Raw genomic sequence first — 45713 nt, forward strand, 5'->3', positions numbered from 1 at the left:
CGCCGAGCTCATGCCGTAGACACGCGAGGTGTTCTGCAGATGGTGCGTCAGAGGGCCGTGCTCGACGGCCACGCCCTTCGGCAAGCCCGTCGATCCTGACGTGTACATGACATAGGCGAGCTGATCCTTGTGCGTGGGAATATCAAGCGGCGTATCCGGCTCGGCGTCGAGGTCGATCTTGTCGAGTTCGAGGATAATGGTGTCGAGCTCTTCCGGCAGCCGATGGCGAAGCCAGCTATGGGTCAGGACGATTTTGACGCCGCCGTCGCGCAGAATGTGATGGTTGCGGACTGGCGGATGGTCGGGCTCGACCGGGATATAGGCGCCGCCCGCCTTCAGCGTCGCGAGGATCCCGACGATGGCCTCCGGCGATCGCTTGATGAAGATGGCGACCGTCACCTCGGCACGAACGCCCAGTTGCCGCAACCGATGTGCGAGACGGTTGGTGCTGGCCTCCAGCCAGCCATGGCTCCATTCCTCGTCACCGTAGACAATCGCCGTCTTCTCCGGCGTCTGGCGCGAATGGGCCGATATCAGCTCGTGGACCGGTCTGTCGTCGTTGACGACCTCGTCTTCGTAGGGCGCCGACAACTGGTCGAGCTCGTCGCACCCCACGAGTTCGATGTCCTTGATCCGCACCTTCGGCCGCGCGACGATCTGCTCGAGCACAAGGGTGAAATGCCCGGAGACACGGGTAACCAGCGCGCTGTCATAGAGATCCTGTGCATAATCGATCAGCCCGGATGCGGTCCCATCCAGACGTGCCTCGATCACCAGGGAAAGCTCGCTGTCGGCGCGCGCACCCGGCGGCTCCAGATTTGTTGCGTGCCTGGAGACCGGATACGGCTCTCGGAATTCGAACAGGGCCTTGACCACGGCTTCCTGGGCAGCCGCTTCGTCGACGACCAGTTCCTGCGTGATGCGCTCCAGCGGAACGAGCCGGGCAAGCCCCTCCTCCGTTGCCGATGAGCTCGCTGCGATGACATCGTCGAGAGAATTTCTGGATGTCAGCGACAGGATGACGGGAAGGACCTGTTCGGCACGGCCGCGGTTCGCAAGGTGCTCCTTTTGGGGCCGCGCGACCAGCAGCCCGGTCAGCAAAGCGTAATTGCCGCTGTAGCGTGCCAGCAGCGCGCAAAAGGCGGCGTGAAGCACGCGCTCGACCTGATATCCCTTATGCTGCGCATGTCGACCGAGCTTTTCCCAGAGATCGGGCTCGATCGAAAATCGATGCTGCGCGCGCGCGACACCAGCCAGCCCGCCGCTGTTGAAGCGGGTAGGAAAGGTCGAGGCGGCGTAGTCGAGACCGATCGTGTTTCGCCAATAGGAGAGGGATTCCTGCGCCTGCTCGGTCTGCAGCCATTCAGCCTCCCGCGTTCCGGCCAAGATTTCGGCCGGCTGTGTGTCGCCGGCGGGTGCGCCGTCGAGAATTCGCGTCAGGGAGCCGGCAAGAATAGACTTCTCGCGATCGTCCGAGATCACAGGATGAAGCACGATCGTCAGAAGCGACTGCCCGTCGACAAGCAAGACAATCTGAACACGCGCCGGCGGACCAGCAAGGAGATCGAAGCGCCCCTCGCGGAAGGCTTTCTGTGCGGCCAACGCATCCGGCTCCGCAAGAGCAGCACCTTCGCCGACAATCTCGATCGGTACTGCGTTCAATGCGCCGCAGTATTGCTCGACGCGGCCGCCTGCCAGCCGGCGGAACCGGGTGGCAAGGGAGGGATGTTGCGCCACAAGCGTCCGGCAGGCGCCGGCAATGGTCTTGACGTCGACCGCCGGGCTCAATCGCAGCGAAATGACCTGGTCGGGAAATACCGTGCCGTTGCCGATCTGCTCCAGCGACCAGATACGCTTCTGCGCGATCGTCAGCGGGAAGCTCTCGAAGACCGCGTCCGTTGCGACATCGGTCGGGTAGGCATCTGCGAAGTTTGTGATCTGTTTGTTCATCCGTGCCATCCAGCCGTTTTCAGAGACGCGCATCGCCGGCGATTGCCGAGCGCAAAGAGAGGGGGCGCGGATCCGCCCAGACGTCAGCGATATGCGCCAGGCATTGCTGGCGCGAACCGGCAAAGCCCGCCGGCTCCCAGCCCAGGGGAATCCGCTTGTCCTGCGGCCAGACCGAGTAGCGACGCTCGGTGTCGATGACGGCGATCCAGAGATCGTCGTGAGGTTCCAGATTATCCATTCGCAGCTCCTGCGGTGATGATGGTCATGCGCAAGTGACGGATCCGGCAGGCTGCAGTTTAGAAAATTTATGAGAATTTTTTTCTTCGCTTACCCCTAAACCCAGCGGGAGATGGATCGTCATTCTACTAAATCGGCGCAAGAGCACGCTTCATGCTCGTAGCGCCAAAAGCGCGACCGGCCCCCGACCGGCCAAGGAGAACATCATGGATTTCGACGCCGTCAAACAGAGGCGCGCTCTGCAGTCGCGCAGCTACGTCAGCCTCGCCCCCAATCTCATCCACCTCAAGACCGCTTACGGCCACCACGAAGCCGCATTCGAGGTCGAGGCCGGCATCGCGTCGGTGACCTTCTACCATGGCGATCCGGTGCAATCGGCAGAGCTTCTCATGGCGGCTGCCGAAGCCGTGACGGCAGAAGATCGCTCGATCACCTCAGTCGTCTTCGACGGGCATCAGACAAGCCTCCCGCCGCACATTGCAGATGCAGGCGGAAGGCTCGATTCGGCGATCCTGTGGCAATGGCCATCGCTCTGGCTGCCGCAGCTGTCCTATCCGCTGCCGCCCGTGCAGGAGATGACCTCGGGCCGGTATCATCCGCGCCGGCCGGCAATGCCGAAGGGCACGATCTACAGACGTTTCATCCCCTGGCTGGAGCGGGAAATCACCTTCACGGTGGCCGATCCGGAGACCGATCTTGCAGCATTTCATCGCTGGATGAACGACGAACAGGTCAACACGATCTGGGAGGATGCGGGTTCGATCGACAAGCACCGGAAGATCCTGGAAGAAAGGGTCGCAGATCCGCATGTCCTGCCGCTGATCGGCAGTTTCGCGGACATTCCCTTCGGCTATTTTGAAGTCTATTGGGCGAAAGAGAACCGGCTCGGCCCCTTTTACGACGCCGATGACTATGATCGTGGATGGCACGTGGCGATCGGCGAGCCCGGCTATCGCGGCAAGAAATGGATCAGCGCATGGCTTCCCTCGCTGATGCATTTCATCTTCCTCGACGATCCTCGCACGAAACGCATCGTCGGCGAGCCGCGCGCCAGTCACGAGCAGCAGATCCGCAACCTCGACCGTTCGGGTTTTGCCAAGGTCAAGCATTTCGATTTTCCGCATAAGCGGGCGCTCCTGGTGATGCTCGGCCGCGAGCGTTTCTTCGGCGATCGTCTCTGGGTGCCGGCATCATGAACGACATGAGCGACGTCAGCGGCAGCTTCCGGAGACGGCAGCGCCTTGCACCGGAAGACCTTGCCAGTCCTGAGCTTTTCAGGCTGCTTCTTCGGCTTGGACTGCCGGCCATGTTCGGCCTGTCGATCAATGCCGCCCATCATACGATCAACATGATCTTCGTCGGGATGATCGGTGAAGACCAGATCGCGGCGATCATGATCGTCCTGCCGATCCTGATGCTCGTCGCCGCCTTCGGCGAGGGGATCGGCGTCGGTGTCGCAACCGAGGTCGGACGCACGCTCGGCGCCGGCAACCGATCCCGGGCCGGCGCCATTGCCTCGATCAGCCTTGCAGCCGGTGTCGTCTTCGGCGCGGCCAACGCTGTCGCAATCGTCGCATTTCCAGATCTATTGCTGTTCGGCGCCACGCCTGCCCTCCAGCCGCTCGCGCAACATTATCTGATGATCATTGCGATCTCGGTGCCGTTGACGATGGCGCAGATCATTCTCGATTTCCTGGCGATCGCAGAGGGCAATGCCCGCTTCAGCATGTGGACGCTGGTCGCCTGCTTTGCGCTGAACATGATCCTCGATCCGATCATGATCTTCGGCTTCGGCCTCGGCCTGCAGGGCGTTGCAATCGCAACCATCCTGTCGCAGCTCGTCGCGCTTTGCATCTACGGCGCCTACCACGCCAGGCGACTGGGGACGGTCCGGCTGACGTTTGGCTGGCGGTGGGGAGATATCGGCTATCTCAGGCCTGTCCTTGCCGTGGGGGCCCCGACGACGCTGACCAGTCTCGCAACCGCGGGCGCGATTGCGGCCGTGGTATCGCTTGCCGGCACCTATCATGGAGAAGCCGGCATCGCCGGCGTCGGCATTGCCTTGCGGCTGCTCGCGGTCGGAACCCTCCCCGTCATCGGCATTTCACTCGGGGCCCAGTCGATCCTGAGCTTTGCCTGGGGCCGAGGTGATATGGCTCGGGTATTGTCGGCAGCCCGCATCCTGACAGTGGTCACCAGTGCGGTGAGCGGCGCCTATGGATTGGCGGCGCTCGCCTTCTCCGAAGAACTTGCCTCGTTCTTCACCGACGATGCGGTGGTGATCGCGATCGCCGGGCAAGCGATCATTGCAACCCATCTTCCCCTTCTGCTGTTCGGCCTGCGGCAAACGGTGCTGATCCTCTTCCAGGCTCAAGGCAGACCGAAAGCGGCGGTTGCCATCGGTCTGGCGCAGAATGGCTATCTTCTCTTTCCGCTGCTTGCTCTTCTGCCGCCGTTCTTCGGCTTTTCAGGCTTGCTGGCAGCCATGTTCCTGGCCTCTGCCTTGACCGGCCTGCTGTCGGCCGTCTGCCTGGCGAGGACGCTCAGCGCGCTCCAGCAGCGCTCTGCCGACCATCTGACCTCCATCCGTCCATATCCCAGCTTTTGTCCATGAGAGGATGACCATGAACCAGTCGATCAATCCGCACGACCTTGGCGCCCATGCGGTCGCTGACGATCTCTTTACGCCTGTCGATCCGGCGGCATTCAACGCCGTGTCTCCACCGATCTTCCAAACGTCGCTCTTCACTTACGACAGTTACGAGGCGATGGAGGATGTCTTTGCCGGACGCACGCGCAACTACATCTATTCGCGCGGCGACAATCCGACGGTTCGCGAATTCGAACTGCTGGTCGCCCGCCTCGAGGGCGCAGAGGACGGACGCGCTTTCTCGAGCGGAACCGCTGCCATTACATCGACAATTCTCAGCCTTGTTGAGGCGGGAGACCGGGTCGTTGCGGTCCGCCATCTCTACAACGATGTCTACCGCCTTCTGGTGAAGCTGCTTGCCAGGCTCGGCGTCGCGGTGGATTTCGTCGATCCCGCCGACCACGACGAGGTCCGCAAGGCGCTATCGGGTGCCAAGCTGCTCTACCTTGAAAACCCCACATCCTTCGTCTTCGAGCTGCAGGACATTGCGGCGCTGTCGGCCATGGCAAAGGAGGCCGGCGTCACCACCATCATCGACAATTCCTGGGCAACGCCGCTCTTTCAGAAACCGATCCAGCATGGCGTCGATATCGTCATTCACGCCGCCTCGAAATATCTCGGCGGTCACAGCGATACGGTCGCCGGCGTCGTCGTCGGCTCGAAAGAGGCCATCGCCAGGATCAATGCAACATCCTACCCCTATGTCGGCGCCAAACTGTCACCGTTCGAGGCCTGGCTGCTGCTGCGCGGCATGCGCACGCTGCGTGTCCGTCTCAAGGAGCATGAGCGCAGCGGGCTTTTGCTGGCCGGGCGGCTGAAGGAGCATTCTGCGATCGGACGCGTTCGTCACCCAGCGTTTCAGGAGCACCCCGGGCGGGCAACGCTGACGGGTTATGCCGGGCTGTTTGCCTTCGACCTCAATCCCGATATCGATGTCGCACGCTTTGTGAATAGCCTTCGCGACATCCGCCTCGGTGTCAGCTGGGGGGGACCAGAAACGCTGGTGGTCCCCGCCAAGGTGGCGCTGCAGATCCCCGACCGGATGACCTCCTTCATCCGGTTCGGCGTGAGCGAGCAGACGGTTCGTTTCGCTGTTGGCCTGGAAGAGCCGGAACTGCTGTGGAGCGATTTGCAGCAGGCGTTGCACGCGGCGAAACGCTAGGCTGCTGCCGGTGTGCATGATCGGGGCGGAAGGCAGGTTCGGCGATCGCCAGATGGCAATGTTCCTCTGCCGCCTTGATCATGAAGTTGACGAGGGTCCTTGAGACGCCGAGTTCGGCTGCAATATCCTTCTGCGGCACGCCGTTGAGGCGATGGCGAATGAAGGCATCGTTGGTTCGCTTCGGCAGCGCCTCGAGCGAGGCAAGCACATTGCGCAGGGTCTCGGCAGCGACGAGCTGGTCGAGCACGGTGGGGATGGGAGCCGTGATCTCCTGAATCTGGTAGATCGACCTATGGTTGTTCATCTTCTGGCGTCGCCGGCGGCTCTCATCGAGTGCGAGATTGTAGACCATTCGGAAGGCGTAGCCGATCGGGCAACGAATGTCGTCGGTCTTGACCCCATAGGCTTTAATGACTCCATCTTGAAAGATATCCTCGGAATATGACTTTGATTTGACAACGCTTTCAATCGTTTTAAGGAGCTTGTCCTTGTTTTCGATCATGGCATTGACCACGGCATTTCCGTTCGCATCACGATGCAATGTGTGCATTGTCCTGTACCCTTTTTACAAATGGAAAATCAGGCTCTGTCGTTGCTGGCTAGTTCGGTCTTAGCCTTCCTTTTTCGAGGAAAGTACACGATTTGATTGCAGTGTCTATTTTAAGGTGATAACATGAGTCAAGTTTAAATCGACCGATCGGAGGCGAGAAAAAATGGGAAAAACAATTGAGATCCTGACCGGCAAGGCAGAGCTCTGCCGATCGATCATGGGGGCTTTGCCGGACTGGTTTTCAGAACCTGCGGTTATCGAGGCGAGCGCCCGGGCGATCGAAGACCTGCCGGTGTTCGGCTATGTCGAAGCGGATGTCGTGACCGCGTTGATGGCCTTGAAGCCGCACCCGCCCGGCGCCGTCGAGATCGCGCTGATCGCGACACGACCGGGACATCACGGTCGCGGCGCCGGACGCCATCTCATCGATGCGGCCGAACGTTTCGGCCATGAATCGGGTGCGCGGCTGCTGACGGTCAAGACGCTCGCCCCGCGCGGCATCGACGAACCGCAGTTCGAGGCGACGCGGCGCTTCTATGACCGGAACGGCTTTGTGCGGGCGGAGGTCTTTACAAAGCTCTGGCACGAGGACCATCCATGCCTGTTCATGGTCAAGCCACTCGCCGGCGTCCAGGCAGGTGAGGCTACGCTTTGAGACGAGGGAACTTTCTGTTTGGCGCGCATTGGCAATAACTGGTGCGCAGGGCGCCCGTCTCTGCGCGCGGCGGACGATAGGAGCTAGAGCCTTTCCGGGTTAGATTGAAGCATTCTGTTGGCTGAAACGGAGTCGGATGGTCGACCGGCCGGCGCGCGTCGTAGCCCGGCTCTACGGCCAAGCCGGCCGGTCGATCAGCCGGCCCGTTTCAGCCAACCCGAAGGGCCGGGCATCTTTCCGCCAGGACAAAGGCGATCGGCTCGCACATACCTTGGGGTATGCCCTTCGCCAATCGCCTTTGCCCTGACGAAAACCTGCTCCGGCAGAATGCTTCAATCTAACCCGGAAAGGCTCTAGTGGCGCCCCTCCGGCAGCGGGCAGGCTTCGCCGCAGCCGCCGACGCCCGGCAGGTTATAGCGCAGGCAGCAGACCTTCCGGCGCACGAATTCGAGCCCGCATTGCTGGCGCGCAATGCGGATCATGCCGAACATCGGGTTGCGCCCGCCGCCCGGCCATTGAGCTTCTTCCAGCAGCGCCAGGCCGCCTTCGACTAGGACGGGCTCATGGCGATGAGCGATCTCTTTCAGAATCCAGGAGAGATAGGCCGCGACATTGTTCCAGAGAAGCTTCGGCGCAACGCCGGCGTTGGCGGCAATCGCCGCGACCAGAGGCTCGGCGTGGCCGTGCATCAGCCGGTGAAGCTCGCCGGCCGGATCACTCGTCACCTCGGGCCTGCCGGACATCACGAATGCTTCCGGTTCGCCTGTCTGCTCGTTGCAGACGAGCGAAAGCCGATCGACCTCCATCGGCAGCGCGATGCGGTGCACGAACATGTGGACGCTCGGGGCGATGGTCAGCATGCTGAAATAGTAGAGCGTCCACATGGAGACGATCGCACGACGGTCGCTGCCCGGAAATTTTTGCGCATATCGGCCAATGATCTCGTCGAAGATCGCTCGGTCGCAAAGATCCCTGCAGGAAACGACGATGCCCGTCTGCGGGAGAGCGCTGAGCAACTTGCCGCGGCAATAGGAGAACGGGCCGTCGCCCACCAGTCCGTCGAGGTCGACGGCCTGGTGGGCGACAGGATGGTCAGCTATCAAGGTCGGGCGCTGAAACGCTCCGGTTGTCTCCATTGCCGTGCCTTACCACCGGTATTTCAGGGTGCCGGTCATGTTGCGGCCCTGGCCGAGATAGCAGAAGCCTTCGTTGCAGACGGTGTCGCGTTCGTCGGCAATGTTGCGGATATTGAACGCTGCCGTCAGGCCCTCATATTTCTTGTCCACCGCGCCGAAATCATAAGCGGCGGATGCATCGATGTAGAAGCTCGACGGATTCTTCGACGTATTGGCTGTATCTGTCCAATTCTCGCTGACATAACGGACACCCGCGCCGACCGAGAGGCCATGGAAGGGGTTGGTTTCTTGGAACGTGTAGTTGGCCCAGAGGCTTGCGACATGCGAGGGTGTCAAGGCTGGCGTATTGCCCTCGTTTACACCACCTCCCGTCACTTCAGAATGGTTGTAGGTATAGGCCGCGATAAGATCCCAGCCATCGGCGACTGCCGCGCGGGCTTCAAGTTCGATGCCCTTCCCAGTCACTTCACCGATCGATCCATAGGCAAACCGGAGCGGATCGACCAGCACCGGCTTGTTCTTTTCGACGATGTGATACGCGACGGCCGACAGGAGGATGTCGGAGCCCGGCGGCTGGTATTTCACACCGACCTCGTACTGTTCACCCTCTGTCGGCGCCAGGATCTTGCCGGATTGCGACCGATTGTTCACTGGATCGAAAGAGGTGGCATAGGAGACGAAGGGAGCAATACCGTTATCGAAGAGGTAGAGCGCACCGGCTTGCCAGGAGAAAGCATTCTTGTCGACCTCCTCAGAGCTGACCGTGGGCAAAGTCGCATCTCGCGTCTGGTTCACCCAGGTCTGCCGGCCGCCTAGGTTGAAACGCCAGTTTCCGATCTCCATCTGGTCCATGGCGTAGATGCCGACCTGCCGCATATCGGCCTCTGAAGCCAAGATATTATAGTCCGGCGTAACGCCCGAGACGCCATAGGTCGGATTGGCGATATCGAAGTCGAACGCCGGATCGGCGGCTCCGGCGCCATAGCCAAAGCTCGACTGGAGATTGGTGTAGTCGAGCCCGAACAACATCGTATGGGCAAGCGGGCCTGTATCGAATTTCGCCTCGAGCTGATTGTCGACCTGGAAAAGGTTCATTTCGTCCCGGATCGCATTCGTGCCGCGATGCGCGACGGTCCCGCTCCAGCCGGTAACACCGAGATAGCGAGCCTCCAGATCGAGATGCGAGTAACGCAGGTTCTGCCGGAAGGTCAGGCCGTTGTCGAATTCGTGCTCGAACTGATAGCCGATCTGCTGTTGCTTTACCTTCTGGTAGTCGTAGTCGGGATCGCTCGCCCTGAGTTCGTGGATCCTGCCGTCCAAGGAGATCGCGCTGACGTTGGAGTCGGTTTCGTCCGATTGCGCCAGACCGTACACTGTGAAGGTCGTGCCTTCGTCAGGCCTCCAGGTAAAGGACGGCGCCAGGAAATAGCGGTCGTCGGCAATATCGAAATTGGTGTCGCCACGGCGGGCAAGGCCGACGATACGATAGAGAAAATCGTCGTTGCCCTCACTGATCGGCCCGCCGAAGTCGAACATCCCCTGCAGCCGATCTTCAGTGCCGTAGGAAATGCCGACCTCGCGGATCGGCTCCTCGGTCGGAAGCTTCGATATCTTGTTGACGAGGCCGCCCGGCGATCCCGCACCGTAGAGAACGGAAACCGGCCCCTTGATCACCTCGACGCGCTGCAGTTGATATGGATCGGTGCGGAACATCCCGTAATTGATATAGGGTTGGCGCAGGCTGTCACGAAAGTCTCCGACCGTGGTGACGTTGAAGCCGCGGATGTAAATCTGGTCGAAACGCGGATCGAAGCCGTTCGGGCCCGTCGTCACGCCGGCCGAGTAGCGCACGGCCTCGATGATGCTCTGGGCGCCACGCTGCTCGATTTCCTTCTCGGTTGTGACCGAGATCGAACGCGGCGTCTCGACGAGCGGCGTGCTGATCTTGGTCGCGGCAGAACTGTTCTTGGCGGCAACGGACGTCCGGTCCGTCTTGCTATCAGAGGATGCACCTTGAATGACGATCGGCTCCAGTGCCGTCGCGCCGGCATCTGCGGACGCGCTCTGGGCTGAAGCCGGCGATGCCGCCATGCCGATCAGGACGATCGCTGTCGTGACAAATAGGCTATCTCTATAAATTCGCGATACATTATTAGAAACATTCAAAAAAACACGCGCCATTGCTTGGTCCCTACGTCACGGATGCGGGCGGAACCTATGGAGCGAAATTGGCTCTGTCAACATAAGATGATTGTTTTAGTCACCTTTTAATCGATAAAATTGCTGCGTTCGACGCTCCCGAACAGGTTGCACTCAGCATCGAGCCCGTAACGTTCTGTTCGGGTAAATTGCCAACGGAGGCGGTTCTATCGTGCGAGGGTTCAAGTGCGGACCGAGACGACTGTCAATCTGCCGGTCTCGATGGGGGCGAACCGTAAATTCGGCCTGGCGCAGGTGAGACTTTGAACCGATGTGACACACCTTAACAACATACTGTCGTGAAGTGGTCCAAAATCATTAGGGCAAGCATATCGTCTTTTGGGGCGGAATTCGCGGCTCGTCTTGCCGCCGGTCGTCTGCTCCCTAGATCCGACACATGGATACCGAGCGAACCACAGCTCCTATCAAACCGGTAAGGGCGTCTTCGCGGAAACCTCTCCAGAGGTTGAGCCCGGCCATTGTAGAGCAGGTCGAGCGCCTGCTCGGTGGACGCACGCGTGATATCCGCCTCAATGGGGAACTAGCCCAACTTTTTGGCGAACGGTCCTGGCCGCGGACTGCCAAGATCATCCGCGCTTGGGTGGTTTGGGTTATCGTGCTCGACGTCCTGACGTTGGGCCTCAACGCGATCTTGCTTCCGACCGAAACCGTCATGTCGATGCTCTGGCCAGCGTCCATCCTTCCCCCCGCGGCTCTTGTCGCCGCGATAGCCTTCCTGCGGCCGCATGCTTTGTGGGTGCAGGGAGTTTTCCTCCTCTCGGCTGTTTTTCTCATCCTCCTGTCGGTCGCCTTGGTAGGCGTTAACACCGGTGGCGAGTTTTATGAGCGGCATTTGACCATCATGCTTTTTGTGGCCGTCACTGCCATTATCATATTTCCCGTTCCACTCGGTTGGGCGATGGCGATCGGTGCTGCTGCCCTCGGTATCTACCTTGTGTTTCAGCTGCGCAATCCGGGCATCGAAGTGGGAAGTGCTCTGGCCGGGACGCTGTTTTTCGCAAGCGGTGTGGCTGCAACCGTCGTTGCCCGACGCACCGCAACCATCTTCGCTCAGAAGACTTTCTTGCTCGAGTTACGAGATCGAAGTCGCCTCGCGGAGCTTACCGACGCCAATTCCCAGCTGGAATTGCTGGCACGGACCGATCCGCTGACGGGTGTCGCCAACCGACGCTCGATGATGGAAACGCTCCATTATTTCTGGAGCGAGGATCTTAAACGAACGAGCGGTGCGGCGATGCTGATGTGCGATATCGACGACTTCAAGCATCTCAACGATAATCTCGGACATGCCGAAGGCGACCGTTGCCTGGTGAAAGTTGCCGGCATCATTCAGAGCAGCATGAGAGACGAGCGGGACCAGGTCGCCCGGTACGGAGGCGAAGAATTTCTCGTCTTTCTCCCTGGCTCCGATCAACAAGAGGCCGGGGTGATCGCTGAGAGAATTCGCAGCCGAGTGGAAGCTGCGTCTCTTCCAAACCCCACCTCCCGTGTCGTTCCTTATGTCACTGTCAGCATTGGAGTGGCCACGATGATACAAGACAGCGAGCTTGTGTCAGCAGAGCACATGCAACGCCAAGCGGATGCGGCGCTCTACCTTGCTAAAAAGACCGGCCGCAACCGTGTGGTGATCCATGCCCCAAAAGTCGACCAAGCCTCGGACTAAAGCCCTTTAGCTATCCAAGAACGACTGCCTTAAACAGCCGCAAGCTGGGTCTTGTCTCAGCTCTCCCAGCTTGACCATTTGACAGATATCCTACAAGTCGATATGCAACATCGAACTTATCGGCGATGCGGGAAAGTGACCGGGGCATGACATTGAAATCGATGAAGCCGCTGACGCGCGCGCCTCTGTTGCATGTCTCCGTGCAGGAAAGTCTTCGCGCCTATATCGACGACAATGGCCTGGCGCCCGGAACCCTGCTTCCGGCTGAGGGAGAGCTCGCCACCCAGCTCGGCGTCAGCCGCAATTCGCTGAGGGAAGGCATCAAGGCGCTGGAATCGCTCGGCGTCTTGGAGACGCGGCGCGGTGTCGGCATTTTCGTGAAGGCCTTTTCCTTCGAGCCGCTTCTCGACAACCTCGCTTACGGCCTCGGCGGCGCCCTGCGGCAGATCGAGGAGGTCCTCGAAATCCGGCGTACGCTGGAAGTGGGATTGATCGGCAAAACGATCGACGTGATCGGCGAGGAGGACATCGCCGAGCTGCGCGCCACCGTCAATCGGATGCGCGCCCATGCCGAGCGGGGCGAAACCTTTGCGGAAGACGACCAGCTGTTCCATCGGCTGCTGTTTCGCTGCCAGGACAATGAAACGCTGGTGCGGCTGATCGATGTCTTCTGGCTCGCCTTCTACAAGGCGTCGGATTTCGTCAATCTTGAAAATGCCGATCCGATGGCGACGTGGCGCGACCATGCCGCGATCGTCGATGCGATCGAGGCAAAAGATCTGGAGGAGGCGCGCAGACGCCTGGATCGTCACTACGAGGGCATTGCCCGGGTGATTGCCAACAACAAGACAAGTTCAAACGTGGGAGGAACACATGAAAAGACTGTCTAGACTATCCGTTATTGCGCTTGGCGCCCTGCTGTCGACGGCTGCCGTTCCGGCTCTTGTCGTTTCGGGCGTTACAGCTGAGGCTCAGGCAGCCACGCTGTCGGGCGGCTTCGATGTCGGCCCCGGAGGCTTCCAGGGCAACTTCAATCCGCTCGCCGCGACCGCCGGCTTCACCTGGCTCAGCGTCTACTACGAACCGCTGATCACCTATGACGAGAAGCTGCAGAAGGTCGTCGGCGCGCTGGCAAGCTCCTACGAGGTCAGCTCCGACCAGATGACCTACACGTTCAAGCTGACGGACGCCAAATGGCATGACGGCAAGCCGTTCACCGCCAAGGACGCGAAGTTCACCATGGGCCTTGCGATGGATGCGAAAACCGGCTCGGTGCTCGCTGCCCGGCTGAAGGGCATATCGTCCGTCGAGACGCCGGACGATCGCACTGTTATCATCAAGCTTAGCGCGCCGAGCAGCAGTTTTCCCGACACGATGACCAAGGTGATGATGCTGCCCGAGCATGCGCTCTCCTCTATCCCGGCCGACCAGCTGGCGAAGAACACCTGGTGGTCCACAGCTCCGATCGGCACCGGTCCGTTCAAATTCACCAAATACGTCTCGGATCAATATGTCGAACTTGCCGCAAACACCGATTATCGCGGTGGCAAACCCGCACTCGAACGCGTCATCAATCGCTATTTCGCCAACCCGGCCGCAGCGATCGCGGCGCTGAGATCCGCCGAAATCCAGTTCACCTATGTCGATTCCAACGACGTGCCGACCTTCAAGGACAACAAGGACTTCCAGGTCATCGAAGGCAACTCTTTCGTCGTCAACTATCTCGGCTTCAACCACGATTCCCCGCTCTGGAAGGATGTGCGCATCCGCCAGGCGGTGATGTACGCGATCAATCGCGATGCCATCATCCAGAGCCTCTATGGCGGCGCGGCCAAGCCTGCCAATTGCGCCTATGTCGCCGAACAGCTGATACCTGAGGGCATCGACAACTATGCCTATGATCCCGAGAAGGCCAAGCAGTTGCTGACGGAAGCCGGCTGGGACCAGATCAATGGCGGCAAGCCGATCACGCTTCTGACCTATTACACCACGCCGCTGGCGACCAACGTGCTTGCAGCAGTCCAGGCGATGCTGGCCCAGGTCGGCATCAACGTCGTCCCGCGCGCCGTCGATGCGCCGACCTATAACAGCATCGTGCTCAATGCGACGCCGGATATTGCCCAGTTCCAGTTGGTCTATGCCGGGCTGCAGAACGGGCCGGATGGCGGAAGCATCAATGTCGGCCTCAACGAGAAGCAGATCCCTCCGGCCGGACCGAATGTCGCCAGGGTTCGCATGCCTGACCTCACCAAGGCGCTTGATAGTGCCTTGGCCGAGCCCGACAGCACCAAGCGGGATGCCGCCTACCAGGACGTCTGCAAGGTGATGAACACGAACCTGCCCTGGGCGACGCTCTGGGTGGCAAACCGCTACGGCATCGTTTCGACCAAGGTGAAGGATTTCGTCTGGACACCGGCGCCGGGCGGCGGCCCCTACCAGGCCAACCCGCAGAAATGGTCGATCGCCGAATAGGCGGTTTCCGGGAAAGCCTTGAGGGTGGCTTCGGCCACCCTGACAAGACGGATGAACCATGCTCCAATACAGTCTCAGACGCCTGGTCATAGGAATAGGCATGCTCGTCGCCCTGAGCATGCTGATCTTCCTGCTGCTGCGCCTGACACCCGGCGACCCGATCGATGCCTATATCGATCCGAACCTGCCGATGTCGCCGTCAGACCTTGCCGATCTGCGCAGAAACCTCGGGCTCGATCAGCCCTTGCCGGCGCAGTATCTGGGCTGGTTGCAGCAGGCGCTGACCGGCAATCTCGGCTATTCGATCAAGCGTCTCGATCAGCCGGTTCTGGGCCTAGTGCTGTCACGGATCGGCCCGACAGTGCTCTTGATGGGCACCGCACTTGCCTTTGCCATCGTCGCAGGCATCACCTGCGGGGTGATCGGCGCCGTCCGCCGTAATTCGCTTGCCGATCTCTCCTTGTCGGTGGTTGCGCTTGCCGGCATTTCGAGCCCGGCCTTCCTCAGCGCGCTGATCGGCCTTTATATTTTCTCCGTCCGCCTGCACTGGATGCCATCAGGCGGCATGCTGACGCCGGGCGAGGAATTCTCGCTCGGCGACCTCCTCCATCATCTGATCCTGCCAGCGGCACTTCTGTCTGTCGCGCAAGCCGCATTGATCATGCGTTACATGCGCGCTTCGCTGCTCGAAGTCCTGAACCAGGATTACGTGCGCACGGCCCGCGCCAAGGGCGTTCGCGAGTTCTGGGTCATCACCAAGCATGCCTTGCGCAATGCGCTTCTTCCGATCGTCACGCTGATCGGCTCCACCATCGGGCTTGCAATCGGCGGCGCCATCTTCATCGAGAGCGTCTTCAACTGGCCGGGCATGGGTCTCTTGCTCGTCGATGCCGTGCAGACCCGCGACTACCCCGTCATCATGGGGGCGACGCTCGTCATCGGCACCTGCGTTATCGTCGTCAATCTTCTGACCGATATCACCTATGCGGTCGTCGACCCGCGCATCAAGGTGAGCTGATCATGCTGGCACGCTTTTCCGAACGCCGCAGCCCCGGTCCACTTGCCCGCGCCTTCAGTCGGTTTCTGCTCAACCGCGCAGCCGTTGCCGGCGTCTGCATTGCCACGCCAATGCTGCTGCTGATCCTCTCCTATCCGCTGTGGTGGGCTTTCCGGGCGAACGACATCGATCTTCTGGCCATGAATAGCGGCCCGACGGCAACGCACTGGTTCGGAGCCGACGGTGTCGGCCGCGACGTCTTCGCACGCGTGCTCGAGGGCGGCCGGATTTCGCTGCTGGTCGCCGTCGCATCGACCGCGCTTTCGGCGGTCATCGGTTTTCTCTTCGGGGCAATCTCGGCGCTGGCGGGACGCTGGACGGACGCCGTCTCGATGCGCTTCGTCGATCTGGTGATGACCCTGCCGCCCGTCATCTTCCTGCTTGTGCTCGCCTCTATCGCCGGCACAGGCATCTGGCCGACGGTGCTCGTCATCTCGCTGCTTTCCTGGCCGCTGCTTGCGCGCATGATCCGCTCGCGGCTTCTGGAATTGCGCGAACGCGACTTCGTCATGGCCGCCCGCGGCATGGGCGCCGGCATCGGACATCTGCTCTTTCGCCACGGCCTGCCGAACTCGATCGATATCCTCGTGGTCTATGCAACGCTGCAGATCGCCAATGCCATCCTGCTCGAGGCGGGGCTGTCCTTTCTCGGTCTCGGCATCGCCCCACCGGCAGCAAGCTGGGGCAACATGCTGAACGCGGCCCGCTCGACAGCCGTGCTCGAACAATATCCGTGGCAATGGCTCTTTCCCGGCGCCGCGCTGATCCTTGCCGTCCTGGCAATCAACTTCATTGGCGATGGCCTCAGAGATGCCTTCGACCCGCGTGCCGAACTGAATTGACAATCGAAAGAAGCGAAAATGACCAAATTCAAGGGTGTCGTCCCCCCCGTCGTAACACCGCTCAATCCGGATCTCACCATCGACTACCCATCCTATACACGCGTGCTCGAGCATCTGATCGATGCCGGCTGCCATGGTGTATTCGTGCTCGGTTCGACGAGCGAGGTGATCTTCCATGATGAAAAGACCCGGCGGGACATCATCGAACATTCGGCCAGGGTGGTGAATGGCCGGGTGCCGCTGATCGTCGGCGTCATCGATCCGACCACGGATCGCGTCATCGCCCATGCGAAGATCGCAAAGGCCGCCGGCGCCGATGCGGTCGTGGTGACGGCGCCATTCTATACGGTCACCAGCCAGTCCGAGATCCTCGACCACTTCCGTTATATCCGTGACGCGGTCGACATTCCGCTGGTCGCCTACGACATTCCGGTCTGCGTTCACGTCAAGCTGCAGCGCCAGACCGTGGTCACGCTCGCCAGGGAAGGCGCCATTATCGGCCTCAAGGATTCCAGCGGCGACGATGGCAACTTCCGCTATGCGCTCCTCGACCTTGCCGAACAAAAAGACGTCTTCCTGATGACCGGCTCCGAGATCGTCGTCGACACCGCCCTGCTGATGGGCGCCCATGGCGTCGTTCCCGGTATCGCCAATGTCGATCCGCACGGCTATGTCCGCCTTTGGGATGCTGCCCAGCGCGGCGACTGGGTCGCCGCGAAGAAGGAACAAGAGCGCCTCTGCCGCCTGTTCGAAATCGTCTGGGTCGCGCAGGGCCGTGTCAGCGGCGGCGCAGCCGGCATCGGCGCCTTCAAGACCGCCATGCGCAGCCTCGGCATCATCGATTCCGCCGTCATGCCGCGGCCGCGTGCCTCCCTCAACGATGCCGAAACGGCGCGGATCAACGAGATCCTGCGTGCAACCGGCCTGCTGAACTGAGCCGACTGATGGAACAGACCGCCGAACCCGTACTCGACATCAAGGGATTGCGAACGATCTTCCGCATCCGCGGCGGCGAGATCACGGCGGTCAACAATATCGACCTGACCGTTGCCGCCGGCGAGACGCTTGCGCTCGTCGGCGAATCCGGCTCCGGCAAGTCGGTCACCAGCCTGTCGGTCATGCGGCTGCTGACCCGCAACATCGGCGTGATCGCCGCAGGCAGCATCCGCCTTGCGACGAGCGACGGCGTGGTCCGCGATCTCGTCTCGCTCGATGAAGAGAGCATGCGCAGGATCAGGGGCGACGACATCGGCATGGTGTTCCAGGAGCCGATGTCGAGCCTCAATCCCGTCTTCACCATCGGCGACCAAATCGCCGAGCCGATCCGCATCCATCGCGGTGCCGACCGCAAGGCGGCGATGAACGCGGCCGTCGCGTTGCTTGAAAGCGTCGGCATACCGGACGCCCGACGCTGTGCCGGCCAATATCCGCACGAACTCTCGGGCGGCATGCGTCAGCGCGCCACGATCGCCATGGCGCTCGCCTGCGATCCGGCCCTGCTGATCGCCGACGAGCCGACCACGGCGCTCGACGTGACGATCCAGGCGCAGATTCTCGACCTGCTCCTCAAGCTGCAGCGCGAACGCGGCATGGCCATGCTCTTCGTCACCCACAATCTCGGCGTCGTCGCCGAAATCGCCCATCGCGTTGCGGTGATGTATGCCGGCCGGATCGTCGAAGAAGGGCCGGTCGGCGAGGTTTTCCGCAATCCGAAGCATCCCTACACGATGGGCCTTCTCGCCTCGATGCCGCGCCTTGGCGATGCGGCACGGATGAAACAGGCCGGCGAAAAGCTCGCCGCCATTCCCGGCATGGTCCCGAGCCTGATGAACATGCCGAGCGGCTGCGCCTTTTCCCCGCGCTGCAAGTTCGCGATCGATGCCTGTCGCGCTGCCGTTCCCGCGCTCGAACAGGTCAATCCGCAGCATCGCAGCCGCTGCATCAGATGGCAGGAGATCTAGATGAACGCACCGCTGCTCTCCGTGCGCGACCTTTCGAAACATTACACCTCCCGTGGCACGCGGCTGAACATTCTTGAGGGCATCTCCTTCGATATCGGCAAGGGTGAAGTCGTCGGGCTTGTCGGCGAATCCGGCAGCGGAAAGACCACGATCGGGCGTTCCGTCCTTCGCCTCGTCGAACCGTCGTCCGGCAGCGTCCGTTTCGACGGGACGGAACTCACAGCGCTTTCCGCCTCCGCGCTCAGACGGCAACGGCCGCGCATGCAGTATATTTTCCAGGACCCCTTCGCCAGCCTGTCGCCGCGCATGACGATCGGCGAGATCCTGACGGAAGGCCTGAAGATCCAGGGAATCGGCACCACCCGCGACAGGCTCGAGCGGGCGCGGTCGGCCTTGGCCGAGGTCGACCTGCCCGCCGACGCAATCAATCGATACGCGCATGAATTTTCCGGTGGCCAGCGCCAACGCATCGGGATTGCCCGGGCGTTGACCTTGTCGCCCGAATTCATTGTCGCCGACGAGCCGGTCTCGGCGCTCGACGTGTCGATCCAGGCGCAGGTGATCAACCTGCTGCGCGACCTGCAGCAGCGGCTTGGCCTGACCATGCTGTTCATCTCGCATGACCTCGCCGTCGTCGAATATATCTGCGACCGGGTGATCGTGCTCTATCTCGGCCGCATTATGGAAATCGCGCCAAGTGCCGAGCTCTATGCAAGACCGCAGCATCCCTATACCCGCGCGCTTCTATCGGCGATTCCCTCGCCCGATCCGGATGCCCCCCGTAACAGGCAGATCCTGAAGGGCGATATTCCAAGTCCGGCCAATCCGCCGAGCGGATGTGTTTTTCGCACGCGCTGTCCGAGCGCGCTCGATGCCTGCGCCGGCGCCGTTCCGCAATTGCGGGAAATCGCGCCCGGCCAGTTCAAGGCCTGCATCCGCGACGACCTCAACTGATCCGTCATCCATCGGGGAAAAACAGATGAATGCGAAGACGCGCCGTCCCGCCATCGGCGGAAATTGGGCGAGCCTGCTTCTGCCGATCGCAGCCGATGACAGCATCGAATTCGACAAGCTCGGCGAAGAGATCGACATCCTCATCGATGCCGGCGTCGACGGTATCTATTCGAACGGCACTGCTGGCGAATTCCACAATCAGACGGAGGCGGAGTTCGACAGGATCCAGGCAATGCTGGCCGAACGCTGCAAGGCATCTTCAACGCCATTCGTCATCGGCGCCTGCCAGCCCGACCCGCTGATCATGCTCAATCGCGTCCGCCGCGCCGCCGTGCTCGACCCCCGCGCCATTCAGGTCATATTGCCGGACTGGTGGCCGCTTACCGATGCCGAAGCGATCGACTTCCTGACACGAACGGCCGAGGCTGCCGACGGCATTCCGCTCATCCTCTACAACCCGCCGCATGCAAAACGGGTGCTGGCGCCAAAGGAGCTCGGCATGGTCTGCGCAGCCGTGCCTGAGGTGATCGGCATCAAGCTCGCCGATGGCGACGGCTCCTGGTATGCCGAGTCGCGTCTGTATCTGTCCGGGCTTTCGCTCTTCGTCCCCGGCCACCATCTCGCAACCGGCACCAAGGAAGGTGTGGCAGCAGGCTCTTTTTCCAACGTGGCCTGCCTTAGTCCCCGCGGTGCTCAGACTTGGACGGTCTCGATGCGAAACGATATCGACGCCGCACTCGATCTGGAGCGACGCATCTGCACGTTTATGGACGCGCATATCGTCCCGTTTCGCCAGGAATTTGGCTATTCGAATGCCGCTCTCGACAAGCTTTTGAGTGCGATCGGCAATTGGGGACCCGTGGGCACCCGTTTGCGCTTTCCCTATCGCTCGATAGACATGGCAGAAGCGGTCAGGTTGGGACACATCGCACGCTCCAAACTCCCCGATCTTTTCCCCTAGCTCAAAGAGCGGGCTTGGCACGAAGCAAGCTGCGTTGGCTCGCCTTGATGGGCGTCGAACCGAAGAGACAAGGTCCGATATGGCGCAGAACGAAAAGCTCTACCATCCCAGCCGGGCCGATATCTTGCTGGAGGCCTCCTTCAGCAGAACGATGAAGCGGTCGACATCGCTTTTTTGCGTGCGGAAGGCCGGGGCGCCGACATTCACCGCGGCGATCACGGATCCGTCGAATGCCAGAACCGGCACTGAGACGGAGACGAGTTGCTCGCTGACTTCACCATAACTCACACAAAATCCCTGGCGGCGGATCTTATCCAATTCAGCAACCAGCTTGCCACGATCCGTGATCGTGCGCTTGGTCAGCCGCGGCAAAGTCTCGGGGATCATTTGCAACTGCACCTGGGGCTGAAGATAGGCGAGAAGCACCTTGTACGAGCCGGCCGTGAGCGGCCGTCTTCGACCGATCATCGCCTGCACCCGCAAGTCGCGCATCGGTTCGAACTTTGCAATGCACAGGGATTCGCCATTGTCGATGATCCTGAGCTGGGTCGTTTCGTTCGCCTTCTGGCCGACTTCTTCAAGAATAGGATTGGCTATTCGCACCAGATCAACCTGTGTCGAGGCAGCAGTCCCGAGAATGATCGCAGTCGTCCCCAGCCGATAAGTGCCCGTATCGCTCTTCCGCACCAGGCCGCGCCGTTCCAGTGTGCGTAACATGCGCAAAATTCTCGGCTTGGTTTCCCCAAGGTTCTGCGCCACCTCAGTCAGCCTGATATCCGGGTTTTTGGCGACATTCAGCAATACGTCGATGCAGACATCAACAGATTGCACAATATCGCCTTTTGATGGTTGTCTTTTGTCCATGGGACCAGAATTTTCTCCGCGACCAAGGCTGAAGGATTGGCATAGTTTTAAGTTACGCCTATCGTAACGCGCTTGTTTTCCGTTTGACAGCCCCCTTGAGGCCCCCTTACCAATTTGTGTCAAGAGTGGACGGGAACCCGCTCGTACCGACCAAGCAAGGTCGGCCCAAAAACGCTAAACCGGGATGGAAGAAATGGCCGCAAAAATATTGATGCGGGCAGCGATCGGGCTGCTCGGAACGATCGCTATTCCTGCAATGGTCGCCGCACAGGAAACCCCGCTGACGATCGGGATGTCGACGACGCCGACGACGCTGGATCCCCATGAAGACAGTTCGGCGCCAAACAATGCGACCTCGCGCCACATCTGGGACAGCCTCATAAACCTCACGGGAACGTCGGCAAATGCGCCGGAACTCGCCACCGAATGGAAGGTCGTCGACCCGACCCACTGGGAATTCAAGCTGCGGAAGGGGGTGAAATTCCATGACGGCAGCGAGTTCAACGCCGATGACGTCATCGCTTCGCTTCTGCGTGCCCGCGACAAGCCCAGCCAGAGCTTTGCTTCCTACACCCGCAATATTGTCAATGTCACCGCCACGGATCCCTATACCATCGTCGTCGAGACAAAGGTTCCGGATCCGATCCTGCTGAATTCCGTCAGCCGAATTCGCATTATCAGCGCCGATTGCAAGGAGGCGCCGGTCCAGGATTTCGACAACGGCAAGTGTGCAATCGGAACCGGGGCCCATTCCTTCGTCTCCTATTCGCCAGGCAGCAACCTGACCTTGAAGCGCAATGACGGCTATTTCGCTAGCCCCTCGCACTGGTCGAACGTTACGCTCCGCTTCCTGCCCGATGACGGTGCCCGTCTGGCATCGCTTCTTTCCAACGAGATCGACATTGTCGAAACCCTTCCTGCCGATGGAATGGCACGCGTGGAAGCGAGCGATAATCTGCAAGTCATCAACGGCCTGTCTTCCCGCTTCGTCTATCTTGGCCTCGATGTCAGCCGCGATGTTTCGCCTTTCGTGAAGGCTGCGGATGGCTCCGATCTCGACAAGAACCCGCTCAAGGATGAACGGGTGCGTCGCGCAATGTTGATGTCGATCAACCGGCCGGCAATCGTCGACCGCGTCATGCAGAAGAACGGCACGGTGGCCGACCAATTCGTCACCCAAGGCTATGCGGGCTATTCCGAAAAAGTCGAGAAGGTGGGCTATGATCCCGCCGCCGCCAAGGCGCTTCTGGCCGAGGCCGGTTATCCGGATGGCTTCAGCCTGACCCTGCATGGCCCCTCTGGCCGTTACGTCAAGGACGCCGAAGTTCTGCAGGCGGTCGGACAGATGTTCACGCGCATCGGGATCAAATCGAAAGTCGAGGTCCTGCCCTGGTCGATGTATTCGGAAGCCTATTCAAAAGGCACCTACAGCACCTATTTCGGCTCCTGGGGTGTGAACACCGGCGAAACCACCAATCCGACTGTTGCGCTGGTCGCCACGCGCGACGAGAAAAAGGGGACCGGCAGATATAATGGCGGCGGCGTGTCCGATCCGAAGATCGACGAGGTGCTGGCCAAGGCCAGTTCGACGCTCGATCAAGCCGAACGCAAGCCCCTTCTCGAGGAACTGTCGACGGAGACCTTCAACAACCTCTGGCTCCTCCCGATGCACTACGAAAACGTCGTGCTGGGCGCAAAGAAGACCGTGTCCTACACCCCGCGCGGCGATAAATATACACTCGCTTACGACGTGAAGCCGGCGGACTAATGCATGCCGTCCAAAAGCGTGCCGTGGTTTTGCGACAAATAAAGATTTGAAGTGCGTCGCATCGATCCATTCGATGCGACGCGGTATAAAACAGCAGCATGGGGCCGCACCAGGGCCGTCCCTTTCTTCATCTCCCAGGAGACATTCATGCAGGAACTTGGAACGGGCGAAGCCGTCGCCCGGGCGAAGGCCATCTATGACTATGGCCAGACGGCCATCTTCGCCTCTCAGGCTGATCCCCGCCTCCATATGGTGCTTTATGTGCCACCGACGGCGGCAGACGGCCGCAAGCTCGACCTCCTGGTCGCGGTCCACGGCACCGGGCGCACGTCGGCCATCGACTTCCGCGACGGTTTCGCCGAATTCGGGCTCTACAACGACTGTGCCATCCTTTGCCCGATCTTCCCGGTTGGCGTTCTCGGCGACGGTGCGCGTTCCGGCTACAAGTTTCTTGAGGAAGGCGACATCCGCTACGATCAGGTCGTCCTTGCCATGGTCGCGGAGATGGCCGACAAATACCGCCAGGACTGGTCCAAATTCGCCATGTTCGGCTTCTCCGGCGGCGGGCATTTCGTGCATCGTTTCACCATCCTGCATCCGGAAAAGCTCTGGGCGGCATCGATCGGCGCACCTGGTTCCGTCACCCTTCTGGATCCGACGCGTGACTGGTGGGTCGGCATTCGGGATCTGGAAGCGCGCTTCGGCAAGTCCTTCCGGCCCGAAGATCTCGCCAAGGTGCCGGTGCACATGATCGTTGGCGACGCCGATCTGGAGACCTGGGAAATCACCCATAAACCGGGCGGCAAATATTATATGGATGGCGCCAACGACGCCGGCAAAACGCGGCCCGAGCGCCTTGCCGCCTTGGCGAGCTCATTCCGCAAAGCGGGTGTCGATGTGACGTTCGATCGTGTTCCGGGCGTCTCTCACGACCGGATGAAAGTTCTGGGCTACGTCAAGGCCTTCCTGGCAAAGGTGCTCGAGGAGCGGCGCGCGAAATGAGAAACGCAACGATCGTGGCGCCTCAGCCGGAGGCCGTCGAAGCCGGTGCGGAAGTTCTCGAACGCGGCGGCAATGCCATCGACGCAGCACTCGCCTGTGCTTTCGTCCAAGGGGTGGTCGACCCGCAGATGGCCGGCATCGGCGGCTTCGGCTCCATGCATGTCTACATGCCGAAAAAGGGCGTGCACGAGGTCCTCGAATTTTATGCGCGCGCGCCGTTGAAGGCCGCGCCGGATATGTGGCTCGACAAGATCAAGCACCAGAGCCGCGACGGCTTCGGCTATGTGCTTGAAGGCAATATTTCCGATATCGGCTACCTTGCCGTCTGCACCCCCGGCTCGCTCAAGGGTTATGAGACTGCGCTGCGCGACTACGGCACCTTCGATTGGGCCGATCTCATCAAGCCGGCCATCCGCCTTGCCCGCAACGGTTTCATGATCCGAAACCACATGCAGTGGTATTGGGCTAAGGACCAGTCGAATGACGGTTTTGCCAATACGCTCGACAAGCTGCGCTTTTCTGAAACGGGTCGGAAAGTCTATTTCCACGACGACGGCACGCTCAAGAATGTCGGCGACCTGCTCGTCAACAAGGACATGGCAGAGACCCTCGAACGCATCGCGCGAAGCGGCGGCTCGGACATTTTCTATCACGGCGAACTGGCCGAACAGATCGCCAGCGATTTCAAGGCAAATGGCGGCTTGATCGATCAGCAGGATCTGGCGCGTTACCAATTGTCGAAGGTAGAGCCGGTTTGGGGCGACTACCGCGACCACCGCATCGCCACCTCGCCTCCACCAGGCTCGGGCTTCCCGATGCTGGAACTCCTGCATATCATGGAGCAGTTCGACGTCGGCTCGCTGCAGCATGGCAGCGCCGATCATGTCCGCATCCTGTTCGAAGCGATGAAGCGGATGACGATCGACAAGGACGCGCATATGGGCGATCCCGCCTATGTCGACGTGCCCTATGCAAAGCTGCTGTCGAAAGAGCATGCAAAGGCCCATGCCCGCGCAATCAAGGCGGGTGAGATCGCCAGCGTATCGCGCCTTGATGGGTCGCAGCGCGACACCACGCACATCTCGGTGATCGACAAGGACGGCAATGCCGTCGCGATGACCCACACCCTCGGCAGTCCCTCGGGCGCGATCACCGACGGCCTCGGCTTCATGTACAATGGCACGATGAGCCGCTTTAATCCGCTTCCCGGCAAGCCCGGCTCGATCGCTCCCGGCAAGCGGCGTCCCAGCTCGGCGGCACCGACGATCGTCTTCAAGGACGGCGAGCCCAGCATCGTCATCGGAGCGCCAGGCGGCAGCTATATCGCGCCCGCCGTTGCGCAATGCCTGATGAACATGATCGATTTCGACATGTCCGTGCTCGAAGCCGTCTCGGCGCCAAGGATCGTAGGGGTGTCAAACACGATCGACATCTGCAATCGCATTCGACACTCTGTCGAAGACGAACTGCGGGCGCAGGGCTACCAGGTGGCGCGGTCGCCGCAGACATATGCGTTCGCCGCAGTCCACGCGATCAAGATTGACGGCGGCATCTCGAAAGGCGCGGCCGATCCGCAGCGCGACGGGATGGCGATCTCCGTCGCCTAGATTCAAAATTACAGCGTCCTTTGCGGCTCTCGAAAAGACGCGCGGCGCTGTAGGGAGAGGTTCAATGGTCACATCCATTATCAGGCGGTTGATACAGGCGCTGTTCGTCATTGTCGCGATGACGATCATTGTCTTCATCGGCGTCAATGTGATCGGCAACCCGGTCGACATCCTGATCAACCCGGACGCCAATCAGGCGGAGCGGGCACTCGTCATCGCCCATTACGGTCTCGATCAGCCGCTGTGGAAACAGTATCTGCTGTTTCTCCAAGGGCTTCTGCACGGGGACTTCGGCAACAGCTTCGTTTATGGGCGGCCGGCGCTCGGTCTGATCCTCGAACGTCTCCCGGCAACGCTCGAACTGGCGATCACGGCTCTCGGCATCGCGCTGCTGTTCGGCCTGCCGCTTGGGCTGTATGCAGGGCTCTACCCCAATCGGATCTCCTCCAAGCTCATCATGAGCGGCTCAATTCTGGGCTTCTCGCTTCCGACCTTCTGGGTCGGTCTCATGCTGATCATGGTGTTTTCCGTCGAGCTCGGCTGGTTGCCGACGAATGGCCGCGGCCCGACGCAAGAACTGCTTGGCGTACAATGGTCGTTTCTGACCGCAGACGGCATCAGGCACCTTTTATTGCCGGCCTTCAACCTGGCTCTGTTCAAGACGTCGCTCATTCTTCGGCTGACCCGCGCCGGCGTGCAGGAGGTCCTTCCTCAGGACTATGTGAAGTTTGCCCGTGCCAAGGGATTGCGAGAGCGGCGGATCATTTCCGTGCACGTTCTCAAGAACCTGATGATCCCGGTGGTGACCATCATCGGGCTCGAGTTCGGCTCACTCATCGCCTTTTCGGTCGTCACCGAAAGCATCTTTGCCTGGCCGGGCATGGGCAAGCTCATCATCGACTCGATCAACCTTCTCGATCGCCCTGTCATCGTCGCCTACCTGATGATGATGGTGCTGCTCTTCGTCGTCCTCAATTTCATCATCGATATCTGTTATACCCTTCTGGATCCGCGGGTCCGGCTGGAAGGAAAGGCTTGACCCCATGGCCGAACCAAACACGCAAGACACAAGCGCTCCAACGCCCGAACCCAGTCGTCTGTCGAAAGGGATCGCGGATTTCTTCAGCTCTCCGGCAGCCGCGATCGCCTTCCTCACGCTGGTGATCATCTGTTGCCTGGCGCTGTTTGCGCCATGGATCTCTCCGCAAAATCCCTATGATTTGATGCAGCTCGACATCATGGATGGACGGCTGCCGCCGGGGTCCGAATCCATGACCGGGCTTGTCTATCACCTGGGTACCGACAGCCAGGGCCGCGATATCCTGTCCGGCATCCTCTATGGCCTGCGTACCTCTTTGCTGGTGGGTGTTCTGTCGGCTTTCGCTGCTGCCATCATCGGAACCTCTGCCGGATTGTTCGCGGCTTACATGGGAGGGCGGACGGAAACCGCGATGATGCGGCTCGTCGACCTGCAGCTGTCGTTTCCCACCATATTGATGGCGCTCATGATGCTCGCCGTGCTCGGCAAGGGCGTACCCAACGTCGTGATCGCACTGATCATCGCCGAGTGGGCGACCTATGCCCGAACGGTCCGCGGCACCGCTCTGGTCGAGCGCGAGAAGGAATATATCGAGGCGGCCCGGATGCTGCGCCTGCCCGGATGGCGCATCCTCTTCAGGCACCTGCTGCCGAACTGTCTTGCGCCGGTCATCGTCATCGCCACGATGCAGATCGCCCGGGCAATCGGCCTCGAAGCAACCTTGTCCTTCCTCGGTCTCGGTGCATCCGTGACTGAACCCTCGCTCGGCATGCTGATCTCGACGGGCTACCAGTATCTTCTGACGGGCCTTTACTGGATCAGCTTCTTTCCCGGCATTGCCCTTCTGGTCACGATCGCGGCGATCAATCTCGTCGGCGACCGGCTGCGCGATGTCCTCAACCCGAGGAACATGTCATGACCCCATTGCTGCAAGTGAGCAATCTCGTCACCGAATTCGGCGGCGGCAGGGGACGCCCCAGCCTTTGCGCCGTCAACGATGTGTCGTTCACGGTGGAGCGCGGCAAGGTCCTTGGTCTTGTGGGAGAATCCGGATCCGGAAAGTCGGTGACCGGCTTCTCGATCATGCGGCTCCTCGATAGGCCCGGCCGGGTTGTCGGCGGCAGGGTCATCTTCGACGGCGCCGACATCGCGAAATATTCGGACGAAGAGATGCGGCAGCTGCGCGGCAAGCGGATCGCGATGGTATTCCAGGATCCGATGATGACGCTCAATCCGGTCCTGACGGTCGGAACGCAGATGGTGGAAGCCGTCCGGGCACACGAGCGAGTCTCGAAGGATGCCGCCCGGCAGCGGGCGCGGGATGCTTTGGCGCTGGTCGGAATACCAAGCCCTGAAGAAAGGCTTGCCGCCTATCCGCATCAGTTTTCCGGTGGAATGCGCCAGCGTGTGGCGATTGCCATCGCGCTTCTTCACAAGCCGGACCTCATCATCGCCGATGAACCGACAACAGCGCTTGATGTGACGATCCAGAGCCAGATCATTTCCGAATTCCAGAAGCTTACCGAACAGGGAAATACGGCGGTGATCTGGATCACCCACGATCTGGCGATCGTTTCAAGATTGGCCGACGAGATCGCCGTCATGTATGCCGGCCGCCTCGTGGAGACCGGACCAGTGGGCAAGGTTCTGACCGATCCTCACCATCCCTACACGGCCGGTCTGATCGCGTCCGTTCCTTCGCAAAACAGACGCGGAGAGCCGCTTCACCAGATCCGCGGCATGACGCCGGCGATCAGCCGGCTCCCACAGGGATGCAGTTTTCGTACGCGCTGTGATCGGGCAACCGACGGCTGTCTGGTCATGCCGGCGCTCATGCCGGAAGGCGATCGCTCCTTCCGCTGCATTCATCCCGTAACGAAAGAGGTAGCATGATGACGGCGACCGCCGCGCCCCTTATCGAAGCGAGGAACGTGTCGCAGCGCTTCGGAGCCAAGCCCGACCTGGCCGCCAAGATCGCGCTCAAGCTCAAGCTCGCCAAACCGGCGCCTGTCGTTCATGCGCTTGATGATGTCAGCCTCAGCATCCGGCCCGGAGAGGTTGTCGGCCTTGTCGGCGAAAGCGGCTGCGGGAAGTCGACGCTCGGCCGCGCCATTGCAGGGATCACCTCGCCAAGCCAGGGCCAAATTCTCTGGAAGGGGATGGACAGAAGCGCCATGTCGAAAGGCGAGCAGCATCAGTTTGGTCTCGCCAGCCAGATGATTTTCCAGAACCCGATGGCGGCTCTCAATCCACGCATGACCGTCGAGGAGCTTATCTGGGAGGCGCCTCGAACACATGGACTTGCCCGCTCGACGGAACGCGACGCCTATGTCGACAGATATTTGATGCTGGCCGGTTTCGACCCGGCCATGAAAAAGCGATACCCGCACCAGTTTTCCGGAGGCCAGCGGCAACGCGTCAATATTGCGCGCGCGCTCGCCGTGCAGCCGAAATTCCTCGTCTGTGACGAAAGCGTCGCAGCACTCGACGTTTCCATCCAGGCCCAGGTGATCAACCTGTTCATGGAACTTCGTGACAAGCTCGACCTGACCTATTTGTTCGTCAGCCATGATCTTGGCGTCGTGGAACATATTTCCGACCGCGTTGCGATCATGTATCTCGGCCGCATCGTCGAAGAGGCGCCCGTCGAGGAGGTTTTCAGACGGCCCAATCATCCTTACACGAAAGCGCTCTTGGCCGAAGTGCCGCGCATCGAACCCGGCAAGCGGCAGTTCAAGCCCGTCGACGGCGAACTCCCCAGCCCGATAAACCCGCCGAAAGGCTGCCACTTTCATCCGAGATGCCCGTTTGCGATGGACCGCTGTCATGTGGAAGTGCCGGTGAAAAAGGAAATTGCACCGGGGCACTTGTCGGCTTGCCACCTCAACGATGAATGATCTCAAAAGATAGGATCGCTGATTGCTTCAGGCCTAAAATCATCCCTGTTCTAATGTGCATGAGCGCCGCCCGGACGGGACACTTTTTTCAACCCGGCTCCCGCTGCAGCGGTGTCCGCCAGGGACGCATCGCCGAGCGAGATGACGCCGGTTAGGCGCTTGTCACGATTGACGACGGGAAGGCGCCGAACCTGGACCTGCCCCATATTGCGGGTCACGTCGTCGACATCTTCGTCTTCGAAACAATATTTGACATCGCGCGACATGACTTCACGCACCTTTGCATCGCCCCCGAGTCCGTCGGCAAGCCCGCGCACGACGAGATCGCGGTCGGTGATCGTTCCGACGAGCCGGTCGTTGTCGCCGACCGGCAGGAAGCCGATCTGCCTGTCGGCCATGCATCTCGCGATTTCGGCGATAGTCTGATTAGGGTTGGCGATTTCTACATCGCGCGACATGATCTCTGACACTTTCATGGTCTTTCCTCCTGTTGTGCGGTTAGCGGAACGTCAAACGTTGCGGTGAGAGTCGTTCCGAAAGGAGGCGGCTCCATTTATGCCCGCTCCTCCTGGTCACTCCTCGACCCATCTTCAACGGGGCTTATCAGGATCCGACCAGAGGGCCTGGACATGATGATGGCTCGAATCTATCAAACCAGTCAGGGAGACGAAAGTTCCGGAAGCCATCGTTAAATGCACCGGCCGCTCCGTCAGGAATCCGACGTGCCCTCCTCCTCCACGAATATCCCCCAAGCAGCGATGAAGAGAGCGGCTATCAACGGCCCGATCACGAAACCATTGATGCCTAGGAGAGAAATGCCGCCAATGGTGGAAATGAGGACAACATAGTCGGGAAGCTTGGTCTCCCTGCCGACCAGGCGCGGCCGCAGAAGATTATCGACAAGACCGATGACGAGGGCGCCGACCGCAACCAGCACAATCGCCTTCATCCAAAAACCGGCCAGGGCCAGGTAAATGGCCGTGGGGACCCAGATCAATGCGGCGCCGACCGCAGGCAGCAGCGACAGGAAGCTCATCAGTACGCCCCACAGCAGGGCTGGCTCGACGCCGAGGGCCCAGAAGGCGATGCCGCCGATCGAACCCTGGATGATGGCTATGATAATATTGCCTCGCACGGTCGCGTGAACGACCGAAGTGAATTTGGAGGTGAAGCGCAGGGTATGGGCATCGCTGAGAGGCAGCGCTCTTCTGATGGCGCGGGCAAGGGCGCGCCCATCCCGGAACATGAAGAACAGGATATAGAGCATCACGCCGAAGGTGACGAAGAACCGCAGGGTGTTCTGACCGAGGCTCAAGGCGCGTCCGGCAAAAAAACCGCCGCCCTGCATCAATGCCGAGGAGACGCGGTCCTGAAACGTATCGACGCCGTTCAGCTCGATGCTCCGGAGCCAGTCGCGGAGGAACAAGGGCAATGCTTCCTGCAGATTACGAATAAAGCTCCGGACGTCGATCTCGCCAGTGTCCATACGTTGGTAGAGATGGTTGCCCTGCTGGACGAGTGAACTGAGGACGATCAACCCGGGAATGATAACGACGCAGAGACAGATCAACACAGTCAGCGCTGCAGCAAGGTTTCCCCGCCCACCCAGCCGAGCCTCTATACGGGCGTGAAGCGGGAAGAAGATGATGGCGAGGACGACTGCCCAGAATATCGCCGAATAGAACGGTAGCACGACGGCGACGAACGCAATGGTCACGAGGACCAGAAGCACATAGAAACTGACACGCTGAAGGAGCATCCGATCTTTCCGCTTCGAGACCGCGATGATGGTAGCACAGATAAGGCGGCAGCGCTGGGCCTCCCTTCCATCCTACTCTAACGGCTCGATGCCGTAGGCGCCGTCCCGCAATCGGCCGGAACTTCTTCTTCAGATCTTAGTTATGCGGCTCATGTTAGTGAAGCCAGTCCAGCCGACACTCGGAACAACAATTCACGTTGAAGATCAGGATGTTCACATCCTTGACGGTGGCAACCCACATGGCATTCCAGTCCTCCTCCTGCATGGCTGCGGCAGTCTTGCGCAGGAAATTTTGCTTCCCTTCGACAACAGCGATTTCCGGATCATTGCCCCCGACCGGCCTGGCTATGGACGGAGCGCGCCGCCTGCACCGGCTGAGCGTGGACCTGAGGGACAGTCCTTCTGGCTTGAACGCCTTCTCGCCTCTCTTGACCTGCCGGAGGTGACGATCGTCGCGCACTCGATCGGCAGCGCAGCGGCGTTACACCTTGCGGCAAGAAGACCGGACCTCGTCAGCGGACTTTTTCTCATCTCTCCATGTTGCGCGCCGGTGCCGCCGAAGCCGTTGATTGTGCTTAGATCGGCGGTCGCTCCGGTGGTCGGGCCATTGATCCGCCAGCACGTCATCGGCCGGTGGCCCGCATTCTTTCTCGATCGAGGCCTGAGGTCGTCCTCCTTTCCCAATCCCCTGCCTTCTCATCTCTCGGACCTGCCGGCCTCTCACGTGGTCAATCCCATTACCATCCGCACGATGGCCGACGAGTTGCGCGCCTTCAACCAAGACATGGAGCGCCTTCGAGATCTGCCTGGCGATCTTCCCCTGCACGTTCTCTTCGGGATGGCGGACCGCGTGATTTCACCGAACTGGCATATCGATTGGCTTTGCAGGAAGCATCCGGGGCCGATCGTCAGATTACTGGAAGGTGTCGGGCATTTGCCCCATCATGTGGTCCCTGGCGTGGCGCGACGGATGCTTGGTGATCTTGTGGAGGCATCCGCACAAGAAACGGAACTCCCGCGTGTGAGGAGCATCGGCTCGCAGGCGGTTGCGGAAGCGCCATCTCACAAAGAGTACATGCCGGTCTTCAGAGGAGATGAATCCCCGGCCCTTTAATTCGAAGCGCCGCGGCATTCCAGGGTAACGATGGGGCAATACCAGACACAGGAGGCCCGCGACCCGATCTCTGCCTTTAGGGTGGAGATGATTTTTCTATTGTGGCAAATGAAAAATCTGATTTACTGACGCTTCGCTGCTTGGCTTTAAGGGGGATATTGCCGATGCCGTGGACACGCAGAAATATTGTGCTTAGTGGATTGGCGTTACTTGGCGCCGGTGCGGTGCAGAAACCGGTCTTTGCCGCGGCGTCTTCCTTTTTCGACGGCACCATCGTCGACAATGGCGTGACGTTTCGAAGAACCAACCTCGCCAAGATCGACAAGAAGTGGCACCGCCAGGTCGTCAAATATTTCAGCAGCGAGCCGATCGGCACAGTCGTCGTCGATACGAGACACCATTTTCTCTACGTGATCATGGAGAACAAGACGGCCATCCGCTACGGTGTCGGCGTCGGCCGCGAGGGCTTCAAATGGTTTGGCCGCGCGACGATCGACAGCAAATCGCTGTGGCCGCGCTGGACGCCGCCGCCGGAGATGCGCAAGCGCCATCCCGAACTGCCCGAATTCGTGGCGGGAGGCTCATCGAAAAACCCACTCGGTCCCCGCGCCATGTATCTGCATCGCGACGGCGTCGACACCGGCTATCGCTTCCACGGCACGCTGGAGCCTTGGAGCATCGGCAAGGACGCCTCCAGCGGCTGCATCCGCATGTTCAACGAAGACGCCATCGATCTTTACCAGCGTTGCCCGATCGGCACCGCGGTGCAGGTTCTGCCGCATATTGCCGACCAGGCTGAAAGTGCAGCGCAGGTCAGCCAAACAACTCCGGTCGAATGAGGAATATCACCCTGATGTCTGCTCCGACCGGATATATGAGGCGCCTTGCCGCCGCAGCCATGCTCTTGGCGCTCGCCGCCTGCAGCACCACCGATATCGCCTCCGTGGAAGAACCTGCTGCGGCGCCGATGACCGGCCAGACCAACGATCCGGCGCCCGGTTTCGAGAATGTTGCGATGGGCAGCGAAGAGGATTTCATCCTCAATGTCGGCCGGCGGATCTACTTCAAGCAGGACTCCGCAACACTCGATTCCGTCGCCATGGCAACCCTGGATAACCAAGCCGCCTGGCTCAACAAGAACCCGTCCTGGCTGCTCAAGCTGCAGGGCTTTGCCGACGATTCCGGCTCCGCATCCAACATGGAGACGCTGTCGCAGAAGCGCGCCGATGCGGCGATGGCCTATCTCGTCTCGAAGGGCGTGGAGGCCAGGCGCATGTGGGCCAAGGGCTACGGCAACGACCGCGAGGTCCGCGACTGCACGGAGCGATCCTGCAAGGTGCAGAACCGGCGCGTCGTCACCAATCTCCGCACCCAGCCCGACGCGGCCTGATCCAGCTCGAACCACTCAGCACTTAGCGCAGACGCGCCAGCGCTATCGGCCGGGCTCACTACGACATGGATCTCGCCAGCCTGCTTTTAATACGAAGGTGGCTGTACATATTCGAGTGGTGACGGCAGATCGATGATGAACCTGATATCCGCGGCATTGGACGCCACGATCAGCTGGTAATCGCCCGGTTCGGCGCGAAAGGCACCGGCCTCGACGTCGTAATAAGCGAGGTCGCGCGGCAGGATCTTCATTTCGGCGGTCCCAGTCTCACCGGGCAGCAGCGAAAGCTTTGCGAAAGCGCGCAGCTCCTTGTCCGGGCGCTCCACCTTGGACTTTAGCGAACGCACGTACAGCTGGACCAGTTCCGATCCGGCCCGGTCGCCGATATTGGTCAGATCGATGCTGACGGTCAGGCCTTCGGCACCCATCTCGCTGGCTGAGAACCGCGGCTCGCCCCAGCTGAAGCGCGTATAGCCAAGGCCGAAACCGAAGGGGAAGAGCGGCTCGACAGCGCGTGTATCGTGGTGACGGTAGCCGACGAACACGCCTTCGGCATAACGCACATGCCCATCCTTACCCGGATAGACGGCTGGATCGCCCGTCATGGCGGAATTGTCGGCAAGCGCTTTCGGGAATGTTTGCGGCAGGCGTCCGCCGGGCTCGACGTCGCCGAAGAGGACATCGGCAACGGCATTGCCCAGTTCTTGCCCCGGATACCAGATCTGCAACACGGCGCGAACTTTGCCGAGCCAGGGCATTTCCACCGGGCCGCCGGTCTGCAGCACGACCACGGTGTTGGCGTTGACGGCCGCGACCCGCTCGATCAGCTCTTCCTGCCGGCCCGGAAGCCGCATGTCGGGCAGGTCCAAGCCCTCGGTATCCCATTCGCCGTCGCGGCCGACGAAGAGAAGCGCCACATCGGCATTCAGCGCCGTCTCGACGGCGTCCTCGATATCGGCCTCTCCCAAAGGCTTTTCGACGCCGAAGCGAATAGCCGTGAGGTTGATCCCCTCCCCGGTCGCCACCGGCGTGTCATATTCGACGGTGACGGTATGGGCCTTGCCCGCATCGAGCGCCATCGTGCCGCGCTGTTCGTCATTGGCCGTGCCGAAATAGTTCTCGCCGCGCGTCCAGCCGTCATGGCCGTCGACCGTGAGCCTGCCATCGACGAAGAGCCGCGCCAGTCCGGCATTGGTCATGCCGAAGACATGATCGCCGCTCTCTTCCGGTACGAATTGCATCGTCATCCGCGCCGAGAAATCGGTGGGGTCGAGTTCGCCTGACGGCAGCTCGAACCAGAAGAACTCGCCCTTGTCGACGGTCTCGACATGAAGCGGATTGCCCCGGCAACCACGCCCCTTGAAATATTCGACGGTGATCTTTCCCTTGGCCACCTCGATCAGACGGTTGTGGCGGCAGCCGACGGCGTGGCTGACGCTGTTGGCATTGGAAAGGGCAGCTCGAATCCCTTCGAGCGGGCTGACCGTATAATGCGCCGCGATCTGCGCGCTGCCGCCGCCCATCACACGGGCGCTTGCGGCGTTAGGTCCGATGACGGCGATCCGGTCGAGCGACGTCTTGGCAAGCGGCAGGATGCCATCGTTCTTCAAAAGGACTGCGCCTTCCGCGCCGAGACGCCGGATCAGCGCCCGGTCTTCCGGCAGGTCGACTGCCTGCTCCGTGAGATCGGGCGTCTTCTCGAACGCGCCGACCCGCTCGAGCAGAAGCAGGATCCGCCGCGCCGCCGCCCGCACGGTGGCCGCTTCGACCCTGCCCTCGCGCACGGCCGCAACCAGCTTCTCGCCGCGATCGCGCGCCGGACCGGGCATTTCGAGATCAAGACCGGCATTGATCGTCTCGGCCGTCGAATGCGAACCGAACCAGTCGGACATGACGATCCCGTCAAATCCCCATTCCTCGCGCAACACCTTGGTCAGCAACCACGCATGCTCGCTCGTATAGGTGCCGTTGAGACGGTTATAGGAGGACATGACGGCCATCACGCCGGCGCGCCGGACAGCCTGTTCGAAGGGCGGAAAGTAGATTTCGCGCAGCGCCCGCTCGTCGATATCGGAAGACATGGTCTGCCGCTCGATCTCGGATTCGTTGCCGGCGAAGTGCTTGATCGTTGCTGCAATCCCCTGGCTCTGCACGCCCTTGATATAGGCGACGGCCAGTTCCGCGGTCAGCATCGGATCCTCGGAATAACATTCGAAATTTCGCCCGTTGAGGCCGGAACGATGGATATTCACCGTGGGCGCGAGCAGCACGGCGGCACCTTTGCTCTTCGCCTGGTGGGCAAGCGCCACACCCATGCGCTCGACGAGATCGGGATTCCAGGTGGCGCCGAGCGCGATGGCGACAGGAAAACAGGTCGCCTTGACGCCGCCGACCAACGAGCCGGCGCCGCGAGCGCCATTCGGCCCGTCCGTCACCTTGATCTTCGGCACATCAAGACGCTCGACGGGAACCGTCGTCCAGAAATCGGCGCCGGACAGCAGCGAGACCTGCTCTTCGAGCGTCATCTTGTCGAGAATGGAATCGATCATGCAAACCTCCCCTTCGATGGAATTCGGGCATTGCGAAGTGCTGGCCGCGCATGCCCGGTGCCAGTTCATCCGGTGGCGACGCTAACTTCTCCATGCGCCGGGCAGTTCTTAAACCTACCGATTACTCGGTATTTTTAAGATGTCAACCGCTGAACCCTGATGTATGGATGGGGGAGAAAGAGACAGGCGGAAAAGACGATGGCAGAGGTTTCCGAATCGAAGACCGGGCAAGACGAAAAGCGACGGCGCCGATCTCGCAAGGGCGAAGCGCGCCGCGCAGAGATCCTGTCGGCTGCGATGCTGCGCTTTGCCGAAGACGGCTACCAGAATGCCGCGATCGGCGATGTCGCCCGCGACGTCGGCCTGTCGCTGCCCGGCCTGCTGCACCATTTCCCGACCAAGGTCGATCTCCTGGTTGCCATTCTGGACAAGCGCGATCTCGAAAGCGAAAGCTTCATCAGGCCCCATCGTTCCGATCTCCGCGGCCTGCTCAATGGCATGGTCGAGGTCTTCCGCCGCAACGCCGAAATGATCGAGGTCATCAGAGCTTTCGCCATCCTGAATGCCGAGAGCCTGATGAAGGATCACCCGGCCAAGGTATGGTTTTTCGATCGCGCCACCCAGCTGCAGGACGACATCGCCGCCACCTTCGAACAGGCCGTCGCCGATGACTCGATAGACGGCAAGATCGATGGCCGGGCGATGGCGGCCGAGCTGATCGCCGTGATGGACGGCCTTCAGATGCTCTGGCTGCGCGATCCAACCCGCTTCGACATGGTGGGCGGTTTGGAAGCCTATGTCAGCCGCCTGCTGGCAAGCCTTGGTTTAGAGGGCTGAGCTTGGTTGAGTGCCGCGGATCATTCCGCGGCACGGAAACGAAAGAGAGCCATCTGCCAAGACATGGCGTCAGCCATTCTGCAGCTTCCATGTCCGGATTTCGAACGGCATGATGTCGGCAGGTCCCTTCCGCTCCATCGGCTCTTCGAGAATGTTCAGCGGCTGCGATGCCTTCCATCCGGAAGGCAGGTCGAGGGTGAGCCTGCCGCGCCGGCCGGCCGGTTCGTAGAGGCGCAGGATGAGACCATCGCCTTCTTCCGCCGGCTTCAGGCCTGAGAACGCGACGGGGATTCCGGTGACCGCAAGCGGCGCGAAAGTGCCGGTGGAGAGGCCGCTGGCCTCAGCCGCGACGAGCGGTTGGTTGAGATCGATCGCCTCGTCGAGAACGCCGCCTTCATGCCAGGCGCCTTCATGCGGCATCAGTGCATAGGTGAAGCTCTGTTCACCTTCGTCGGCCAACGGATCCGGGTAGATCGGCCCGCGCACGAGGCTCATGCCGATCACGTTGCCACGCGCGCTATGGCCGTATTTGGCATTGTTGAGCAGCGCGACCCCGAAGTCCGGCTCGCTGATATCGACGAAGCGATGCGCGACGGCCTCGAACATTGCCTGCTCCCAGGACGTATTCGTGTGCGTTGCCCGCTCGACGATGCCGAAGGCGCATTCGAACGTCGCCTTGCGGGCCTGCGCGGCAATCGGGTTCAAGGTTCGCAGCAGCGTGCGGCGATCATGCCAGTCGATCGTCGTTTCGATGTCGAGCCGCCGGGCGTTGGCCGTCAGCACATAGGTCTGCGTGACGCTCGAATTCCGGTAGCGGTAAACGACACGGATCGCCGCGCGGTGCGGGCCATCTTCAACGAGGGTGATACTGTCAGGCGCATCGAGGCGGACGGCCTTTTCGGCATAATCCGCGTCGATGTCCCAGGCGTCCCAGTTGCGCGGCTTGTCTGCCGGATAGACCCAGAGCTGGTTTGCCGAGCCGTCGACCGCTTCCCGGCCCGTGGCCTTGTGAAGAAGGCTCGAAATCGCCCCATCCTTGCCGATGGAAACCGAGAGGTGCTCGTTTTCGAGGCGGTCGGGGCTAGCCTTCAGCCCGCCCGCCGGCTTGAGCGAGCCCTTGGCGAAGACCGCGACGGACAAGGGCGCGACGAGATCGGCGGCCGCGATGACCGTGCCGTCAGAGAGTGTCGCGCTGAGCGGTCTGGCCGCAAGAGACGGATTGACGACGACGAGGGCATCGCCAACCCCGCCCTTCGGCAGCTTGGCCGACAGCGCTTGCAATCCCCCCGCCTGTTCGGCCTTGGCATGTTCGATGACGCCGTCCAGTTCCTGCTCTGCATCCTGATAGACTTCGCGGATGCTCGAGCCCGGCAGAATGTCGTGGAATTCGTTCTTCAGCACCACGCGCCAATCCGCTTCGAGGCTTCGGGGCCTGTCTGCTCCGAGCATATGCGCCAGTGAAGCGACGGTTTCGGCGGTGATCAGCGCCCGTTCGGCCTGGCGATGTTTGCGCTTGACGCCGCTTTGCGATGTCAGCGTCGCACGATGCAGTTCGAGATAGATTTCGCCATCCCACACGGGAAGGTTCTTTTCCCCTGCGGTGCGGTGCGCCTGTTCGTAATAGTTTTTGACGGTGCCCCAGCGCGCCTGTGGGATAGCCGGGAAATCGCGCAGCTGCACCTCGCGCTCGACCATTTCCGGCGTGACGCCGCCGCCGCCGTCGCCATAACCGACGGCCAGCAGCGAAGTATCGTGCTGCGTCTTGCCGCGGAAATTCTTCCACGTCGGCACGTAGCAATCGGGTTGCACGAAGCCGTTATAACCCTGCATCGGATTGTCGAACGTATGGGTAAGCACCCGGCTGCCGTCGAGACCCTTCCACCAGAAGAGATCGGAGGGGATATGGTTGGTCTCGCTCCAATTGACCTTGATCGTGAAGAAGCTGTCGATGCCGCCCTGTCTCAGGATTTGCGGCAGCGCGCCTGAAAAGCCGAAGCAATCGGGCAGCCAGCAGACCGTATGGCGGGTGCCGAAGGTCTTTTCGAAATAACGCTGGCCATAGAGAACCTGACGGGCGAGGCTTTCGCCGGTCGGCATGTTGGTGTCGGGCTCCACCCACATGCCGCCGACGGTTTCCCACTTTCCTTCCGCGACCTTCTTCTTGATGCGATCGAGAAGCTCCGGATCTTCCTCTTCCATCTGCGCGTAATAATGGGCGGTCGACTGGTTGAAGCGGAAATCGTCGGAGCGTTCCATCAGCGAGAGCGCCGTATTGAAGGTGCGCCGCATTTTCCGCCGCGTCTCGCGATAAGGCCAAAGCCAGGCGAGATCGATATGCGCATGGCCGGTCAGCAGCAGTTCTCCATTCGGCGGGAAGCGCTTCTGCAGTTCCTTCAACCGCGCCGTCAGCGCCTCGAAGGCCGTGGCTGCCGAAGCGCTCTGCTCATCCGTGAGGCCGGCCGGATTAATCTCAAGCTCGGGCAGCTCCCAGATCTTCTGCTGCATGACGGCGCTGGATGTGCGGGAGATATAAGCCGCCGTATCCGACGGCCAATCAAGACTGCGCAATGCGTCCTCGGCGGCATCCATGAGATGCGGTACGACTTCATGCTCGCCCAGCGCATCGATTGCCTCGGCAACCTGCTTCAGCAGAAGATGCAGACGGTGAGCCGGACCGTCGAGCCAGATAAACCGGGCCTTGTTGAGCCTCGGAGCGCGATTGGGCTCGCCGAATGGAAACCGGGCGACGGTTTCCGTCGTGATCGAGAAGCGGCGGCCCTTCACCGGGAATTCCTGATGATAGGGATCGAGACCGAATGTTTCCGTCTCTCCATCGGGGTAGCTCAGCGTAATCAGGCTCTCGCCGCCGAGATCGAGCTGCAGGCGAATATTGTCGAGAGGCCACGCCTCCGGCGCTTCAGCGGTCACGGCAAAATGCACCACCCCCTGGCGGTGCGGCCAATCCTGGTGATGTGCGATCGGCTCGCCCTCGAAAGTCCAGCCGTCGATCGCAGCACTTTGTCGATCCCGCCAATGGGCCAACTCGGCAATGCGAACTTTGAGACGATCGAGGCGCTGGGCAATGGTCAGAGGCATGGCTTATCCTGTTGAAAATCGACGGCTGACAATCTTGTCGTCATGCTTTTGGGGTCGAGGTCATGGTTTGGGGGAGATGAAGATGGCGCGACGACATCGCGATTGCCCGGCCCCTCCTCCAAGCGGGCTTGCAGAGTCTTAGATTAAGTAACTTTGATTTGGCGTCAAGCCCGTAAGAAGTGAACCGCTCCGGGTTTAGCGTGGGCAATGTGGGAACGTTTTTCCCGATAAAGGAAATTTCTTCCCCACGTACTTGTACGATTTTCCCGCAAAGCATGGAGCACAAGAACAGGCTTCAAAGCCGGTCGCCTATCGAGAGTTCACTTCGCGCAAAGTTCGAGCAACGTCGGCAGGAGCGTCTTCGAGGCAACCTCAACTGTTGCCTGCTGCGCCAGGACGTCGAGGCACGAGATGACGAAGCCGACGGATCCCGGCCACGCATCCGCGACCACCACCAAGGCCTCGCAGAGGGCGGCGATTCGTTCGCTCACAGATTCTCCCCCGGTCCAGGCGAACACGAAGCACGCATTGGCTAGCACCGCGAGCGCGGCGCTAGCTTCGCCCTCGGCATTCAGGCGGACCGTCCTACCTGGCCAGCGTGCGTCGAAGCCGGCGGCGGTTTTCCTCACCCATGCTTGGAAGCCAGCGCCGTCGCCTCTCAAACGACACACCTTTGCCTAGACATTCGCAAAGGCGTCGTAGCCGGGATCTGAACTCTTGACTCCGTTTGCGTTCGCGATGGAGTGCATCAGCTTTTCGAGAGCTGGAAGGGCCTCGGCATCCCCTCTTTCGAGATCGATGAACATCTCGACCATAGTGACCAGCACCGACGGCTGGAGCTCCGCGACCTGCACAGAACTTGAAGCAGCAGCGCGGTAGGATCGCGCTCGTCGAACGGATGGTCCGAACGAAGCCAGCCGTAGGCGACAATGTCGGGAACGCTGTCTTGTCCCACCCAGTAGTTCGAACCCGCCGGGCGGCGTGGTACGAGGACGTCGGGCAATCGCGCCCGGCAGTCCTATTCTCGGACGAAGTCGACAATCCTATGACGAGGCATTGGGCATTGGACTTCATCCAGACGGCCACCGCCCACAAGGCCGCAAAAAATTCTAATTGCATTATGATCGTAATTTTATATTATGGTCGTAATTCAACCAACGGCGACCATCGTCAGAGTTTGGAGAAATATCCCCCGCACATGCATTCAGAACGGAGATTCTCGTGGAAAAGAAAGCAAGTTCAAATCACGCCAACAATACGGGCCCCTCGGCCACCATCGGCGTCGCGGAGGCCGTCCGCGCTTTAGAGAACGGCGACTTCTCGGCAGAGACATATGTGGGAGCGCTCTTGGAGCGTGCCCGCCAGCATTCGGATTTCAATGCTTTCATTACGATCGAGGAAGAGGCTGTAGTCACCGCCGCCCGCGAGGCCGACAAGGCCCGAGCCTCTGGAGCATCCCGGCCTCTGCTTGGCGTTCCTCTAGGTGTCAAGGACAGCTATTTAACAAGCAACCTGCGCACGACACTTGGAGTCAGCAATCTGAAAGATTACGTGCCCTCGCGGGACGCTGAGGTTGTCAGCGCGATCAAGGAAGCCGGCGCGATCGTTTTCGGAAAGAACAATCTCGTTGAGATGTCGTTCGGATTGACCGGCGACAACAACCCCTATGGCCAGGTGAAAAATCCTCGAGCGCCCAATCGCGTCAGTGGTGGGTCCTCGAGCGGGTCCGCGGCGGCCGTCGCTGCAGGGATCGTGCCTGCAGCTTTCGGAGGAGACACCATCGGATCGATCCGCGTGCCGGCATCATTGTGTGGGGTAGTTGGGTTCAAACCAACGACAGGGCGTTGGCCGCGAAATGGTGTCGCCCCGATTTCCCATGTCCTCGACACGACAGGAATCTTCGCGCGCAGTGTAGAGGATTGCGAGATCATCGATCAGGTGGTCACAAAGACTCCAACAGCGACGCCAACTGGATTGAGCGGACTGAAGGGCGTGAGGTTCGCGTACGCGCCAAAGCAGTATCTCGACCTGGTCGATCCGGAAGTTGAGGGTCGTTTCAACGACGTCGTGCACAGACTGCGCGACTCCGGCGCCGAAATCATCGAGATCGATCTCGGAGAGGAGTTCTCGGCGCTTGCCGACACGACCACATGGAGCATCTTCTTCCGTGACACGATGGACGCGATCTCCGGGTTCCTCAAAGACAACGGCATTCCCACCTCCTTCGAAGAAATCTACCGGGACCTCAAGCCCGGTCTGAAGGAAGCGTGGCAGCACCATGTTCTGTCGAGTGGATCCAAATGGCTCTCTGAAGATGGCTATCGCGCCGTATTGGCCAGTGACCGACCGAAACTTCAGTGGTTGTTCAGCGATGCGTTCACGACTAGCGGGGCCGAGGCGCTTCTCCTTCCGACGACGCCTTGCACCGCACCCGAGATCGGGAAGGAAAACCAGTTTTTGATCGCAGGCCGGGAAGTGACCTTCGCTGCCTTGGCGAAGAACACCGTCCCGGCAAGCGGCGCTGGCCTTCCGGGGATCAGTCTGCCGATGGGCAACTCGGGCAACGGTCTTCCGATCGGCCTTGAGATCGATGCTCCCTTTGGCGGGGATCGCAAGCTGCTGTCACTTGCTCGCCGGGTGGAGGCGCTCGGCATTTCGTCTCTCTGAGAAACAACCAGCACGATAAGATGGCTGAAAAGGACTATCAAAATGGCAAGCACGATCGACATTCAGAAGATACAGTTAGAACACGTTACGATCCGCTCCGGTAAGGACTTCGACGTCGTCAGGTCGAACCTGGAGAGCATTGTCCCAAGGATCGACGACGGAATTTTCACGCTCCTTCGCTATCGGGAAACTGCCCGAGCGCTTCGTGAACTCGAGGCGCTCCCGGTGTTATCGATTTTTGGTTTTCGAGATCACGGCGCTGCGGTTCAGGTAGCGGGTCTCCAGCGCCAGGCGATACAATACGACATTGGCAATCCGCTCACCGCGACAAAGATGACCCGGCACCGCATCTCCGCCGGCCTCTATGCACCCATCCGAGTGCTCCTCCGCGAAGACGGGGATGGCGTCGCATTCGAGTACGATCGGCCGATCTCCACCTTCGGGCAATTCGCTGACCCCGAGGTCGATGAGGTCGCGCGAAAGCTTGATAAAGATCTGCAAGCCGTGCTTGAATCGGCGGCCTCGTAGCTGTCGAGGGCCTCCGGCCGATCGCAACAACGATGTGATGCACATACCTCACGATCTACGGAAGACATGATGCGCTTTGAAAAGGGTCACAAAGAAAACACGCGGCGTCGGATCATCGACGTCGCATCAAAGCGTTTTCGTAGGGAAGGTGCGGCAGCATCGGGCCTTGCAGGCATCATGTCGGAGGCGGGCCTGACAAACGGGGCCTTCTATCCGCATTTCGAATCGAAGGAGACCCTCCTAAGGGAGGCCGTCGTGAGCGCTCTTTCTGATCAGCTCGCGAATCTGGAAGAGTCTCGAACAGCGAACTTCGGTATAGAGGATGTCATTCGTGACTATCTGAACGTTCGTCACCTACAAGGAACCGAGAACGGCTGCCCTTCGGCCGCACTCTTGCCTGAAATCGGACGGCAACCGGACTCGACGCGTAAGGCCTATGAGGATGGATTGGCGCGCTATATCGAAACGCTCGCATCGTATCTCCCAGCCTCGGCATCGTCCTCGTCGGACGAACGGGCTATGGCGATCTTTAGCCTGATGGTCGGGACACTTCAGATCGCGCGAGCTGTCTCCGTGCCATCGAAGGCGACGGGAATTCTCGAAGGTGGGGTGCAAGCTGCACTCACATTGGCAAAGGCATAGGCGGCGCTACGGGGCGAGGCGCTTCGCCTCCTGCCAGCGCGCAGCTCGTCTTACTTGCCGCAATTCCTCGATGGTGGGCTGCCACCATTCCGCACCTTCGGGTGCTGCGGTCTTCGACGGCCAGGTGCCGATCAGCTCGTCTAGCGTCGGCTTTCGCCACAGTCCCCAGACATCGTCCTCCGTCGCACCGGGGTAGAACTCGGCCATGGTCTCCAAATCCACTAGTTCGCCCGTGATATCAGTGAAGATAACAATCCCATACGAGATCGCGACGAGACGTCCGACGGGTGGCAGGTCGTCGTTCGCCAACGGATAGTGACGGCACTTCCGTTCGGCCGAGCGCGCCTTCAACTTCGCCTGGCGGAGGTCATCGTATGAGCGGAAAGGAACGTGCCGGAGCTTCAGGTCGCTGTCCCATCGGGAGAACGGGATTTTGCGGAGCTTGTCGACGACCGTCGTCGAGTATGACCGGCCGCTCGGTGTCAGATCGAGGCCGTTCATGATTTTGCTGAGGCCGTGTGGAGAGAGGAAGGGCTAGGACCGATCGACATTCATTGCATCCAGATCATGACTGCAGCGAGATGGATGAATCCTGTGAAATGGATAGTTCGACGCTCGTAGCGGGTGGCAAAGCGTCGGAAGTGTTTCAGGCGATTGAAGCACCTTTCGATGCGATTGCGATGCTTGTAGATGATCGGATCATGCGGGATGATGATCTTTCGGGAACGGTTTGAGGGTATGACCGCCTCGGCCTCCATCTTCGCGATTGTTGCGCGCAAGGCATTGCTGTCATAGGCTTTATCGCCCAGAACGGCCTGACCTGTCTGGTCATGAAGAAGAGCGGGAGCTTGCGTGATGTCGCCGACCTGGCCGGCCGTCACGATAAAGCGCAAGGGACGCCCGAGTGCATCGGCCAGCATATGGATCTTGGTCGTCAGTCCACCTCTGGAACGCCCCAGCGCCTGATCCTTGGCCCCCCTTTTCCGCTCGCGGCCTGTTGATGGGCACGCACGATCGTGCTGTCGATCATTAAGTACAGATTGTCCCGGTCAGCAGTGAGGGCATCAAAGACCCGCTCCCATACGCCGGCATGGCACCAGCGACTGAACCGGCGATGGACCGTCTTCCATTTCCCGTAGCGCTCCGGCAGGTCCCGCCAGTGTGCGCCCGAGCGCAGCACCCACAAACACCCGTTCACAAACAGCCGGTTATCTACCCCCGTCCGACCTGGATCGCTGGCCTTGCCTGGCAACAAAGGCGCAATTCTCGACCATTGCGCCTCGTTCAACTCGTATCGCTTCACTCCCATCAAAGGCCTCCGCGCTTCACACGGTACCCTATGAATCAGTGATCAACCGATTTGGGAATCTGGAGGGTTCTGTGAGGTCCGTTCGCTATGCGTGCGGCATTCACTGATCGGACCTCATTGAAGCCGGATTGAGCGAAGGCGCGGGTTGTTTGGCGCTATGGGGATTTAGTCGAAG

At 60.5% G+C, this 45713-nt stretch carries 39 protein-coding genes and 1 pseudogene (1 of these 40 cut by a window edge); 27 read left to right on the forward strand and 13 right to left on the reverse strand.

Going from position 1 to position 45713, the window contains the following annotated elements:
- Positions 1-1950 carry the 5' portion of a non-ribosomal peptide synthetase gene (locus GR198_RS11850; protein WP_164069011.1) on the reverse strand. 2043 nt of this gene lie to the left of the window's left edge, so 1950 of the gene's 3993 nt are visible here — the first part of the coding sequence; the start codon lies at positions 1948-1950; its stop codon lies beyond the left edge, outside the window.
- Between the two features lie 19 nt (positions 1951-1969).
- On the reverse strand, positions 1970-2188 hold the full coding sequence (locus tag GR198_RS11855; protein ID WP_017991742.1) for an MbtH family protein: 219 nt from the start codon (positions 2186-2188) through the stop codon (positions 1970-1972).
- 205 nt (positions 2189-2393) lie between these two features.
- On the opposite strand from GR198_RS11855, the gene GR198_RS11860 reads away from it, so the two are divergent.
- Genes GR198_RS11860 through GR198_RS11870 form a run of 3 tightly spaced genes read left to right on the forward strand, consistent with a single transcriptional unit; the run spans position 2394 to position 5999 of the window.
- Entirely contained in the window at positions 2394-3383 is a 990-nt protein-coding gene (locus tag GR198_RS11860; RefSeq protein ID WP_164069012.1) for a GNAT family N-acetyltransferase, read from the forward strand.
- Positions 3380-4801 carry an MATE family efflux transporter gene (locus tag GR198_RS11865; protein ID WP_164069013.1) on the forward strand — a complete coding sequence of 474 codons (1422 nt, stop codon included), beginning with the start codon at positions 3380-3382 and terminating at the stop codon, positions 4799-4801. Before GR198_RS11860 ends, GR198_RS11865 begins: the two co-directional genes overlap by 4 nt.
- 10 nt (positions 4802-4811) lie before the next feature.
- Positions 4812-5999 carry a PLP-dependent transferase gene (locus tag GR198_RS11870; protein ID WP_003550564.1) on the forward strand — a complete coding sequence of 396 codons (1188 nt, stop codon included), beginning with the start codon at positions 4812-4814 and terminating at the stop codon, positions 5997-5999.
- On the opposite strand, the gene GR198_RS11875 is transcribed toward GR198_RS11870, so the two are convergent.
- Positions 5890-6549, reverse strand: coding sequence for a sigma-70 family RNA polymerase sigma factor (locus GR198_RS11875; RefSeq protein WP_164023443.1), 660 nt, complete (start codon positions 6547-6549; stop codon positions 5890-5892). The two genes, GR198_RS11870 and GR198_RS11875, sit on opposite strands and share 110 nt — an antisense overlap.
- A 163-nt stretch (positions 6550-6712) precedes the next feature.
- On the opposite strand from GR198_RS11875, the gene GR198_RS11880 reads away from it, so the two are divergent.
- Positions 6713-7204 (forward strand): GNAT family N-acetyltransferase, encoded by a 492-nt coding sequence (locus GR198_RS11880; protein WP_164023444.1) that lies wholly within the window; start codon positions 6713-6715, stop codon positions 7202-7204.
- Positions 7205-7557: 353 nt separating this feature from the next.
- On the opposite strand, the gene fhuF is transcribed toward GR198_RS11880, so the two are convergent.
- Together fhuF and GR198_RS11895 are read right to left on the reverse strand one after the other, a co-directional pair.
- Positions 7558-8340, reverse strand: a complete 783-nt coding sequence (fhuF, locus tag GR198_RS11890; RefSeq protein ID WP_164069014.1) for a siderophore-iron reductase FhuF — start codon at positions 8338-8340, stop codon at positions 7558-7560.
- A 9-nt stretch (positions 8341-8349) separates the two neighbouring features.
- Entirely contained in the window at positions 8350-10521 is a 2172-nt protein-coding gene (locus GR198_RS11895; protein ID WP_164023446.1) for a TonB-dependent siderophore receptor, read from the reverse strand.
- Between the two features lie 415 nt (positions 10522-10936).
- On the opposite strand from GR198_RS11895, the gene GR198_RS11900 reads away from it, so the two are divergent.
- The 9 genes from GR198_RS11900 (at position 10937) to GR198_RS11940 (ending at position 20470) form a co-directional block, all read left to right on the forward strand.
- Complete coding sequence (locus GR198_RS11900) at positions 10937-12223, forward strand: GGDEF domain-containing protein (protein WP_164069015.1); 1287 nt, start codon at positions 10937-10939, stop codon at positions 12221-12223.
- Positions 12224-12369: 146 nt separating this feature from the next.
- Positions 12370-13113: a FadR/GntR family transcriptional regulator gene (locus GR198_RS11905; RefSeq protein WP_003550551.1), complete on the forward strand. Its 744-nt coding sequence runs from the start codon at positions 12370-12372 to the stop codon at positions 13111-13113.
- Positions 13097-14695, forward strand: coding sequence for an ABC transporter substrate-binding protein (locus GR198_RS11910; RefSeq protein WP_164069016.1), 1599 nt, complete (start codon positions 13097-13099; stop codon positions 14693-14695). Before GR198_RS11905 ends, GR198_RS11910 begins: the two co-directional genes overlap by 17 nt.
- A 58-nt stretch (positions 14696-14753) precedes the next feature.
- Positions 14754-15713, forward strand: coding sequence for an ABC transporter permease (locus GR198_RS11915; protein ID WP_164069017.1), 960 nt, complete (start codon positions 14754-14756; stop codon positions 15711-15713).
- Between the two features lie 2 nt (positions 15714-15715).
- Positions 15716-16594, forward strand: a complete 879-nt coding sequence (locus tag GR198_RS11920; protein ID WP_164069018.1) for an ABC transporter permease — start codon at positions 15716-15718, stop codon at positions 16592-16594.
- 18 nt (positions 16595-16612) lie between these two features.
- A complete protein-coding gene (locus tag GR198_RS11925) occupies positions 16613-17530 on the forward strand; it encodes a dihydrodipicolinate synthase family protein (protein ID WP_164069019.1) in 918 nt (305 codons plus the stop codon).
- A gap of 8 nt (positions 17531-17538) precedes the next feature.
- Positions 17539-18555, forward strand: a complete 1017-nt coding sequence (locus GR198_RS11930; protein ID WP_164069020.1) for an ABC transporter ATP-binding protein — start codon at positions 17539-17541, stop codon at positions 18553-18555.
- Complete coding sequence (locus GR198_RS11935) at positions 18556-19509, forward strand: ABC transporter ATP-binding protein (RefSeq protein WP_164069021.1); 954 nt, start codon at positions 18556-18558, stop codon at positions 19507-19509.
- Positions 19510-19534: 25 nt separating this feature from the next.
- The gene (locus tag GR198_RS11940) at positions 19535-20470 is read left to right on the forward strand and encodes a dihydrodipicolinate synthase family protein (RefSeq protein ID WP_164069022.1); all 936 of its coding nucleotides are present in this window, start codon (positions 19535-19537) and stop codon (positions 20468-20470) included.
- Positions 20471-20569: 99 nt separating this feature from the next.
- Here the strand turns inward: GR198_RS11940 and GR198_RS11945 are convergent, their stop codons facing one another.
- Entirely contained in the window at positions 20570-21334 is a 765-nt protein-coding gene (locus tag GR198_RS11945; RefSeq protein ID WP_164069023.1) for an IclR family transcriptional regulator, read from the reverse strand.
- Positions 21335-21527: 193 nt separating this feature from the next.
- Here GR198_RS11945 and GR198_RS11950 point away from each other — a divergent pair, with 193 nt between their 5' ends.
- The 7 genes from GR198_RS11950 to GR198_RS11980 all read left to right on the forward strand — a co-directional run bounded on the left by GR198_RS11950 (position 21528) and on the right by GR198_RS11980 (position 29647).
- Entirely contained in the window at positions 21528-23102 is a 1575-nt protein-coding gene (locus tag GR198_RS11950; RefSeq protein WP_164069024.1) for an ABC transporter substrate-binding protein, read from the forward strand.
- A gap of 147 nt (positions 23103-23249) precedes the next feature.
- Positions 23250-24104 (forward strand): hydrolase, encoded by an 855-nt coding sequence (locus tag GR198_RS11955; protein ID WP_097581160.1) that lies wholly within the window; start codon positions 23250-23252, stop codon positions 24102-24104.
- On the forward strand, positions 24101-25711 hold the full coding sequence (ggt, locus tag GR198_RS11960; protein ID WP_164069025.1) for a gamma-glutamyltransferase: 1611 nt from the start codon (positions 24101-24103) through the stop codon (positions 25709-25711). Before GR198_RS11955 ends, ggt begins: the two co-directional genes overlap by 4 nt.
- 64 nt (positions 25712-25775) lie before the next feature.
- Positions 25776-26750, forward strand: coding sequence for an ABC transporter permease (locus tag GR198_RS11965; RefSeq protein WP_018493501.1), 975 nt, complete (start codon positions 25776-25778; stop codon positions 26748-26750).
- A 4-nt stretch (positions 26751-26754) separates the two neighbouring features.
- Positions 26755-27669 (forward strand): ABC transporter permease, encoded by a 915-nt coding sequence (locus GR198_RS11970; protein WP_130689986.1) that lies wholly within the window; start codon positions 26755-26757, stop codon positions 27667-27669.
- Positions 27666-28643 (forward strand): ABC transporter ATP-binding protein, encoded by a 978-nt coding sequence (locus tag GR198_RS11975; RefSeq protein ID WP_164069026.1) that lies wholly within the window; start codon positions 27666-27668, stop codon positions 28641-28643. The genes GR198_RS11970 and GR198_RS11975 overlap by 4 nt, the downstream gene beginning before the upstream one ends.
- Positions 28643-29647, forward strand: a complete 1005-nt coding sequence (locus GR198_RS11980) for an ABC transporter ATP-binding protein (RefSeq protein ID WP_164069055.1) — start codon at positions 28643-28645, stop codon at positions 29645-29647. The genes GR198_RS11975 and GR198_RS11980 overlap by 1 nt, the downstream gene beginning before the upstream one ends.
- A 50-nt stretch (positions 29648-29697) precedes the next feature.
- Here the strand turns inward: GR198_RS11980 and GR198_RS11985 are convergent, their stop codons facing one another.
- Both GR198_RS11985 and GR198_RS11990 read right to left on the reverse strand, forming a co-directional pair.
- Positions 29698-30123, reverse strand: coding sequence for a CBS domain-containing protein (locus GR198_RS11985; protein WP_017957358.1), 426 nt, complete (start codon positions 30121-30123; stop codon positions 29698-29700).
- A gap of 233 nt (positions 30124-30356) precedes the next feature.
- Positions 30357-31406 (reverse strand): AI-2E family transporter, encoded by a 1050-nt coding sequence (locus tag GR198_RS11990; protein ID WP_164069027.1) that lies wholly within the window; start codon positions 31404-31406, stop codon positions 30357-30359.
- Positions 31407-31548: 142 nt separating this feature from the next.
- Here GR198_RS11990 and GR198_RS11995 point away from each other — a divergent pair, with 142 nt between their 5' ends.
- The 3 genes from GR198_RS11995 to GR198_RS12005 all read left to right on the forward strand — a co-directional run bounded on the left by GR198_RS11995 (position 31549) and on the right by GR198_RS12005 (position 33910).
- Positions 31549-32520 carry an alpha/beta fold hydrolase gene (locus GR198_RS11995; RefSeq protein WP_164069028.1) on the forward strand — a complete coding sequence of 324 codons (972 nt, stop codon included), beginning with the start codon at positions 31549-31551 and terminating at the stop codon, positions 32518-32520.
- A gap of 164 nt (positions 32521-32684) precedes the next feature.
- Entirely contained in the window at positions 32685-33359 is a 675-nt protein-coding gene (locus GR198_RS12000) for a L,D-transpeptidase (protein WP_164069029.1), read from the forward strand.
- A 14-nt stretch (positions 33360-33373) separates the two neighbouring features.
- The gene (locus GR198_RS12005) at positions 33374-33910 is read left to right on the forward strand and encodes an OmpA family protein (protein WP_029871747.1); all 537 of its coding nucleotides are present in this window, start codon (positions 33374-33376) and stop codon (positions 33908-33910) included.
- Positions 33911-33996: 86 nt separating this feature from the next.
- On the opposite strand, the gene GR198_RS12010 is transcribed toward GR198_RS12005, so the two are convergent.
- Positions 33997-36459: a beta-glucosidase gene (locus tag GR198_RS12010; protein ID WP_164069030.1), complete on the reverse strand. Its 2463-nt coding sequence runs from the start codon at positions 36457-36459 to the stop codon at positions 33997-33999.
- A 198-nt stretch (positions 36460-36657) separates the two neighbouring features.
- Here GR198_RS12010 and GR198_RS12015 point away from each other — a divergent pair, with 198 nt between their 5' ends.
- Positions 36658-37296 carry a TetR/AcrR family transcriptional regulator gene (locus GR198_RS12015; RefSeq protein WP_029871749.1) on the forward strand — a complete coding sequence of 213 codons (639 nt, stop codon included), beginning with the start codon at positions 36658-36660 and terminating at the stop codon, positions 37294-37296.
- Between the two features lie 69 nt (positions 37297-37365).
- On the opposite strand, the gene GR198_RS12020 is transcribed toward GR198_RS12015, so the two are convergent.
- Positions 37366-40392 carry an alpha-mannosidase gene (locus GR198_RS12020; protein WP_164069031.1) on the reverse strand — a complete coding sequence of 1009 codons (3027 nt, stop codon included), beginning with the start codon at positions 40390-40392 and terminating at the stop codon, positions 37366-37368.
- 320 nt (positions 40393-40712) lie between these two features.
- Positions 40713-40883, reverse strand: a complete 171-nt coding sequence (locus GR198_RS12025; RefSeq protein WP_155248918.1) for a hypothetical protein — start codon at positions 40881-40883, stop codon at positions 40713-40715.
- Positions 40884-41613: 730 nt separating this feature from the next.
- Here GR198_RS12025 and GR198_RS12035 point away from each other — a divergent pair.
- From GR198_RS12035 to GR198_RS12045, 3 genes are all read left to right on the forward strand, one after another.
- Positions 41614-43059, forward strand: a complete 1446-nt coding sequence (locus GR198_RS12035) for an amidase family protein (RefSeq protein WP_029871752.1) — start codon at positions 41614-41616, stop codon at positions 43057-43059.
- A 42-nt stretch (positions 43060-43101) separates the two neighbouring features.
- Positions 43102-43587 carry a DUF302 domain-containing protein gene (locus GR198_RS12040; RefSeq protein ID WP_029871753.1) on the forward strand — a complete coding sequence of 162 codons (486 nt, stop codon included), beginning with the start codon at positions 43102-43104 and terminating at the stop codon, positions 43585-43587.
- Positions 43588-43656: 69 nt separating this feature from the next.
- Positions 43657-44229, forward strand: coding sequence for a TetR/AcrR family transcriptional regulator (locus GR198_RS12045; protein WP_029871754.1), 573 nt, complete (start codon positions 43657-43659; stop codon positions 44227-44229).
- Between the two features lie 6 nt (positions 44230-44235).
- On the opposite strand, the pseudogene GR198_RS12050 reads toward GR198_RS12045, so the two are convergent.
- Positions 44236-44694, reverse strand: a pseudogene (locus GR198_RS12050) (hypothetical protein); the annotation flags it as partial.
- Between the two features lie 86 nt (positions 44695-44780).
- Positions 44781-45532 (reverse strand): IS5 family transposase gene (locus GR198_RS12055; protein WP_312876446.1). Its coding sequence is split into 2 segments (ribosomal slippage): positions 44781-45214 and positions 45214-45532, totalling 753 coding nucleotides; the frame shifts between segments, so codons are not numbered across the junction.
- Between the last annotated feature and the right edge of the window lie 181 nt (positions 45533-45713).

Origin of the sequence: Rhizobium leguminosarum, from assembly GCF_010668065.1 — a bacterium.
GTDB classification, from domain to species: domain Bacteria; phylum Pseudomonadota; class Alphaproteobacteria; order Rhizobiales; family Rhizobiaceae; genus Rhizobium; species Rhizobium leguminosarum_S.

What these genes read in the sequence shown, in the direction of transcription:
- GR198_RS11855 (WP_017991742.1), bottom strand. Translation starts at nt 2,188, where the DNA reads ATGGATAATCTGGAACCTCACGACGATCTCTGGATCGCCGTCATCGAC.
- GR198_RS11860 (WP_164069012.1), top strand. Translation starts at nt 2,394, where the DNA reads ATGGATTTCGACGCCGTCAAACAGAGGCGCGCTCTGCAGTCGCGCAGC.
- GR198_RS11865 (WP_164069013.1), top strand. Translation starts at nt 3,380, where the DNA reads ATGAACGACATGAGCGACGTCAGCGGCAGCTTCCGGAGACGGCAGCGC.
- GR198_RS11870 (WP_003550564.1), top strand. Translation starts at nt 4,812, where the DNA reads ATGAACCAGTCGATCAATCCGCACGACCTTGGCGCCCATGCGGTCGCT.
- GR198_RS11875 (WP_164023443.1), bottom strand. Translation starts at nt 6,549, where the DNA reads ATGCACACATTGCATCGTGATGCGAACGGAAATGCCGTGGTCAATGCC.
- GR198_RS11880 (WP_164023444.1), top strand. Translation starts at nt 6,713, where the DNA reads ATGGGAAAAACAATTGAGATCCTGACCGGCAAGGCAGAGCTCTGCCGA.
- fhuF (WP_164069014.1), bottom strand. Translation starts at nt 8,340, where the DNA reads ATGGAGACAACCGGAGCGTTTCAGCGCCCGACCTTGATAGCTGACCAT.
- GR198_RS11895 (WP_164023446.1), bottom strand. Translation starts at nt 10,521, where the DNA reads ATGGCGCGTGTTTTTTTGAATGTTTCTAATAATGTATCGCGAATTTAT.
- GR198_RS11900 (WP_164069015.1), top strand. Translation starts at nt 10,937, where the DNA reads ATGGATACCGAGCGAACCACAGCTCCTATCAAACCGGTAAGGGCGTCT.
- GR198_RS11905 (WP_003550551.1), top strand. Translation starts at nt 12,370, where the DNA reads ATGACATTGAAATCGATGAAGCCGCTGACGCGCGCGCCTCTGTTGCAT.
- GR198_RS11910 (WP_164069016.1), top strand. Translation starts at nt 13,097, where the DNA reads ATGAAAAGACTGTCTAGACTATCCGTTATTGCGCTTGGCGCCCTGCTG.
- GR198_RS11915 (WP_164069017.1), top strand. Translation starts at nt 14,754, where the DNA reads ATGCTCCAATACAGTCTCAGACGCCTGGTCATAGGAATAGGCATGCTC.
- GR198_RS11920 (WP_164069018.1), top strand. Translation starts at nt 15,716, where the DNA reads ATGCTGGCACGCTTTTCCGAACGCCGCAGCCCCGGTCCACTTGCCCGC.
- GR198_RS11925 (WP_164069019.1), top strand. Translation starts at nt 16,613, where the DNA reads ATGACCAAATTCAAGGGTGTCGTCCCCCCCGTCGTAACACCGCTCAAT.
- GR198_RS11930 (WP_164069020.1), top strand. Translation starts at nt 17,539, where the DNA reads ATGGAACAGACCGCCGAACCCGTACTCGACATCAAGGGATTGCGAACG.
- GR198_RS11935 (WP_164069021.1), top strand. Translation starts at nt 18,556, where the DNA reads ATGAACGCACCGCTGCTCTCCGTGCGCGACCTTTCGAAACATTACACC.
- GR198_RS11940 (WP_164069022.1), top strand. Translation starts at nt 19,535, where the DNA reads ATGAATGCGAAGACGCGCCGTCCCGCCATCGGCGGAAATTGGGCGAGC.
- GR198_RS11945 (WP_164069023.1), bottom strand. Translation starts at nt 21,334, where the DNA reads ATGGACAAAAGACAACCATCAAAAGGCGATATTGTGCAATCTGTTGAT.
- GR198_RS11950 (WP_164069024.1), top strand. Translation starts at nt 21,528, where the DNA reads ATGGCCGCAAAAATATTGATGCGGGCAGCGATCGGGCTGCTCGGAACG.
- GR198_RS11955 (WP_097581160.1), top strand. Translation starts at nt 23,250, where the DNA reads ATGCAGGAACTTGGAACGGGCGAAGCCGTCGCCCGGGCGAAGGCCATC.
- ggt (WP_164069025.1), top strand. Translation starts at nt 24,101, where the DNA reads ATGAGAAACGCAACGATCGTGGCGCCTCAGCCGGAGGCCGTCGAAGCC.
- GR198_RS11965 (WP_018493501.1), top strand. Translation starts at nt 25,776, where the DNA reads ATGGTCACATCCATTATCAGGCGGTTGATACAGGCGCTGTTCGTCATT.
- GR198_RS11970 (WP_130689986.1), top strand. Translation starts at nt 26,755, where the DNA reads ATGGCCGAACCAAACACGCAAGACACAAGCGCTCCAACGCCCGAACCC.
- GR198_RS11975 (WP_164069026.1), top strand. Translation starts at nt 27,666, where the DNA reads ATGACCCCATTGCTGCAAGTGAGCAATCTCGTCACCGAATTCGGCGGC.
- GR198_RS11980 (WP_164069055.1), top strand. Translation starts at nt 28,643, where the DNA reads ATGACGGCGACCGCCGCGCCCCTTATCGAAGCGAGGAACGTGTCGCAG.
- GR198_RS11985 (WP_017957358.1), bottom strand. Translation starts at nt 30,123, where the DNA reads ATGAAAGTGTCAGAGATCATGTCGCGCGATGTAGAAATCGCCAACCCT.
- GR198_RS11990 (WP_164069027.1), bottom strand. Translation starts at nt 31,406, where the DNA reads ATGCTCCTTCAGCGTGTCAGTTTCTATGTGCTTCTGGTCCTCGTGACC.
- GR198_RS11995 (WP_164069028.1), top strand. Translation starts at nt 31,549, where the DNA reads ATGCGGCTCATGTTAGTGAAGCCAGTCCAGCCGACACTCGGAACAACA.
- GR198_RS12000 (WP_164069029.1), top strand. Translation starts at nt 32,685, where the DNA reads ATGCCGTGGACACGCAGAAATATTGTGCTTAGTGGATTGGCGTTACTT.
- GR198_RS12005 (WP_029871747.1), top strand. Translation starts at nt 33,374, where the DNA reads ATGTCTGCTCCGACCGGATATATGAGGCGCCTTGCCGCCGCAGCCATG.
- GR198_RS12010 (WP_164069030.1), bottom strand. Translation starts at nt 36,459, where the DNA reads ATGATCGATTCCATTCTCGACAAGATGACGCTCGAAGAGCAGGTCTCG.
- GR198_RS12015 (WP_029871749.1), top strand. Translation starts at nt 36,658, where the DNA reads ATGGCAGAGGTTTCCGAATCGAAGACCGGGCAAGACGAAAAGCGACGG.
- GR198_RS12020 (WP_164069031.1), bottom strand. Translation starts at nt 40,392, where the DNA reads ATGCCTCTGACCATTGCCCAGCGCCTCGATCGTCTCAAAGTTCGCATT.
- GR198_RS12040 (WP_029871753.1), top strand. Translation starts at nt 43,102, where the DNA reads ATGGCAAGCACGATCGACATTCAGAAGATACAGTTAGAACACGTTACG.
- GR198_RS12045 (WP_029871754.1), top strand. Translation starts at nt 43,657, where the DNA reads ATGCGCTTTGAAAAGGGTCACAAAGAAAACACGCGGCGTCGGATCATC.